The following is a 56150-nucleotide window of genomic DNA, read 5'->3' on the forward strand; positions in this document are numbered from 1 at the left end:
CACCGGCAAAGAAAGCCGCTCCCGCCAAGAAGGCCGTAGCTGCGAAGAAGGCTGCCGCACCTGCCAAGGCTGCCCCCGCAAAGAAAGCTGCACCGGCCAAGAAGGCCCCCAAGGCGCCTGCCCCTGCGGCTGCTGCCCCCGCAGCACAAACCACGCTGAACCCTCAGGCAGCCTGGCCTTTCCCTACGGGCAACAAGCCCTGATCCTGGCGCGCCACGCGCTCAACCCGGTGCACAAGCACCGGGTTTTTTTTCGTCTGCATCTTGGTGTGGGCTCTCCCGAGAGTTGCCCGGGGAGCAAGTTGCGCTGTATCGCCCGGCGTAACGCAACGCGGGCAACATTGGCTGAGTGGCCTGAGTGGCTTATACCAGCGGATCGAAATCCAGCGTGTAGTTCTGTGGACCACGCTGCGCGATCTTGAGAGCGCCCACCCGGTTGCCCAATTCGGCACAACGTACGAGTGGCCAGCCCTTTTCCAAACCAAACAGCAGCGCACCGCGCCAGGCGTCGCCACAGCCCGTAGGGTCCACCACAGCGGCAGGTTTCACGGGGGGGACATGGGTCTTGTCACCATTCACCCAGACCTCACAGCCCTCTGCGCCCAGTGTCACCACCAGCCCCTGCACCTTGCGGGAGATATCGGCCAGCGACCAGCCGGTGCGGTCGCACAGCATCTTCCCCTCGTAGTCATTGACGGTGACCCAGGTGGCCTGTTTAATGAACTGGGTCAATTCCTGCCCGTTGAACATGGGCAAGCCCTGACCCGGATCGAACACAAACGGGATGCCCGCCGCGACGAACTGGGCTGCATGCTCCAGCATGGCATCGCGCCCATCCGGCGCGATGATCCCCACGCCGACACTGCTGTCGGCACCAATGCGGTTGGCATGGGCTTGCATCATGGCACCGGGGTGGAAGGCCGTGATCTGGTTGTTGTCACGGTCCGTCATGATCATCGCCTGTGCGGTGTAGGTGTCCTGCACCTGCCCAACGTGGCGAGCACTGATACCCAGCGACTCCAGCCGCTCCAAGTAGTCGGCACCGTCGCTGCCCAGCATGGCCATGGGCAGCGGCTCACCACCCAGCAGCTTGAGGCTGTAAGCGATATTGCCCGCACACCCCCCGAAGTCGCGGCGCAGCGACGGAACCAGGAAGGACACATTCAGAATGTGCAGCTGATCCGGCAGGATCTGCTCAGCAAAACGCCCCTCGAAAGTCATGATGGTGTCGAACGCCAGGGAACCACAAATGAGGGCAGCCATAGATAGTGAAACTCGGTAAGTTGTTGGGAGAAATCAGGGATAGAACGCCAGCAGCCGGTAGCCCGCCACACGTGCACCGCCCGTGGTCACGAGCACCGACACCGAGGTGCCCCACTCCCCCTTCGCGGGCAACTCCGCCGGCGCGGCCATGTCGGTGGGCAACAAGACCCGCCGCAACACGGGCTGGTCCTGGGCATCGGTCAAGGTCAATTCCACCGCAGGCATGGCCAATGGGATGGTGGCGGTGCTCTTCATCGTCAGCGCCAGCTGGTAACTGTCGCCGCGCGCCTTGTTGAAGGAAGAACTGTCGATGACCACATCGGCAATCTGGCGCACAGGAGCAAGCTCGCAGCGCAAGGGCTCGCACAGTTTCACCAGCCAGGGGCGGGTGCGAGCGTCCAGCGCGGCAATGCGGTCGCGTTCCTGCACGGCAATCTGCAACGCCAAGCCCAGCAGGGAAATAAAGAACACCAGCCCCAACGCCATCCGCACGACAGGTTTGCGCCAGAACGCCTTACGGCGCGCAGCAAGCACAAAACTGACCTCGGGGTCGGACTCCTGGTCCTCGGCCTCATCGTCGTCGTCCGCGGCACGCCGAGGTCGTGCCCGCAGGATGGCAGCGTGCGACTCGTCCTTCACCAGCTCCATGGCCGGCGTCTCCGGGGCATCCGCCTTGGGCACAAAGTCGACGGAAGGCAGCGGAGGTGCCAGAGCAACAGACTCCGCGACCGGCGCTGGCGCGGGCTTCCGCACTTCGTCCAGAAGCGCGACACTGGGGTCGGATGGCTGCGGCGCCAAAGCCTCAAATGCCTCCGTTGAATGGATAGAACCACCCGACAGGTCGACGAGGCCAGCGGCATCCGCATCCAAGGACGCATCCAGTGTCACTTCGGAATCGCGAAGTTCTGCAAAAGGCAGTTCGTAACCTGCAGGGCTGGGGAGCCCGGTCACCGGCGGCAAAGACCCTCCGGCCAAGCTGCCGGACTCCTCGCCGACAACGGGTGTCACCGAGCCCGAGGGCGCCGCCGCGGCATCCCGATGTCCATGTACAAACCCGTTCGCATCCAATACGGAATCACCGGCGCGTGGAGCCGTGCTGGGTTCCACGACCGGCTCCCGGATCTCCGCAGGCACTGGGGCCGATAGCGTTGCCCCGGCATCCACCGCAGTCGGAGCCCGTGGCGCGCTGTGGGCCCTCCATGCAAAGGGGGCGACGAGGTCATCCCCCAGAACTTCAACAGAGGCTTCCTTGCGAGCGCCTGCCGTGAGAAACGCGGGCACCGCCGGGCTGGGAATATCCAGCACAGGGGCTGCAGGTACATCATGCACCGCGCTGAACAGCGGGGCGTCAACCGTGTTGGTCACCGCTGCCCGGGTAACGGAATCCGAAACACTCCCAGTGACAGGCGTGGTCGCCTTGACGGCATTCGCAGCAGCGGGCGGAGCGGCGCCAGTTGATTTACCTCCGCCCCACGCGCCCAGCGCATCGGGCTTGCGGGCGACCGGGGCTGGGGGCGCCCGCAGGTCCGTGAGAGACACATCGGGCAGCAGCGCTTCAGGCGCCGCCGGCAGCAAATGGGCAGAGGCATCGAATACCTCCTTGCATTGGCCGCAGCGCACCCATCCCTCCGAGATGCGCAATTGGTCCGCCACGACCTTAAAGGTGGTGGCGCAGGACGGGCAGCGGGTGATCTGGCTCATCAGCGAAGGATTGTAGAGGCCATGCCACGGCCGCCAGAACAGCGCTCGCGCACGTTCAACGGCGTGCGGTCATCAGAATCCAGCCATCCTCTGCGTCCGCCACTTCCAGCGGCAGCCAGGGCGCGTAGGCCTCCTTGAGCTCATCTGCCTGGCGCTCCAGAATGCCCGCCAACACCAGATGGCCGCCCGCAGCCACATAGCTGCACAACAGCGGGGCCAACACCCGCAACGGCGTCGCCAGGATGTTGGCCAGCACTGTCTGGTATTCGCCTTGCGCCTTGTCCGGCAGACCTGCTTTGAGTGTGACCTGATTGGCCTCGGCGTTTTGTACGGTGGACTCCACAGCCGCAGGGTCGATATCGACTGCGTCAATGTCCGTGGCGCCGAACTTGGCCGCACCAATGGCCAGAATGCCCGACCCGCATCCATAGTCCAGCACCCGCCCCAGGGGGTTACCCTGACCGGGCTGCGTAGCGCCGTTGCGCGCAATCCAGCGCAGACACATGCGTGTGGTGGGGTGTGTGCCCGTGCCAAAGGCCAGACCAGGGTCGAGCCGGATGCTGCGTACCGCCTGGGCAGGCAGTTCATGCCAGGTAGGTACGATCCAGAAATCGGGTGTGATGTCCACCGGTGCGAACTGCGACTGGGTCAGCCGCACCCAGTCCTGCTCAGGCACCTGGGCCACACCCAGCACCTGGCAGCCCACAAAAAAGTCCTGCACCACCAGCAACTGCTGCGCTTCGCGGGCGGCCACCTCGGAGGGGAACAAGGCGACCACACGGCTGCGCTGCCAGCCATCCTTGGGCGGCGGCATGCCAGGCTCGCCAAACAGCGCCTGTTCGGCGTCGGTCTGCGCATCGGCGTCTTCCACCGATACGGAAAGCGCATCCAGCGCGTCCAGCGCATCGCTGACCGCTTCAATCCGGTCCTCGGGGCACATCAGACTCAGCTCAAACATAGGCGTCTCTCGAAAAAAGTGAAATGCTGGCACCCGTTGCCAGGAGCCAGCATGTGAACGACCTGCAAGTCTGCCCGCTCAGCGCTTGTGCTGCGACAGCCACTCTTCCAGGTAGTGAATGTTGGTGCCACCCGCCATGAACTTGGCGTCCACCATCAGCTCGCGGTGCAGCGGCACGTTGGTGTTGATGCCTTCGATCACCGTCTCGGACAGCGCCGTGCGCATGCGGGCCAGGGCCTGCTCACGCGTGTCGCCGTGCACGATGATCTTGCCGATCATCGAGTCATAGTTCGGCGGCACAAAGTAGTTGCTGTAGGCATGCGAGTCCACACGCACGCCGGGGCCACCGGGTGGATGCCACGTGGTGATGCGCCCCGGCGACGGGATGAACTTGTACGGGTCTTCCGCGTTCACCCGACACTCGATGGCGTGGCCGCGGATTTCGATCTGGCGCTGGGTGAAGGGCAGCTTCTCGCCTGCCGCCACCATGATCTGCGTCTTCACGATGTCCACGCCGGTGATCCACTCGGTCACAGGGTGCTCCACCTGCACGCGGGTGTTCATTTCAATGAAGTAGAACTCGCCGTTTTCGTACAGGAACTCGAACGTGCCCGCACCACGATAGCCAATCTTCTTGCACGCGGCCACGCAGCGCTCGCCAATCTTCTCGATCAGCTTGCGGGGGATGCCGGGGGCCGGAGCCTCTTCGATCACCTTCTGGTGGCGGCGCTGCATGGAGCAGTCGCGCTCGCCCAGGTACACCGCGTTGCGGTGCTTGTCGGCCAGAATCTGGATCTCGATGTGGCGCGGGTTCTGGAGGAACTTCTCCATGTACACCGCCGGATTGCCGAATGCTGCGCCCGCTTCGGCCTTCGTCATCTGTACGGCATTGACCAGGGCCGCCTCGGTGTGCACCACGCGCATGCCACGGCCACCGCCGCCGCCTGCGGCCTTGATGATGACCGGGTAGCCAATGGCCTTGGCGATGCGGCGGATCTGCACCGGGTCGTCGGGCAGTTCGCCCTCGGAACCCGGCACGCAGGGCACGCCCGCGCGGATCATGGCCTGCTTGGCCGACACCTTGTCGCCCATGATGCGGATCGACTCGGGCGTAGGGCCGATGAACTGGAAGCCGCTCTTTTCGACGCGCTCGGCGAAGTCGGCGTTCTCGGACAGGAAACCGTAGCCAGGGTGGATGGCTTCGGCATCAGTCACCTCGGCCGCCGAGATGATGGCCGGCATGTTGAGGTACGACAGTGGCGAGGGCGCGGGGCCAATGCAGACGGCCTCTTCGGCCAGCTTGACGTATTTGGCGTCGCGGTCGGCCTCAGAATAGACCATCACGGCCTTGATCCCGAGTTCACTGCAGGCGCGCTGGATGCGAAGGGCGATTTCCCCTCGGTTTGCGACCAGGATTTTCTTGAACATGCGCGCCTTATTCGATGACGAACAAAGGTTGTCCGTATTCCACGGCCTGGCCGTTTTCGCCCAGGATGCGAGTAACAGTGCCCGACTTGTCGGCCTCGATCTCGTTGAGGATCTTCATGGCCTCGATGATGCAGATGGTCTCGCCTTCCTTGACCTGGCTGCCCACCTCGACGAAAGGCTTGGCGCCGGGGCTGGACGAGCGGTAGAAAGTGCCCACCATGGGGGACTTCACGATATGGCCCGCTGGGGCTGCGGGTGTCGACGGCGCAGGCAGCTCGGCAACTTGTGCAGCAGCGGGTGCGGCGGCCACAGGGGCCTGCACGGGGGCAGCAACGTACTGCTGGACAACTCCCCCGACGCTCTTGACGATGCGGACTTTGCCCTCGGCTTCCGTGATTTCGAGTTCAGAGACGTTCGACTCGGACACGAGATCGATGAGGGTTTTGAGTTTTCGCAGATCCATGGAAGCTCCAACGGCTATAAAACTGAATAGGGCGCGAATTTACTCCAATTTCACCCTATCGCAGTCTTCCACCCGCATTTTTCATGAACTTCGGCATGGGAAAGTGCCGTTTCATCGAGAGAAGACAGGTCGAGAACCCCTCTACAGCCCGTGTATATGGGCGCGCATCCTCAACGCAAACCCGCCCAGAGCTGCAGGTCTTGGGTGGTCACTTGCCCCATTTTACGATGCAGCACTTTCCCCTCCCCGCCCAGGACCACCGTGAACGGCAGGCCTCCTGTCAGATTGCCCAGCGACCGTCCCAGATCCGTGCCGCCCAAACCGGCCAGCCCCACGGGAAAATCGAGCGGAATGCGCGTCAGAAACTTGCGCACCGCCGAAGGCTGATCAATCGCCAAACCCAGCACTTGCCAGCCTTTGGCAGATTGTTCGCGATAGAAGGCGTTGAGCATGGGCAGCTCTTCCACACAAGGTGGGCACCACGTGGCCCAGAAATTGAGCAGCAGCGGCTTGCCCGCCAGGGACTTCATGGCCACAGCGCTACCGGCGGGCGTTTCAAACTCCAGCCCCCAAAGCGCCTGCTCGGCCCCCGGCTCCACGGCATGGGGCTGAAGCTTCCACCATGCGAAGCCCGCGCCACCCAGAGCCGCAGCCCCAGCCACCCCCGCATACAACAGGCGCCTGCGCGCTGCCGAGGGAGCGGAGGCATCGGGAGTCACCGGGGCGAGAGATTCAGCAGGCTGTGTCATGGGGTCGTGGTTTCCTGAAGCAAGCGACGCACGGCCGTGATGTCACCGCGCGGTGTCCGGCCCTTGGCGTCGGGTTTGAGCGCACCCCGCAGGTCGTCCAGGTCATAGATGAGCAGGTGCACACCGATCATTTCATTGAGCTCGGGCGATTTGCTGCCCAGGCTCAGCGCCTCCACCGATTCGCCATGAAAGCCGGTTACCGTGCGGGGTTCGTAGTCCACATGATGATCGATCAGCGCGATCTCTGCCGATTTGGGGTCATCACAGAACAATTGCAGGTAAATGTCTGACAGGCGCGTGGCCGTGCCGTGCCACACCGCACCCGCCAGATGCGGCCGAAAGGCCGCCATGCGATCCATCCATACCAGGGCCAGCTGGCGTAACGCCCGCAGCTCGCGCGGCTGGGTGTCGGCACAGAAGAGCTGGATGTACTCCCGCACCGCCTCTTCTACCAAGTCGTTGTCCGGCAGCGGGGTGCGGGCTGGCAGGCCCATCTGCCGCAGCGCTCGGCGCTTGGCGGGGCCCCATTCCAGCCCCTCTTCCACCACCAGGCGGGCGGTCGTTTGGGCGATTTCTTCGCTCAGGGGTGTGTGCATGGCAGCGGTGGGGAACTAAAGAACCTGCATTGTGGCGCGAAGCCGTGACACGGCGGCCGATGACCCCAGGCCGCACTGGCGACCCAGACAACCGGCGCGCAGGGGAACTACTATTTTGAGAGCACCTCAGGCAGACAGAGTCGGCACCTGCAGTCCTTTTTGCCTTGAAGGAGGCACCCACCCCCCGGCCTTAGAATCTGCGCCCATGCATATACACATACTGGGCATCTGCGGCACGTTCATGGGAGGCCTCGCGGCCTTGGCGCGCGAGGCAGGGCACAAGGTGACGGGCTGCGACGCCGGGGTCTACCCACCCATGAGCGACCAGCTCCGCGCGCTGGGCATCGACCTGATCGAAGGCTTCAGCGCCGACCAGCTCGCGCTTCAGCCCGACATGTTTGTGGTGGGCAATGTGGTCAGCCGCGCCCGGTTGGCCGACGGCTCCCCCAAGTTTCCGTTGATGGAAGCCATTCTGGACGCAGGCCTGCCTTACACCAGCGGCCCCCAATGGCTGGCCGAGCATGTGCTGCAGGGTCGCCATGTGCTGGCCGTGGCTGGCACGCACGGCAAGACCACCACCACCTCGATGCTGGCGTGGATTCTGGAGTCGGCCGGGCAGCAGCCGGGCTTTCTGATCGGCGGGGTGCCGCTGAACTTTGGCGTGTCCGCGCGCCTGGGCGCTGCGCAGCGCCCCGCGCCAGCCGCCACGCCGCTCGGCGCCGCACCGCTGTTCGTGATCGAGGCCGACGAATACGACACCGCCTTTTTCGACAAGCGCAGCAAGTTCGTGCACTACCGGCCCCGCACCGCCGTGCTGAACAACCTGGAGTTTGACCACGCAGACATCTTTGACGACCTGGCGGCCATCGAGCGCCAGTTCCACCACCTGGTGCGCACGGTTCCTCCGTCGGGGCGCGTGGTGGTCAATGGACTGGAAGAAAGCCTGGCCCGCGTGCTACACACCGGCTGCTGGAGCGAGGTGACCAGCTTTGGCGCCGCCGTCAGCGACTTTCACGCCGTGGGTGACCCGCAGGCTTTTGACGTGGTGCACCAGGGGCAAACCGTGGCGCGCGTGGAATGGTCGCTGACCGGCGTGCACAACCAGCTCAATGCGCTGGCGGCCATCGCGGCGGCCCACCATGTGGGCGTGGCGCCCGCACAGGCCGCAGCCGCTCTAGGCAGTTTTCAGAACGTCAAGCGGCGCATGGAGCTGCGTGGCACGGTGGGCGGTGTGGCCGTCTACGACGACTTTGCCCACCACCCCACGGCCTTGCGCACCACGCTGGACGGCCTGCGCCGCACTCTAGGCGCCGGCGCACGCATCCTGGCGGTGTTCGAGCCCCGCAGCAACACCATGAAACTGGGCGCGATGAAAAGCCAGCTGCCCTGGGCGCTGGAGCCCGCCGACCTGGCCTTTTGCCACACGGCAGGGCTGGACTGGGATGCTGCGCAGGCGCTGGCACCGCTGGGCGTCGGACCCGGCCAGCGCGCGCAGACGGCCCCGGACATCGATACGCTGGTGGCCCAGGTCACCCAGGCCGCGCGCCCGGGCGACCACGTGGTGTGCATGAGCAATGGTGGCTTTGGCGGCATCCACGCCAAGCTGCTGCAAGCACTACAAAAATAATAGCTACTGGCGCATATTCCACTAGCGCTAGCAGCCAATTTTTATCAAATGGCGTTCAAAACGTGACCGCCATGCCCGGCACGTCCACCCGCACGATGGGCTTGGCCAGTGCGGCGCTGGCGGCACGCGCAAAGTCGCGGGACCAGGTGGGGTCTTGCATCAGCGCCACACCGGCGGCGCGGGCCACGGTCAGCACCTTGTCGGCCAGCAGCACCTTGCCGCTGGCGCGCAGAGGCTCGCAGTCCAGCGCGATGAACTGATCGTCGAGCCAGCGCCGCCCCGCCTCGTGGGCCATGGGCTCGGCGCCCTCCAGATCAAAACGGTATTCCTGGTTTGCGGCCAGTTTGACCGACACTTCGCTGTGCATGATGGATCGCCTTTCTGTGTTGTTGCGGTGACTGGTGACCGCTGCTGCACGCAGAGTGCGTGCAGCAAGCGGCCCCAGTTTAGACCTTGCAATGGAGCCAGCGATCAGCGGGCGCGGCGCGCCTTGACGGCGTCCGACAGCTCGGCCAGCGCCTGCAGCGAGGCGTCCCAGCCCAGGCAAGCGTCGGTGATGCTCTTGCCGTATTCGAGTGCCGAAGGATCGTCCTTGCCAGGCGTGAACTTCTGGGCGCCTGCGGTCAGGTGGCTTTCGATCATCAGGCCGAACACGCTGCGCGAACCACCCGCCACCTGGGCCGCTACGTCGCGGGCCACATCCAGCTGCTTTTCGTGCTGCTTGCTACTGTTGGCATGGCTGCAGTCCACCATCAGGGTGGCTGGCAGCTTGGCGGCTTCGAGGTCCTTGCAGGCGGCGGCCACACTCGCAGCGTCGTAGTTGGGCGTCTTGCCACCGCGCAAAATCACGTGGCAATCCTTGTTGCCCTTGGTGTTCACGATGGCCACCTGGCCGTTCTTGTGCACCGACAGGAAGTGGTGGCCCCGGCTCGCCGACTGGATGGCGTCGGTGGCGATGCGTATGTTGCCGTCCGTGCCGTTCTTGAAGCCGATGGGGGCCGAGATGCCCGAGGCCAGCTCGCGGTGCACCTGGCTTTCGGTGGTACGCGCGCCAATCGCGCCCCAGCTGATGAGGTCGCCGATGTACTGGGGCGAAATCACGTCCAGGAACTCGCTGCCCGCGGGCATGCCCAGGCGGTTGATCTCGATGAGCAGCTGGCGCGCAATGCGCAGGCCTTCATCGATGCGGTAGCTTTCGTCAAGGTAGGGGTCGTTGATGAGTCCCTTCCAGCCCACGGTGGTGCGTGGCTTTTCGAAGTACACGCGCATCACGATTTCGAGCGTGTCGGCGTACTGGGTACGCACGGCCATCAGGCGGCGGGCGTACTCGACAGCAGCGGCAGGGTCGTGGATGGAGCAAGGGCCAATCACAACCAGCAGGCGGTCATCTTTGCCAGCCATGATGTTGTGGATGTTCTTGCGGGTCTGGGTGATCAGCGACTCGACCGGCGTGCCGCCGATCGGGAAGAAGCGGATCAGATGCTCGGGAGGAGGCAACACGGTGATGTCCTTGATACGTTCGTCGTCGGTCTGGCTGGTTTTCTCGACGCTGCGGTACCAGGCATCGCTGGTGGGGTTGGTAGTGGCCGTCATGGTTGCTTCCTCGTGGAGTCGGTTGGAGTGGATGGAAAAACGGGAGGGCTGAAAAACAAAAACCGCCGGGCTTTGCAGCGTCGGCGGTTGGTATGGGGAGGTTGTGTGTGCTTGCGCGTTTTCCTCTCATCCGCCGGGGACCGAGATAAAAAACCAAAAATAAAACGCGCTGCGAACTTGCATGGCAGCCAATGTAGCACAGGAGTGCGCCGGTTCGGCACCCTCCGTCTGTTGCGAGTACACGACACGCGCCCGCTTACAACACGTGGCGCCCCGGCCATTCACCGCCGGCCGCCCCGAAACCATGCCCGCAAGCGCTGCAGTGCCGAGGGCTTGCGCGGCGGCGGCATGTCCTGCAAATCACTTGCCGGATTGCTCTGGTGCTCGTACATGTCAATGAGCAGCAACGCCTCGCCCAGCGTGCGCCAGGCCAGCAGCTCGAACTGGTCGAAACTGGCGCTTTCTTTGGTGCTGCGCTGCTCAAGCATCGACTGCCAGTCAGCAATGGCGTTGCGCAGCTCTCGCAGTGCGCGCTGGTAGGCGCCAAACTCGTACAGCGCGTGCCACGCAGAACCCAGGCCGGTCAAAAACAGCTGGTGCTCACGCGCACTGTGGGACAAGGCCACCACGCGGCGGGTGATTTCGGTGGTGTCGGTGCTGGTGCGGCGGGTGCGCACCGCCTCGTCGATCTGCGTGGACAACACGCCCAGGCTGTCACGCAGCTGGCGCGAATCCTCGTCCGCCACGCCCTCGCGCAAGAAGCGGCTGATATCTCCAAACGACTGGAGCGTCAGCAGTTGACTGGGGCGCGTGGCGGGCATGGTGTCACCCATTGTGCGCTGGCCAATGCGCAGTACAAGCCCCGAAAAGCAGGTGAAAACGCGAAGTCACGCACCACCCAAGGTCTGCCGACAGACTGCCAACGCAACCCTCAGGCCGTGCCACCCACCGTGAGACCTTCGATGCGCAGCGTGGGTTGCCCCACGCCCACGGGCACGCTCTGGCCTTCCTTGCCGCAGGTGCCCACGCCGCTGTCCAGGCGCATGTCGTTGCCGATCATGGTCACTTTTTTGAGCGATTCGGGGCCACTGCCGATGATGGTGGCGCCCTTGACGGGGTACTGGATCTTGCCGTTTTCCACCCAGTACGCCTCGCTGGCCGAGAACACGAACTTGCCCGAGGTAATGTCCACCTGCCCGCCCCCGAAGTTGCTGGCGTACAGGCCCTTCTTGATACTGGCGATGATCTCTTGCGGGTCCTTGTCACCGCCCAGCATGTAGGTGTTCGTCATGCGCGGCATGGGGATGTGGGCATAGCTCTCGCGCCGGCCGTTGCCCGTGGGCGCCACGCCCATCAGGCGGGCGTTCAGAGAGTCCTGGATGTAGCCCTTCAGGATGCCGTCCTCGATCAGTACGTTGCGCTGGCTGGCGTGGCCTTCGTCGTCCACATTCAGCGAACCTCGGCGGTCGGCAATGGTGCCGTCGTCCAGCACCGTGACGCCCTTGGCCGCCACACGCTGGCCGATGCGGCCGCTGAACGCGCTGGAGCCCTTGCGGTTGAAGTCACCTTCCAGCCCGTGCCCAATGGCCTCGTGCAGCAGGATGCCGGGCCAGCCCGAGCCCAGCACCACGGTCATCTCGCCCGCCGGGGCGGGGCGGGACTCCAGGTTAACAAGGGCCGCATTCACGGCCTCGTCCACGTACTTACCCATCTGCTCGTCGTCGAAATAGGCGAGGCCAAAACGGCCGCCGCCGCCTGCAGAGCCCATCTCGCGGCGACCGTTCTGCTCGGCAATCACGGTGACGGACAGCCGCACCAGGGGGCGCACATCCGCCGCCAGGGTACCGTCGGCGCGCGCTACCAGCACCACGTCGTATTCGCTGGCCAGCCCGGCCATCACCTGTGCCACGCGCGGGTCCTTGGCGCGGGCGCGCTGCTCCAGCCGCTCCAGCAGCGCCACCTTGGCCGTGCTGTCCAGCGAGGCAATGGGGTCCACGCCCGGGTACAGGCTGCGGCTGACTGCTACCTTTTTGGGAGCTACTCGCGCTTTACCTGCCTGCGCTGCAGTCGAAATAGATCGCACAGTGCGGGCCGCATCCAGCAACGAGGCCTCCGAGATGTCGTCCGAATACGCAAAGGCGGTCTTTTCGCCACTGACGGCGCGCACTCCCACGCCCTGGTCGATGCTGAAGGAGCCGGTCTTGACGATGCCTTCTTCAAGACTCCAGCCTTCGCTGCGGGTGTACTGGAAGTACAGGTCCGCATCGTCCACCTGGTGGGTGCGAATTTCGGCCAAGGCGCGGGCAAGGTGGCCTTCGTCCAGGCCAAAAGGGGTCAGCAGCAGTTCACGGGCAACATCGATGCGCTGGCTGGTGGCCGCACGCTGGGGCGCGGCAGTGGTGGAGCGGAAAGTCATCAAAGCATTTTAGGCGCCCGACCAGCCCTTGCCCGGGTGGGGGCCACATGCCCCTATGTGCACCCGGCGCACCTTCAGCGCCGCCCACCGCGTCAGGTGGCCGTATGGTCGTCAAGCCCGGCCTCGGCCGCATGGGCTTGCACCGACTCGATGCCCGCGTCCCGGGCCTTGGCACCCGAATACATCTGGCTTTGGCCAATCACCTGGCCGTTAGCGGCTTTCAAGGTGAAATACGGCGCACCGTTCTTGGCGCTGAGCCGCCCAAAGCGGCCGTCGTTGGGGGCATTTTTGCGCACCGCTTCGATGCCGTTCAGCGCGCTGGCGCGGGACTCGTACATCTCACTGGTCAGGATGACCTGGCCGTTGGCGGCCAGCAGGTTGAAGACAAACTTGTCGTTTTTCGACTTCTTGAGCTCAAACTTCGCCGCCATGGGAAACCCTCCGGATGCTGAGCGACCAAAACACGGTTGGCCAGCCGGTTTGTACCCCGAGGGCGTGCTGCGGGCAACCGCTTGCACAAGGCCCTACAGCGCAGCAGGGAGAGGAGGGTCCTTGGTCTCCTGCTTCTGGGACCGCGCCACCGACATCAGGATGCCCAGTGCCAGACCCAGGGTGACCATGGCCGTGCCGCCATAGCTGATGAAGGGCAAGGGCACGCCCACCACCGGCAGGATGCCGCTGACCATGCCCATGTTCACAAAGGCATAGGTGAAAAAGATCATCGACACTGCGCCCCCCATGAGACGGCCGAACAAGGTGCTGGCGCCCGCCGCGATGGCCAGCCCCCGCCAGACCAGCAGCAGAAAGGACACCAGCAGGAACAGGTTGCCTGCCAGGCCAAATTCTTCGGAATAGGCGGCAAAGATGAAGTCGGTGGTGCGTTCGGGGATGAACTCCAGGTGGGTCTGCGTACCCGCCATGAATCCCTTGCCCCACAGCCCTCCAGAGCCAATCGCGATCATTCCCTGGATGATGTGAAAGCCCTTGCCCAGCGGGTCGCGGGTGGGGTCCAGCAAGGTGCAGATGCGCTGCTGCTGATAGTCGTGCAGTACCACCCAGCGCACGCCGTCTGCGCACAGCTGGTCACCCAGCAGCACCAGGGTAGCGATGCCCACACCGCCGATCAGCACCGGCGGCAGGATCAGCTTCCAGGACAGGCCCGCAAAGAAGATCACCGACAGCCCAGCCGCCAGCACCAGCAGCGAGGTGCCCAGGTCAGGCTGCTTCATGACCAGGCCCACCGGAACGGCGAGCAGCAGGCCCGCAGCCGCAAAGTCCAGCGGGCGCAGCGTGCCCTCGCGCTTCTGGAACCACCAGGCCAGCATCAGCGGCATGGCGATCTTGAGGATCTCACTGGGCTGGATGACGATGCCCACGTTGATCCAGCGCGTCGCCCCTTTTTTGGTGATGCCAAACAGCGCCACCGCCACCAGCAGGGCCACGCCGGTGAGGTACAGCGGCACGGCACAGGCCATGATTTTCTGGGGGGGTACCTGGGCCACCATGAACAGGATGGCCCCGGCGATGAGCATGTTGCGCCCATGGTCCACAAACCGCGTGCCGTGGTCATAGCCCGACGAATACATGGCCAGCAACCCGGCGCTGGCCAGCATCAGCACCAGCAACAGGAGGGGGAGGTCAAAGCCCCGGAACAGGGGCGCCAGACGCTGGACGAGCGTGGGCTTTTCAAAAACGACGGCCATCCCCCGATTATCGGGCGGATGCCGCACACCAGAGCAGCCCACGCCCCTGCAGGGACATCGCGAGCCGCAGCCCTACCCCGCCTGCCGGAAGGCCATCACCGCCTGGTTGCGCAGGGTGCGCAGCAGGCCCAAGGCCTTGTCGTCCACCACAATGCCGCCCGGCGTGGCCTGGTCGGCATAGATGAGGGCAAAGGGCTGCCCCTTGATCTGCAGCGGCAGCAACAGAAACGACGGCGCATTGACGCCCTTGCGGTACCACTCGGGCAGGCGCGCCTGTATGCGGGGCTCGGTAGCGTCGTTGATCAGGGTGTCGGCGCCGCGCAGGCATACGGCGGCAAATAGGTCGCCCTGGGCCTTGAGCGGCACCTTGAGGGCCCGCACGGCCACCTCGCTGCCCTCCCCCAGGCCAAAGCGGCCGGTCAGCATGTCGGTGCGGGCCTCGCGCAGGCAAAACACCATGCGCCGAAAACCCAGGGCGCGGAACATGGTCTCCAGGATCATTCGCAGCACATCGTTGAGCTGAAAACTCTCGACCATCGCGTTGGTGATGTCCTGGATGCCCGCCGCCAGCACTTCATTGACCTGCGCTACCGACACTGCGCCACCCGCCTGGGATTCGAGCACAGCGGGCAGGGGCTGGGTTTCCGTCACCCGCAACTCGTGGGCGCCGAGGGCATCGTCGGGTGCGGCTTGCGCCCCGGCGGCCGGGGGCAGCTTGAGCAGGCGGGCCGCCGGCGTGTCGGGGTCCACGCGCAGGTCCAGCGCCTCGGCCAGCGCCACCAGCTTGTGCCGCGCGCGCAGCGTGGCGTCGGCAATGGCCTCGGCCGACAGCGCCAGCGTGCGGGCGTAGCGTGTGCCCACCTGTCCCAGTTGTCCCTCTAGCTGGGCGGGCTCGCTGAACAACAGGGCACTGGCGACCTCGTTGGCCGCCATGGCGGCCCAGCGCAAACGCTCCACGCCCTGCTCGGGCGCACGCTGCATGGGCGAGCCCAGGGGTTTGCGCATGCAGCGCTGCAGGCTGTCGGGCAGGCCCCAGACGCGCGCCACGCCAACACCCAGGTCTTCAAACCCCAGCCCCAGCACCTGGACGGATGCGGCCTCCTCGCCCCCTTCCAGCCGCCCGGACGCCACCAAGCTGCGCACCTGCCGCGCCTCTTCGGGAAAGTAGAACTCGCACAGCATGCGCCCCAGGTTCTGGAACATCGCGCCGATGAAGGCCTCTTCGGCCGCCTGGCTGGTGCTGCACAGTTCGGCCGCGACCGAGCCCGCCATCATGGCGCGCAAAAATTCCTCGCGCATCTGGCTGGCATGGGCCTTGTCCTGCATGTGGTCCAGCAGCACCAGGCTCAGCGCCATGTTGCGCACCGCATTGAAGCCCACCAGACTCACCGCGCGCGACACGGTGCTGATGGTGCCCCGGCTGGCGTGGGCGTAATGCACGCTGTTGACCAGACGCAGCAGCTTGTTGGTGAGCGCCACGTCTTTCAGGATTTCGTGGGTCAGGTCGCTGATGCTGTCGTCTTCCGAATTGGCCACCCGCTGGATGCGCGCCACCGAATCCGACAAGGCCGGGAAGTCGCTCTTGTGGCGCATGCGCCGCAGCAAAAAGTCCAGCGTGGCGTTGCTGGCAGCCGATGGCGCACTGGCCGGTGCCGCCCAAGCGCGCAACGCATCCCGAAAGTCCGCCGCCGTGGCGTAGCGCTGCGCCGGGTCACGCGCCATGGCCCGTTGAAGAATGGCGCGCAGGCCATCGTCCACGCCGGGGCCCAGGTCGGCGGGCAGGGCCAGGTTTTCGTTGGCAATGCGGTACAGCGCCTGCCAGGTGTCCTTTTGGTGGATAAGGGGGCGCCCGGTCAGCATCTCGATGAGCACCAAGCCAGCGGAATACACGTCCATCGCGGGGGTGGGCGCGGCGCCCGCCGCAGCCTCCGGCGCCATGTAGGCGGGCGTGCCGCTCGCCAATTGCGCATCCGGTGCGGCCTGCACAGGGGCCGCCATGCCAAAGTCCATCACCCGGGCGTGCCGGTGCGCATCGATCATGATGTTGGACGGCTTGAGATCGCGGTGCACGATGCCCGCCTGGTGGGCGGCGTGCAAGCCATCAAGCACATCCACCATGAGCGCTACGGCATCATGAGGGGTACAGCGCCCTTGCTGGGCCAGGTGCTCGGCCAGCGTGCTTCCGGGCACGTACTCGAACACGATGTAGGGCTGCGCGCCCTGCACATCGGCCTCGAACACCGGCACGATGTAGGGGTGGGCCAGACGCCCCACGTGGCGGGCCTCGCGCAGCCACTGCTCCAGCACGGAGGGGTCCTGGTCCTGCATGGGGCGCATCAGCTTGATGGCCACCTCGCGCTGCAGGCGCGGGTCCAGCGCCAGCCACACGGTGGCCTGGGCGCCCCGGCCCAGCTGCTTCTTGAGTTCAAACCGCCCCAGCGACGCAGGCGGCTTGTCGCCTGATCCGAGCGCCCATCGTCTGGCAGTGGAAAGCGGGGCAAAATCGGTCATGGTGCGGGTAGCAAAACCAGGCGCCGCACGGTGTGGCGCCCCGGAGCACACATCTTATGCCTGCGCCAGCCCGGTTAATGCAGTGATTCCCCTGCCCCGATTACTTTCTGTCTCATGACCACCACCCACCTGCTGTACCTGCACGGGTTTCGCTCGTCCCCCTCGTCGGCCAAGGCGCGCCAGACTGCGGCCCACGTGGCGGCCCACCACCCCTCCGTGACCTTCTGGTGCCCGCAGCTGCCACCATCGCCCCGGGCCGCCATGGCGCTGGTAGCGCAGGGCATTGCCCACTGGCCCCGGCATTCGATGGCCGTGATTGGCTCGTCGCTGGGCGGCTTCTATGCCAGCTGGGTGGCGCAGCACGCGGGTTGCCCGAGCGTGATGCTCAACCCCGCTGTGGACCCGGCACGCGACCTCGCCCGCTACATCGGCGAGCAGACCAGCTGGCACGACCCGAGCGAGCGCTTTTATTTTTTGCCGGAGTACATCGGAGAGTTGCAGGCCCTGGACATGCGGGCCCGCCCCGCTGCCGCCCGCGAACTGGCCCTGATTGCCAAGGGCGACGAAGTGCTGGACTGGCGCGAGATGGTGGGGCGCTACCCGCAAGCTGAGCAGGTGGTGCTGGAGGGGGGCGACCACGCGCTGGGCAACTATGGGGACTACCTGCCGTTGGTGAGCCAGTTCCTGCAACTGGCCTGAACTGAACGCGCGGCAGCCGTCCGCAGCGCATTCGGTCAGGGTTTCAGGTGGGATGAAATCCGCCGCCCCTGCTCGCGCCAGCGCCCATAGTCCGCCGGGTACGCAGCACGGTATCGCTTGAGGTGAAACGCCGCCTCGTCGTCCAACCCCAACATCGTGGCGCTTTCGATCAGCGGCTCGATCACCCGGGGCTCGGGCGAGAAGTGCAGCAGCTTGTTGGCCACCCCAAAGACCTGGCCCGCATTGCTGGGTGACAGCTCGATGGTGGTCAACAGCGCAAAATCGACCTGATCGGTGAAGAAAGGGGTGCTGCCCACCTTGCGAACGGTGTCCTGGCGCAGGGAGGGTGGCCGGTCGGCCAGCGGCCGGTACAACTGGCTGACGCGGTAAAAATCCCAGCTCACATAGGCCCCGAGTGCCAGCGCGCCCACGATGATCGCGGCCGCACCCCGGCGTGCGGCCAGCGAAGTTGCCCAGCCGGGCAGCTGCCAGCGCCACAGCAACGCAACGGCCAGCACCGTGACCAGCTGGAACGGCCCGTACCACAGCGGAAACTCCAGCAGGCTGTGCAGCCCCACCAGCGCCAGCACGCCCCAGGCCAGTTGCCGTGCCGGATCGGTCTCGCGCCAGGGCTTTTCGCGCAGCACCCACACCACCACGGCGGCGCAAAAGATCAGCGCCACCGGCACGCCCAGCTCCACCGCCAGGTGCAGGGGCAGGTTGTGGGCGTTGTCCAGCAGCACACAAAACCGTTCCCCCGGGAACACAGTGACGTAGTGCGCGTAGTCCAACTCCCCCCAGCCCCAGCCCGCCCAGGGCTTTTGCGCGATCAGGTGCAGCACATTGGCCCACAGCACACGGCGGCTGGTGCAGCCCGGCTCTTCGTCGAGGATGCGCACAAACAGTCCATCCGATGCAAAACCGGTCCAGTCCAGCAGCAAACGGGGCAGCAGCCAGGCCGCTGCGCCATACAAGATCAAACCCACCAGTCCTAGCCCCAGGACCAGGCGCCCCCACGACACGCGCCAGCACAACACCAACCCCAGCATCAACAGCCACTGCACGGCCCCGGTGCGTGAGGCCGTGGCCGCGCTCGACATCGCCAGCAACGCCAGCCCCCAGGCCACCAGCAAGCCCGTCAACCACCCGGGCCAGGCCTTTCCTCCCTGCACAGGGGCGGCGATGCCGGGGTGGTCCAGACGTGCCTGCATCTGGGCCAAGCCCCACAGCAGCGCCCAGACGCCCAGGCTCAGCAACGTTGCCTGCTGGTTGCGCTGGCGCAGGTTGCCGATGGCCTGCCCCAGGGTAGAGGGCTGCACGCCGGGCAGGCCGGGATCCCCCACAAAATACTGCAGCAACCCGACGGCCGCACTGGCCAGCGCTGCGACCAGCAGGCCTGCGGCCAGCATCCGGCTCGACACCAGGGCGGGCGCCCCCCCGGTCTCCCCCTCCTGATCCCGCCCCGGCGTACTGCCGCAGCGAGCCAGGGCCAACAACACCAGCACCGCGCCGCAGCCCCAGGACACAAGCAGGGGCCAGAAGTTGTTGATGGGGGCCTGCGTGAAGCAGAACAGGAACGGCAGCGCCAGTGCCAGCAGTGTCAGCGGCGTGGCCATGGTGGCAAAGGGCATGGGATGGCAGGTAGGGGCAAAAAGGCGCGCCGTGGATCATATGCGCCGCCGCCCGGGCGCCCGCTGCGCCCATGGGACAATCGCCGCCATGCACGCATTGTTTGAAGAAGCCGGCAAATTTCTCGCCGGCCGTATCCTGTCCGAAGCCGATACCTCCGCCCAAGTGGAGCTGGACTCGGGCAAACGGGTCAAGGTCAAGGCCGCCCACATCCTCCTGAAGTTCGAAAAACCCGCCCCGGCAGAACTCATCGCCCAGGCCCAGGCCGTGGCGGAGACCATTGAACTGGACCTGGCCTGGGAATTCGCGCCCGAAGACGAATTCGGCTTTGCCGACCTGGCGCGGGACTATTTCTCCGAGAACGCCACCCTGGCCCAGCAAGCCGGTGCGCTGTTCCGCCTGTACGACGCACCGCACTACTTTCGCCGTGCGGGCAAGGGCCGCTTCAAGAAGGCCTCGGCCGAGATCCTGCAGCAGGCGCTGGCCGCCATCGAAAAGAAGAAGGCCATCCTCGCGCAGATCGACGAGTGGGCAGCGCAACTGGGCCGCGGCGAATGCCCGCAGCCCATCCGCGACCAGCTCTACAAGATTCTGTTCAAGCCCGACAAGAACGCGCCCGAGTACAAGGCCGTGGTCGACGCCAGCCGCGCCACGCACACCGCGCCGCTCGACCTGCTGCAAAAGGCGGGCGCCATCGACTCGGCCTACCAGTTCCACTGGAAGCGCTTTTTGTTCGAGAACTTCCCCAAGGGCACGGGCTTTCCGGCAGTCACTGCACCGGTCATTGCGGACGAGCTGCCGCTGTCGCCCGCGCAGGCCTACTCCATCGACGATTCGCAGACCACCGAAATCGACGATGCGCTGTCCGTACAGGGCCTGGGCAAAGGCACCGTGGTGCTGGGCATCCACATCGCCGCGCCGGGCCTGGCCATCCAGCCGGGCAGCGCCATTGACCAGCTGGGCCGCGCCCGCTTGTCCACCGTGTACATGCCGGGCTACAAGATCACCATGCTGCCCGACGATGTAGTGCAGGCCTACACGCTGGACGAAGGCCGCGCCAACCCGGCCGTCTCGCTGTACGTGACCATCGACGAGGCCACGCTGGAGTTCAAGAGCTCCGAAACCAAGCTGGAGCGCGTGCACGTGGCCGCCAACCTGCGCCACGACCAGCTCGACGCGGTGGTGACGGAAGAATGGCTCACCAACCCGGCGTTTGAGCACCAAAACGACCCGCAGCGCTTGTCCGAATTGCGCCCGCAGCTATCGTTTTTGCACCGCCTCGCCAAGGACCTCAAAGCCCGCCGCGAAGTCGTGCGCGGCAAGCCCGAGAACTTCAACCGGCCGGACTACAACTTCCGCCTGGTCGGCAACGACGGCGCCGAGCCCACGGGCGACGAGCAGGTGCAGATCAGCGTGCGCCAGCGCGGCGCGCCGCTCGATCTGATCGTGGCCGAGGCCATGATCGTGGCCAACAGCACCTGGGGCAGCTGGATGGCGGAGCTGGGCGTGCCCGGCATCTACCGCAGCCAGGCCAGCATGGCGCCGGGCGTGAAGGTGCGCATGGGCACCAAGGCGCTGCCGCACGCGGGCATCGGCGTCAAAGCCTATTCGTGGGCCACGTCGCCCCTGCGCCGCTACACCGACCTGGTGAACCAGTGGCAGATCATTGCCTGCGCGCGCCACGGCAAGACCGCTGCGCTGGCCGCGCCCTTCAAGCCCAAGGACGCCGACCTGTTCTCCATCATCAGCAGCTTTGACGCGGCCTACAGCGCCTACAACGGCTACCAGGCGGGCATGGAACGCTTCTGGACGCTCAAGTATGTGGAGCAGAACGGCATCACCGAGCTGAACGCCACCGTCTTCAAGGAAGGCCCGGGCGGCAGCTTCCTCGTCCGCGCGGACGACATTCCGCTGGTCTTCCCCGTGCTGGGCGCGCAGAACCTGCCGCGCGGCGCGCGCCTCAAGGTCAAGCTGGGCGAGGTGGACGAAATCACGCTGGATATCCACGGCACCGTGATCGAGCGCCTGGACGACCCCGCAGACACCAGCGACGATGGCCCCGTGGATGATGCCGAGGACGACGACACCGTGGCCGGCCCGATTGCGATTGCGGTGGATGTGAACGAGGCCCCCGTCGACGCCGCTGCAGCGGCCCCCACCGCTTGAAGCCCCGGACAGCCCCCTGATAATTGCCGGCGATGAAACTCCCTGCCTTCCTCCGCACCTTCAGCACGCTGCAGCTGGCGCTGGGCGTCTCCATCGCCGTGCATGCTGCGCTCATCTCGGTGCGCTTCATCGACCCCGAGGGCTTCAACCGCGTGTTCCAGGACACGCCACTCGAAGTCATCCTGGTCAATGCCAAGTCCAACGAGCGCCCCGACAAGGCCCAGGCGATTGCCCAGGCCAACCTGGCGGGCGGTGGCGATGCAGAGAAGGGCCGGGCCACCAGCCCCCTGCCGTACACCGCGCTCACCACAGTGGGTGACGACTACGAAGAAGCCCAGCGCAAGATGGACGCGATGCAGGAGCAGCAGGCCCAGTTGCTGGCCCAGCTGCGCAAGCAGCTGGCCACCATGCCCGTACCCGATCCGCGCCAGGCCAGCCAGAGCGCCGAACAGGCCAGCGAGCAGGAAAAGCGCCGCCAGCTCGTCAAGCTGCTGGCCGAGATCGAAAAGCGCATCAACGAAGAAAACTCGCGCCCCAAGAAGCGCTACATCAGCCCCGCCACCCGCGAAGAGGCCTATGCCATCTATTACGACGCGCTGCGCCGCAAGGTGGAAGACAAGGGCACCGAGAACTTCCCCGAACAAGGCGGCCGCAAGCTTTATGGCGAGCTGACGATGATCGTCACCGTCAACCACGACGGCCGTGTGCTGGGCACCGAGATCGTGCAAGGCTCGGGCAACAGCACACTGGACCGCCGCGCCGAAGCCATTGCCCGCGCCGCAGGCCCGTTTGGCGCCTTCGATGCCGAGATGCGCAAGAAGGCCGACCAGATCGCCATGGTGGCGCGCTTCAAGTTCACCCGCGACCAGACCCTGGAAACCGTGGTGAAGTAACTGCCCGGAGGGGGGTAGCAACGAGGCGTGCCAAGCAGGCCTCCGAGCCCACCCACCCGCCCCACAGAACACACCGCAAGGCCGCCCGTACCGCCAGCCCCACGCAGCCCTAGCCACTCCATGACATCCCCCGCCTCCCCTGCCGACCTGTACTGCGTGATGGGCAACCCCGTGGCCCACAGCCGCTCGCCTGCCATCCACGCCCGTTTTGCCGAGCTGACCGGCGAACACATTGCCTACGAACGCCGCCTGGTGCCCATGGACGGTTTTGCCCAGGGCGTGCGCGCGTTTGCCGCTGAGGGCGGGCGCGGCTGCAACGTCACCGTGCCCTTCAAGACCGAAGCGCCGGGCCTGGCCACCGAATGCAGCGAGCGCGTGCAACTGGCGGGTGCGGCCAACACCCTCACCTTCCGCGCCGACGGCAGCATCTACGCTGACAACACCGACGGCCTGGGACTTGTGGCCGACATCACGCGCAACGCGGGCGTGTCGCTGGCCGGGCGCGATGTGCTGCTGGTGGGCGCCGGGGGCGCCGCCGCAGGTGTGTTGGGCCCGCTGTTGCTGGCGGGGGCTCTCCACATCACTGTGGCCAACCGCACCCTGGCCAAGGCGCAGGCGCTGGTGCAGTCGCACAGCGCCTTGGCTGCGCTACAAAAAGCAGAGCTGTCAGCGCAAGAACCACTAGCGCTATCGACCCATTTCGATGTAATCATCAACGCCACGGCCAGCAGCCTTTCTGGCGGCGGCATCCCGGTGCCCGCCAGCGTGCTGCGCCCCGGTGCCCTGGCCTACGACATGATGTACGGCCCCGCAGCACAGGGCTTCCTCGACTGGGCCCGGCAGCACGGCGCCGTGCCCCGTGACGGCCTGGGCATGCTGGTGGAGCAAGCCGCCGAGGCTTTCTTGCTGTGGCGCGGCGTGCGCCCGCCCTCGGCCCAGGTGCTGCGCGAAATGCAGCAATCTGCCACCGCCTGAGCCCCGGGGACGCCACGATGAAAGCCGTGCTGCGCTGGCTGGGACTGCTGGTGATCGCCTTCGTGGCGCTGCAGCTGTTCTTCGTGCTGCGCATTGCCGCCATGGTGGCGATCAACCCCCAATCCACCACCTTCCAGCGCTCCGAAGCCTGGACGCTGCTGGCCAGCAAAGGCCACGTGCCCTGGCGCCAGCAATGGGTGCCGTACGCGGACATCTCCGACCACCTCAAGCGCGCCGTCATCGCCTCGGAAGACGATGGTTTTGTGAACCACGACGGCGTGGACTGGAACGCCATCGAAAAAGCCTGGGAGCGCAACGCCAAGGCCGAAGCCCAGGCCAGCAAGGCGCAGGCCCGCGCCCCCGAGCGCCCGGTGCGTGCCCCCAAGATCCGGGGCGGCTCCACCATCACCCAGCAGCTGGCCAAGAACCTGCTGCTGTCGGGCGAACGCACACTGCTGCGCAAGGGGCAGGAGTTCGTGCTCACGCTGGCGCTGGAGCAGTTGCTCTCCAAGCAGCGCATCCTGGAGATCTACCTCAACAACGTGGAATGGGGCGAAGGCGTGTTCGGCGCCGAGGCTGCTGCGCAGCACTACTTCCGCAAGAGCGCCAGCCGCCTGAGCACAGCCGAGGCCGCACGCCTGGCCGTGATGCTGCCCGCGCCCAAGCGGTTTGAGAAAACGCCTGGCTCGGCGTATCTGGCAGGACGGACACGCACGATCCTGGGGCGCATGGGCGGCGCGGAGTTGCCCTGAACGTCACCCACCGGTAAGCAGCGCGCCTTATTGCCCCTGCGGCGCATCGCGCCGCCGCTGCAGCCACAGCGCAGACTCCCCCTCCGGCCGCAGCGTCACCTGTAACCGGGGCGCGCCCACGGCGCTCCCCTCCGGCAGCCGCACCGTGTAGCGCTGCAGCAGCATGGCCGCCAGCAGCGTCATCTCGAGCATCGCAAAGTGCTGGCCAATGCACACGCGCGGCCCCAGGCCGAAGGGAATCCAAGCGCCCCGGGGGATGGGCTGCGCGCCGTCCAGAAAACGCTCGGGACGGAAGCAGTCCGGCTCGGCAAACCAGCGCGCATCGCGGTGCAGCACCCAGGGGGTGATGCGCAGCATGGCGCCCGGGGGCACTGGCACGCCGCCCAGCGTGATGGGCGCGGTGGTGCGGCGGCTCATCAGCGCGGCGATCGGGGGGTACAGGCGCAGCGCTTCTTTCAACGTAGCGCCCAGCCAGGGCAGCTGGGCAAGGTGCTCGGGGCCGGGGGTGCCGCCCCGCAGCACGGCATCGACCTCGGCCTGGGCGCGCTGCGCGGCCTCGGGGTGCTGGGCCATGAGCAGGGTCCACCACAGCAGCGTGGTGGCGCTGGTTTCGTGCCCGGCCTGGAAGCTGACGATGCACTGGTCAAACACCTCTTGTGCTGACAAGGCATCGCCGGTTTGCTCGTCGCGCAGGGCCAGCAGCATCTGCAGCAGGTCCGTGCGCGCAGGGGCATCGGGCGGGGGCACCTCGGCCTGGCGGGCATGGATGTGGCGCCACACTAGTCCCTTCAACGACCGGATCGCGCGCCGCTTGGCCGCCTTGCCCGGCAGGGGCAGCCAGTCGGGCAAAGTAAAGGGCATGAACATCTCCTGGTAGGCCGTGGCCCCCAGCGTCTGCGTGGCCCAGGCAGCATCGCGCGCATCGGCCTGGGCCGAGGTGCTGAACAGCGTGCGCAGGATCACGTCCATGGCCACGTCGGTCCACAGCGCATCCACCGCCACCTGCGCACCGGGCTGGCCTGGCGGCACGGCCGCATCGAGCGCGCTGCGGGCGGCATCGGTCATCAGCTGCGCGTAGCCTGCCACCCGCTTGGGCGTGAAGGCGGGCATCAGCATGCGGCGCTGGCGCTGCCAGGTGTCGCCTTCGGTCACCAGCACGCTCTGGCCAAACACTTCCTCGAACACCTCCATGCCACGCTCCCAGCGGATGAGCTGGTCGGCATGGGTGACCAGTGCTTCGCGCACCAGATCAGGGTGCATCAGGTCCCACGCATCTTCGTACCCTAAACGCATGCGGGTGAGGTCGCCATGCTCGCGCTGCAGTTGGGTGACAAAGCCCAGGTAGTCGGACCGCATGGCGCGCAGCAGCGGCAGGCCCCACCAGCGGGTTCGCGGGCCGCGTGGCGTTGCAGGCGTGGTGGGAGGAGTGGGAGAAGCAACAGAAGAAACAGACGAGGTGGTGACTGTGGGCGTGTTCATGCCCCACATGCTGCAGCGCAGCGACGACTTGGTATTGAACGATTGCGACAGCCCCCGTCGCCTACACTCGCGCCCCATGGCAAGCTTGGCCCCCCTCTCCCCTCGGCACCCTGCCGGGCTGATCCCCTCGGGCGAGCTGTGGCTGCCGCGCCCCAGTCTCACGGCCTGCCTGCGTGCTGCCATCGCGCGCAGCACGGTGGGCCACACGCTCAGCGATGCACAGCGCATCAACCGCTTTCCGGCCTCGCCGCTGTGCAGCCTGAGCTGGTGGTTTGAAGGCCGCAGCGAGGCCCTGGTGGCCGAGCGCCCCGACTCCATGCCCACGGAGCACAGCCCGCGCGAGGCCTACCCCGGCCGCTGGGTGCTGGCCGGCCCGCAGACCCGCCCCACCTCCAGCTACTGCGCCGGGCCCACGCACGCCATGATGGTGATGTTAATGCCCGACGCGCTGCACCAGCTCACCGGCGTGGACCCTGGGGCCCTGACCGATCGCATGGTGGACGCGCAATCGCTGTTGCCGCCCGACTGGATGGCGCTGTGCGAGGCGGTGCAGAACCTGCCCGACAACGCGGCCCGCCTGCAGCACCTGGAAGATTTTCTGGAGCCCCGCTGGCAGGCCTGCCGCCCCGCACAATCCTTGCCCACACAGCGCTACGGCGACTGGGCTGCACACCTCGCACAGCGCGCCGCCCTGTCCGCCCCTGGCCGCAGCCTGCGCCAGCTGGAGCGGCGCATCAAGCGCTGGGCCGGACTGCCCCTGCGCGAACTGCGCGGCTTTGGCAAGGCCGAGCAGGCGTTCTTCGACACCATCGCGGCCGAGGCTGCGCAGGGCTCGGTCAAGTGGGCCGATGTGGCAGCGGGCGCCGGGTTCTCGGACCAGTCGCACCTGTGCCGCGTCACGCGCCGCATCACCGGCTACGCACCGCAGGCGCTGTATGACGGCATCTACGGCGACGAGGCGTTCTGGGTGTACCGGATCTGGGTGTAGGGCAACAACGCGGAACCCGCCCCGGGGGCAGTTCCACTCACGGAATGTGCGTTTCTTGGAAGGTCACCCGGCGCCGCTGCGGGTCGAAGAGGCCGCCCTCGGGCAGCACATGCATGCGGATATCCGCAGCCTTGGCCATGGGGCCGTCGTCGTCCACGATCTGCGCCCGGCGGGCGTCAAACAGCTTGACGTAGTAGTTGCCCAGCACCTCCCACATGCCGTCCGGGCGCACCAGCAGGGCGGTTTCCTCGTCAATGCCCACACCGATCAGCTGGGGGTGGTCCAGCACCGCGCTGATGAGGCGGTTGTAGCGGGCACGGTGCATGAAATGCTGGTCCACGATCGCACCCCGGAAGAGGCCGAAACCGGGTGCCAACTCTTTCATGCCTCGGGCGATGTTGACCTGCTCTTCTTCGTCGGAGTTGCGCGGCGCCCGCCATTTGCCCGTGAGCATGAGCCGGCTCATGACCGAGGCCCCGGCCGACGTTCCGCCCACCACCGCCCCCGCCACGTAGCGCGTTTCGATGGTCTGCAATGCGCGGGTGCCCACCAGCAGGGTGGACAGGCGCGACTGGTCGCCGCCGGAGAACCAGAATCCCGTGAAGCCCTCCAGCATCTGCACCACGGCAGCGCTGTTGGCCTCGCCGGGGCGAATGTCCACCACCTGCGCAAACGCGCCCAGGCGGCTGAAGTCGCGGGCCACCTCCAGGGCCTCCTCGTCCGACTTGGAACTGGCCATGGGAAACACGGCAATGCGGGCGTTCTCTGCCCCGGCCAGCGCCACAAACCGCTGCTGCACGCTGACAGGCGTTTCCCCGCCCCCCACGATCAGCAAGTGGCCCTGCGGCCGGACAAAGAGCCGCAAGACCGCCGCCAGCCTCGCCGCATTGGCTGAGCCTGCCTGCGCCGACGGGGGCTGCGCTGCCAATGGCGCTGCGGGCGGGGTGGGCACGGTGGTGGCGCCAGGCAAGGCGGGGGATGCGACCGGAGAGGCGGGCGCAGCCACCCAGGGCGACCCCGCCGTGGCGGGCTGCGCCTGGGCGAAATGCATCCCCCACAGGCACGACAGCAAAGCCGCCGCCCACGCCACAGCGGGCCGCCACACCAGAAGGCACAGGCACCTGCGCAGCAACAACACAACGTCTAGAACCATGGGCCCACTGAAGGAGAAGAGATGAAAAGCTTGCGCAGCGCGCCAACCCGTGAAGTGGGGTTGAGCAAGCTGGCAAAAAGAAGTTGCGGCCGCGCCATCACAAGCAGCGGCCCGTATACCAGGGCACCGGGCCAGATCAGCGCGGCGGCGCACAAAACAAGGCGCAAAGGGGAAAGAGGGGGTGAATTTTAGGCAAACGCCGCTTGCGCCCCCATGCACACCGTTTGGCAAGGCGCATCGAAGCCTGCCCGTATCATCCCGCCATGCTTGCCAAGTTGATGAGTTTCCTTCTGCTGGGGATCGTGCGGTTTCTCACCGGCTCCCAGGCCCGCTGGTATGGCTGTCCGCCCAAGGCCGAGCAGCGTATCTACTTTGCCAACCACCAGAGCCATGCCGACATGGTGCTGATCTGGGCGGCGTTGCCCGAGGAACTGCGCAGCATCACGCGGCCCATTGCGGCTAAAGACTACTGGACCAAGACGCCGTTCCGGCAGTGGATCACCACCGCCGTGTTCAACGCCGTGTATGTGGACCGCCAGGCCCCGCCCGCGCGGCCCACAGCGCCCGTGGCCGCAGATCCCACCGTGACCCAGGCCGCCGCAGCCGATGCCGACACGGCAGCAGCCGGGGGCCCAGACCCCTCGCCCGAAGCGCCCCCCCGCGCACCCACACCCGAAGAACTGCGCGCCGCACTGCCCGAATCCGACCCGCTGGCCCCGCTGGTGCGCGCGCTGGAGAGCGGCGACTCCATCGTGATCTTTCCGGAAGGCACGCGCGGCCATGGCGACGAGCCCCAGGCGTTCAAATCCGGCCTGTTCAAGCTGGCGCAGATGTTTCCGCAGGTGGTGCTGGTGCCCGCCTGGATCAACAACGTGCAACGCGTGATGCCCAAGGGCGAAGTGGTGCCCGTGCCCATCCTGTGTTCGGTGACCTTTGGCGCGCCCATCCAGCTCGAAGCAGGTGAGGAGCGCCGCCCGTTCCTCGACCGCGCGCGCCGCGCCGTCATTGCACTGCGGGAAGTCTGACCATGACCCGCGCGAAGCCCCTGAACTTGCCGAACGCTGCGCCCTGGAGCGCGCGCTGACATGAACCAATTCCTGCGCAACCTCACCGCCACCCAGCAGATCGGGGCCTTGTTCCTGGTCGTGTTCGGCATCCTGTCCATCGTCACGCTGTGGGCCTTTGTACGCAATCTGCGCGAGCACCCGAGCGACGACCCCGAAGCCGAAGCCCAGGCCCTGGAGGCCCGGCGGTTCTGGGGGCTGCTCAAGACCTCCTGGGTCATGGCCACGGTGTTCTGGGTGGGCTGGGTGCTGGGCGAGACGGTGGCCACCGTGCTGTTCGCCATCGTCGGCTTTTTTGCGCTGCGCGAGTTCATCACCCTGTCGCCCACACGCCGGGGCGACCACCGCAGCCTGGTGCTGGCGTTCTTCGTGGTGCTGCCCCTGCAGTTCTGGCTGGTGGGCAGCAAGCACTTCGACCTGTTCACCGTGTTCATCCCCGTGTACGTGTTCCTGGCGCTGCCGGTGGTGAGCGCACTGGCCAATGACCCCCAGCGATTTCTGGAGCGCAATGCCAAGCTGCAGTGGGGCATCATGGTCTGCGTGTACGGCATGAGCCACGTGCCGGCGCTGCTGCTGCTGGACTTTCCGGGCTACCGCGACAAGGGCGCGTTTCTGGTGTTCTTCCTGGTGTTTGTGGTGCAAACGTGCATGCTGGTGCAGCACCTGCTGGGGCGGCGCTTTCCGCACAAGCCGGTGGCACCGCAGGTGAGTCAGAGCTTTCAGTGGACGAGCTGGCTGGCCGGCGTGGCCGCCGGCGGCCTCGCGGGCGGGCTGCTCACTTTCATCACCCCCTTCAAACCTGGCCAGGCGCTGGGCATGGCGTTGCTGGCCTGCGTGGCGGGCAGCCTGGGGCACCTGGTGATGAAGGCGTTGAAGCGCGACCGGGGCATCACCAGCTGGGGCATGCAGGGCATGTCCGTCACCGGTGCGGGTGGCCTGCTCGACCGGGTGGATGCGCTGTGTTTTGCGGCGCCCGTGTTCTTCCATTCGGCACGCTGGTACTTCGGTTTGTAGAAGAATCGACCGGCAGCGCTAGTCACCATTGCCCCAACAGCTATAAAAACGAGAGCAAATGCGCATCCTTGGCATTGACCCCGGCCTGCAGACCACCGGCTTCGGCGTGGTGGACATGGACGGCCACAAGCTCAGCTACGTGGCCAGCGGCACCATCCGCACCACCACCCTCGCGCTGGGCGACTTGCCCGGGCGCCTGAAGATCCTGTTCGACGGCATCACCGAGGTCGCAGCCCGCTACCAGCCCGATGTGGCCTCGGTCGAGATCGTGTTCGTCAACGTCAATCCCCAGTCCACGCTGCTGCTGGGCCAGGCGCGGGGCGCCGCCATCACCGCCCTGGTGGCCAGCAATCTGCCCGTGGCCGAATACACCGCGCTGCAGATGAAAAAAGCCGTGGTCGGCCACGGCCGCGCCGCCAAAAGCCAGGTGCAGGAAATGGTACGGCGGCTGTTGCAGCTGCCAGGCCTGCCGGGCACGGACGCAGCCGACGGCCTGGGCATGGCCATCACCCATGCGCATGCCGGGGCGGCCATGGGCCGCTTGGGCGAAGCTGCTACCCTGAACCGCCGTCAGCATGCCATGTACAAGGATGGGCGCAGCTATTGAGCACCCCTCTGCGCGCGCCCCAACAACCCACCTCAGCCCGGCCATGAGCGCCTCCGCCCTTCCTCCCACCCCAGCCGTGCTCTCCACGCCGGATGATCGGCCGGCGTTCCTGTTCGTGAAAATCCCGCTCACTCGGCACACCGTGGACCCGCTGCACCAGCGCGAAGACCGGATTGACCAGGCACTGAGCGCCCAGGGAGTCGGCATGGTGATCGGCTGGGGCGACTCGCTGGGCGTCGCGCGCACGGATGGCAAGCGCATCGCGGAATTCATCCGCATCGACATCACCGCCCCGGTACTGGACCATGCGCGGGTAGCGCTGCACGCCTTGCTGCCCGAACTGAACGCACCCATGGGTACGCAGATTCACTACACGCTGGATGGACAACACCGCATGGATGTAGCTACCGAATTCGGGTGGCAATTGGCTGTCCCCCCGCCCGCCACGGAGCCGCCCGGCGGACGATAAGCGGTAGGCCACGGGCCGAGCCGCTAGAACGTGGTTACGCTCTGAGGGCGGCGTCTCCTGCATCTGCAGGGCTTACCGCCCCAGACCGCGCTTGAGTTCCTTGAGCAGCAACAGCACCTGGTTGGACGCGTGGCGGCAACTGCCATTGAGCAACTGTGCCGCCTTGGGCTGGTCGCCCGACTGGAAGGCCGTCACCACATCGGCCGCCTGCTGGTGAAAGTATTTGTGCCGCGCCACCAGCATGTCGAACGCGGGGTAATGCCCCAGGCGCACCCGGCCTGTGCCGTAGAGCCATCTGCCCAGGTCGCAGCGGTCGTCCTGACAGATGCGCTCAGGCCGCATGACCTCGTCGGAGCGGCCGTTGACCATGTCCTGCAGCTGCAGGCGCCAGCGCTCGTGGCTGGCGATGGCGGCATCGATGTCGATCTCGGTCATCAGCGTGGCCGCGTATTCAGCGTCCAGCACCAGTTCGCTGCCGTTGTCTTCCATGGCCCAGGTGGTCTCGGGGCTGGTGGGGTCCTGCTCCCGGATCTTGAACAAGCGGCTGAAAAAACCCATGCGTCATCCCTTTTGCACGACTGGTCCGCGCAGCGCAGGATGGCAGCCAGCGCGGAAATGTCTTGAAACATTCTGTGGTGCCTCCGCCGTTTTGGCTACCAAAAAATGACCCTCTGGTAAAAATCGGCGCAGGCAACCCTGCTGCCACTGCCAGCTCTACGCCCACCGCCTGCGCAAAAGCCGCGCGCGCCGGACAATCCGGGCATGACCTCTACTCCCCGCCGCCCTGCCCTGTCCATGCTTGACCTGGTTGCCGTCCGCGAAGGCGGCACCGTGGCCGATGCGCTGCAGATTGCGCTGCGCACTGCCCAGCATGCCGAAAAATTGGGCTTTGCCCGCTACTGGCTGGCCGAGCACCACAACATGGCGGGCATTGCCAGCTCCGCCACCGCTGTGCTGGTGGGCCACATTGCCGGTGGCACCTCGCGCATCCGCGTGGGTTCGGGCGGCGTGATGCTGCCCAATCACGCCCCGCTGGTGGTGGCCGAGGCCTTTGGCACGCTGGCCGAGCTGTACCCCGACCGCATCGACCTGGGCCTGGGCCGCGCGCCCGGCACCGACCCCACCACCATGCGTGCGCTGCGCCGCAACCGGGTGGAGACCGAAGAAGACTTTCCGCGCGACGTGGCCGAGCTGCAGCGCCTGCTGGCCCCTGCCGAACCCGGCCAACGCCTGATCGCCATGCCCGGCGCGGGCACCAATGTGCCGATCTGGTTGCTGGGCTCCAGCCTGTTTTCGGCCCAGCTGGCGGCCGAGCGGGGTCTGCCGTATGCCTTTGCCTCGCACTTTGCGCCGCGCATGCTGCACCAGGCGATTGACCTGTACCGCAATCTGTACCGCCCCTCCGCTGCCTGGCCCAAGCCCCACGTGGCCATTGGCGTGCCACTGATCGCGGCCCCGACCGACGAAGAGGCCGACTACCTGGCCAGTAGCACCTACCAGCGGGTTCTGGGCATCTTGACGGGCGACCGCCGACGCCTGCTGCCGCCCATCGAGGGCTACGCTGCGCGCCTGCAACCGCAGGAGCGGGCAGCAATTGGCGACTTTCTGGCTGCAGCCGTGATCGGTGGGCCGGACACAGTGCGTGCGGGGCTGGCGCACCTGATCGAGGCCACCGGCGCCGACGAGCTGATGCTGGTGAGCGACGTGTACGACCCTGCGCTTCGTTTGCGCTCGCTGGACATCGCCGCCCAGGCGCACGCCACGCTGGGCCAGGCCGCCGTGGCGGCCTGAGCGCCCGTCGTTTGTTCGCGCTTCAGCGCGCCAGGTAGCCCCCATCGACGGGGTAATACGCCCCGGTCACAAACGACGCCTTGCTGGACGCGAGCCAGGTCACCAATTCAGCCACCTCTTCGGGCTGGCCCAGGCGGCCGATGGGGTGGGCCCCGACCAGCATGGCGTTGATGCCGGCGTCCTGCTCCAGCCCGCTGATCATGGGCGTGTGGATAAACGCTGGGCCCACCGCATTGATGCGCACGCCGTGCGCGCTGTATTCGATGGCCGCCGCCTTGGTCAACCCCACCACGCCGTGCTTGGCCGCCGTGTAGGCGGGCGCCGTGGCAAAGCCCACCGAGCCCAGGATGGACGCCATGTTGATGATCGAGCCGCCACCGTTCTTCAGCATCGCGGCGATCTGGTACTTCATGCCGTAGAACACGCCCGACAGGTTGATGTTGATGACCTGCGCCCAGCCGTCCAGCGGGTAATCGGCTGTCGGTGCCTGTGGGCCACCGATGCCCGCGTTGTTGCAGGCCACGTCCAGGCGGCCATAGTGGGCGACGGTGCGCTGTACCAGCGCTTCACAATCCTCAGGCTTGCCCACATCGGCCGCTACAAAGATCGCGTCCCCCCCGGCCGCGCGCACCAGCGCGGCGGTTTCCTCGCCCGCCTGCACATTCACGTCCGACACCACCACCTTGGCACCTTCGCGCGCCCACACCAGCGCAATGGCGCGACCGATGCCCGACGATGCGCCCGTTACCAATGCCACCTTGTTCTTCAGCATGAAAGACCCCTTGTTCGTTCAAAACGCCTGCAACCCGATGCCACAGATCACTTTTCATTCTGCGCGCGCAATGCGTCAGCGCCTTGACCTGTGTCATGCCCCGGGCATGGAAGCTGGGTGGAGGCACTGGGCCTTGGGTAGCGGCTACCATCAGGGGCTGCCGGTCCTGTGGCGGATGTTTGCCCGTTGCAGGACTGCGTGATTGCCACGCCCACGCCCCACCACCCACGCCCGCATTTGCATGCCTGCTTTTTCCTTTGAAGCCCTAGACGCCCAGGGCCAGACCCGCAAAGGCCTCCTGGAGGCCGACACCGCCAAGGCCGCGCGCAGCCTGCTGCGGGCCCAGGCGCTGGTGCCGCTGGCGGTGGAAATGGTGCAGACAGGCCAGTCGCTGGACGGCCGGTCCGCCAGCCTGGGCCAGCGCCTCTTCACCCGGCCGGTGTTCAGCGCGACCGGGCTGGCCATCTGGACACGGCAGATCGCCGGGCTGGTGTCGTCGGGCCTGCCGCTGGAGCGTGCGCTGACCGCGCTGTCTGAAGAAGCCGACGATGAGCGCCAGCGCCACCTGGTCGCCGCGCTGCGCGCCGAGGTCAACGCGGGCGCCACCTTTGCCCGCGCGCTGTCGCAGCACCCGCGCGAGTTCTCTGACATCTATTGCGCCGTGATCGGCGCGGGCGAGCACAGCGGCAACCTGGGCCTGGTGCTGGAGCGCCTGGCCGACGACCTGGAAGAGCGCCAGGCGCTCAAGGCCAAGCTGGTGGGCGCTGCGCTGTACCCGGCCATCGTGACCCTGGTGGCCATCGTGATCGTGCTGTTCCTGGTGGGCTATGTGGTGCCGCAAGTGGCCAGCGTGTTTGCAGGCACCAAGCGCGCGCTGCCGTTCCTGACGGTGGCCATGCTGGGCCTGAGCGCCTTTGTGCGCAGCTATGGCTGGGTGATGCTGATCGCTTCAGTTTTGATAGCACTTGGGGCAAGATGGGCGCTCACCATCGGCCATATTCGCGAGAAGTTCGATGCCGCCTGGCTCAATCTGCCCCTGGTGGGCAAGCTGGCGCGCGGCTACAACGCAGCGCGGTTCGCCGGCACGCTGGCCATGCTGGCGGGCGCCGGTGTGCCCATCCTGAAGGCCTTGCAGGCCGCCGCAGAAACACTGAACAACCGCGCGCTGCGTGCCGACGCGCTCGACGCGCTGGTGCTGGTGCGCGAAGGCGCTCCGCTGGCATCGGCCCTGGCGCAGAAAAAGCGCTTTCCGGGCCTGCTGTCGATGTTTGCACGCCTGGGCGAGCAGACCGGGCAACTGCCGGTGATGCTGCAGCGCGCAGCCCGCCAGCTCTCGGCCGAGGTGCAGCGCCGCGCCATGGCGCTGGCCACCATCCTGGAGCCGCTGCTCATCGTGGGCATGGGCCTGATCGTGATGCTGATCGTGCTGGCCGTGCTGCTGCCGATCATCCAGCTCAACCAGTTTGTGAAGTAGAGCGTGTCATGCACTTTTACGCACCCGCGTCGGGCCCACAGGCTGGTGATCGCAAGGCGCGGCGCGCCGCCAAGGCAAGCGCCTTGGCAAGTGCTGCAACGCCGCGAGCACCTGCCTGTGGGCCCGACCCTATGGGAAAGCCGGAGAAAGGCCCGGCAACGTTGTTGCAGGCCGCTTGCGGTATTCATACCGCCACGCGACCTGCGCCTAGTTGCCGGGCCTTTCTCCGGCTTTCGCGGGCACGTAAAAGTGCATGACACGCTCTAACTTATGGCTGTAACTCTGGACGACAAGCTGGTGGTCGCCATCTCCTCGCGCGCGCTGTTCAATTTTGAGGAAGAGAACCGCGTCTTCGAGAAGGACAATGACCGCGCCTACGTGGACCTGCAGCGCCAGCGGCTCGACGTGCCTGCTGCGCCGGGCGTGGCGTTTTCGCTGGTGCGCAAGCTGCTCGCATTCAACACCTCCGAGCACCAGCGCGTGGAGGTGGTGCTGCTGTCGCGCAATGACCCGGTAAGCGGCATGCGCGTGTTCCGCTCATGCCATGCCCACGGGCTCCCCTCCATCCAGCGCGGTGTGTTCACGCAAGGGCGCGACCCGTTTCGCTACCTGCGGCCACTGGGCGCGCACCTGTTCCTGTCCGCCAACGAGGCCGATGTGCGCGAGGCCCTGCACCTGGGCTACCCCGCAGCGCGCGTGGTGACGGAGTCGGTGCAGGCCGGCGACTCCAACCCCCACGAAGTGCGGATTGCCTTTGACGGCGACGCGGTGCTGTTCTCCGATGAGGCCGAGCGCGTGTACCAGGCGGAGGGGCTGGCCGCCTTCCAGCAACACGAAACCGACAAGGCCGCGCAGCCCCTGCCCGACGGCCCGTTCAAACCCCTGCTCGCCGCCTTGCACCGTCTGCAGTCGGCAGGCGAGGCGGGTGGCACCGGCATGCGCATCCGCACCGCGCTCGTCACCGCCCGCAGCGCCCCCGCGCACGAGCGCGCCATCCGCACCCTGATGGACTGGAACATTGCGGTGGACGAGGCCATGTTTCTGGGCGGCCTGCCCAAGGGCGAGTTTCTGCGTGAATTCGAACCCGATTTCTTCTTTGACGACCAGACCGGTCACGTCACATCGGCAGCGCGCCATGTGCCTGCGGGCCATGTGAACAGTGGCATCTCGAATCCGGTGCGGGTTGTGGGGAACTGACCGCCGGAGCCCCCCTTGCAAGCTTGCGGGCTCTGCCGCTCCATGCCCGGCCCTTGCGAAAAGATCTGCAAAGACTTGCAACGCCCGGTGAAAGCCTGCAAAGCCCTGGTTGCAAACCACCGCCCTCGCCCCTCATGTGCCACCATGGCCATTGAGACTTTGAAGGAGAACACTTTGCGCATTCGCAAATCCTGGGCGCCCCTGTGGCTGCAGAAGCCTATCCTCGCGACGGTGGCCCTGTTCGCAGCCTGTGCAGCCCTGGCACAAACACCCCCCCCACCACCTGCCCATCGAGTGGAGACACACGCGGCCACAGAACCCGCAGCGGCGGTGAGCCCGGGCGAACTGAAGGCCCAGCGCGAATTCAAGATGCTCGACTTCAACGGAGACGGCAAGCTCAGCCGCTCAGAGGTGAAACTGTTCCCGCGTTTGGCGGCGGCCTTTGACGAGGCCGATACGGATGGTGATGGCTTTGTGTCGTATGCCGAAGTGCGCGCCTTTGCCGCCAAATACCGCGCCGAGCGTGATCGTCAGCGGGCAGCCGCACAAGCGGCAGCCACACCAGCAGCCCCTATTGCGTCGCCCCCAGCACCGGAGGCCCGTCCCTGAGGAACGCGGGTTGCACTTTGCCGAGCGGCAAACCCCAAAAATGAATCCAATTGACTTGGAGCGCTAGTGCAATATGCGCCGCCAGCTATCTACTTGATAGCAAAAATACCGGATGCACCGAGGCAGTACACATGGCTTCTGTGTGCACCGTAAAGGGCGGCCACGGGATGCGCTACCTGTACGCCACAGATTGCCGCTGCACAGGGGCTTCGCCAAACTGCACCGGGCGCCATGACACGCAATGGGGCGCCTTCGCGGCGGCAGCCCGGCAATGCCGGTGACTCAAACGCCGCCGGTGCGCTTGACCTTGGGGTCGGTGTAGGTCAGCGGCTCGTTCTTGGCCTGTTGGGCCAGACGCTCCTGCAAGGTCATCTTGTTGACGTCCTGAGCTACCTCTACCGCGCTGCCGCTGGCGCGCCACATGGACTGGATGAACTCCAGCAGCTGCTTGTAGATCGGCTCTTTGGGAGGCTCCGGCGGCTCCTCGACGGTTTCCTTCTTTTTTACCGCCGTCCAGTCCCGGTTCGGCGCCTCGGGCGCCGAGGGTTTGTCCGGCTCGCGCACGATCGCCCCCTCACCCAGCCGGTCCATAGACTCGACCGGGTTGGGAGCGTTGATGGGACGCACCGGAGGCGCACCCGAGGCGCCAGTGGAATACAAATCAGCGCCCTGAGGACGCCAGGACGGCGATCGATCGACAGGTGGCATTTGCATGACATTGGCCCGTAGTTGAACAAAAGTGTGGAAAGGGTCTTTCGGCCTCTTCGTACATCGATTACGGCAAAAAGAAGGGTGAATTTAGGTCTTTTTCACCGATTGGCCGAAATTTAGGGTTTTCCCTAGTAAAAATCCAGCCTTTGGGAACGGTTTCGCGCCTTCTAGGGGTCGGAATGGTGAGCTGAAGTGCTCCAAGGGGCCCCGAAGTGCGCCGCGCACATGCATATGTCGCGACACCACCACGCAGTCCGGAGATGGAGATAGGGCTGGCCGGGCGTGAATCACCCAGCGCAAGAGAGCCGGCAGAGAGACACACCGATCGGGTCGTCCCCTGGAAATGCGCAAGGGGGCGAGTGGCCCCTCCTCTATCGTCTAGTTACTCTTCAACGCCTGCTCACGGTCATGCAGGAGCGTGGAGACAACTCACGGCGACAAGACAGGGGCCTGGGCCGTGGGCGGAGCCGGACTGGCTCCGTCGCAAAAGTTCACAGAAACCGCTCAAGCAGGCGACGTGAATGCTTGTCCAGCGCCGTGGTGTCCTTCACACGGAACTGCAAACCGTCGCCCCCGGCGATCAGCAGCCGGGTGCGGCCACCCAGGCGGCGGATGTCCTCTTCGGCCTTGAGTACCAGGCGGGCGGGCCCCCGGTCGGTCTCCACATCCCAGGTGCTGGGTGTTGAAAAGCTAGAAACGGCAAGGATTTTCTGGATAGTGGGCACAAACTCGCGCACTTCCAGTTCTTCTTCAATGAGCTGCCGGGCGGCGCCCGTCACGGCCTCCAGCCGGGGAACCCAGAGCAGTTCATGGCCGTCGGCACCCACCAGAGAGAGCCCCTCGCCCGGCGCGGCGATGGGAAAAGCACGCACGGGAGTCACGCCCTCATGGGCCGTGCCATCGGCCAGGGTCAGGACCAGGCGGCCGTGCGGGTTGCGCGTGAGCTGGAAGGCGGGGATAGACGACGATGGGGTCAGGGAAGCATTCATGGCTGGGTTGCTCACAGCGTCTCAGGGATTGCCGGCGGGGTGGGCCGGGTGCAGCAGGCTGCTGTCGATGATCACGCCTGCGGCCTGCGCGTCTTCCTCGGCGCGGCGGGCCTGGGCTTCGTACAGCCGCCAGTAGGCGCCCTGTTTTTCCATCAGCTCGTCGTGCGGGCCCACTTCGACCACCTCGCCACGGTCCATCACCACCAGGCGGTCGGCCTTGCGCAAGGTGGACAGGCGGTGGGCAATGGCAATCGTGGTACGGCCTTGCACCAGGTTGTCGAGCGCCTTCTGGATTTCCTTTTCGGTCTCGGTGTCCACGGCCGAGGTGGCCTCGTCCAGGATCAAGATGCGTGGGTCGATCAGCAACGCACGCGCAATGCTGATGCGCTGGCGCTCGCCGCCCGACAGGCCCTGACCGCGCTCGCCCACCAGCGAGTCGTAGCCGTGCGGCAGGCGCAGGATGAATTCATGCGCATGGGCGGCACGGGCGGCGGCCACGATTTCCTCGCGCGTCGCTTCGGGTTTGCCGTAGGCGATGTTCTCCGCGATGGTGCCAAAGAACAGGAAAGGCTCCTGCAGCACCAGGCCGATGTGGCGGCGGTAGTCGGCCACCGCAAAGCGGCGGATGTCGATGCCATCGACCTGGATGGAGCCATCGCTCACGTCATAAAAGCGGCTGATCAGGTTGACCAGCGTGCTCTTGCCCGAGCCACTGTGGCCCACCAGGCCGATCATCTCGCCGGGGCGGATGTCCAGATCCAGCCCCTTGATGACCGCACGGCTGCCGTAGCGGAAGCCCACGCCCTGCATGCTAATGGCGCCCTGCACCTTGTCCACCTGGACGGGCTGGGCAGGGTCGGGGACGTTGCTCACGTGGTCCAGGATGTCAAAAATGCGCTTGGCGCCGGCGGCCGCTTTTTGCGTGACCGAGACGATGCGGCTCATCGAATCCAGACGCCCATAGAACCGCCCGATGTAGGCAATGAAAGCCGTGAGCACGCCCACCGTGATCTGGTTGCGCGACACCAGCCAGATGCCGAACGCCCAGACCACCAGCAGCCCGATCTCAGTCAGCAGCGACACCGTGGGCGTGAACAGGCTCCAGGTCTTGTTGAGCTTGTCGTTCACTTCCAGGTTGTGCTGGTTCGCGTCGCGGAAACGCTGGGCCTCCCGCTTTTCCTGCGCAAAGGCCTTCACCACGCGGATGCCGGGGATGGTATCGGCCAGCACGTTGGTCACTTCAGACCACACGCGGTCGATCTTTTCAAAGCCGGTGCGCAGGCGGTCGCGCACGGTGTGGATCATCCAGCCGATGAAGGGCAGCGGCACCAGCGTAACGAGCGCCAGCCACGGGTTGATGGAGAACAGAATCGCCGCCGTCATGACGATCATCAGCACGTCGGTGATGAAGTCGAGCGCGTGCAACGACAGGAACACGTTGATGCGGTCGGTTTCCGACCCGATGCGCGCCATGAGATCGCCCGTGCGCTTGCCACCAAAGTAGTCCAGCGACAGGCGCAGCAGATGCTCGTAGGTCGTAGTGCGCAGGTCGGCGCCAATGCGCTCGGACACCAGCGCCAATATATAAGTGCGCGCCCAGGAGAGGCCCCAGGCCAGCAGGGCCGACAGCAGCAACCCACCCAGGTACATCAGCACCAGCAGGGGGTCAATCTGCTTGCCGTTCTGGAACGGGATCAGGATGTCGTCCATCAGCGGGATGGTGAGGTACGGCGGCACCAGCGTAGCGGCGGTGGATGCCAGCGTCAGGGCAAACCCTGCGGCCAGCTGCTTGCGGTAGGGCCGGGCAAAACGCCACAGGCGCAGCAGCACCCAGGTAGAGGTTTGCGGCGGCTGGGCGCGGGCACAGGCCGGGCATTCTTCAGTGTCGGGCGGCAGGGGGGCATGGCACGTGGGGCAGGCGGGCTCGTCGTCCTCGGCGGAGACGTTGCCGGCGCCCAGGGTCAATTGCTGCTCGAAACGCTGCACCAGGCGCAGCGCCTGTGGATGGTTCGCCAGCGTAAAACGCCACTGCGCCAGGCGCTCGGCCGGGTTGTGCAACTCCAGCGAGCCCACCCCACCGTGGTCATGCAGCTTGAGCGCCAGGCCCTCACCCAGAGGCCAGCTGCGCCATGTGGTGGTGCCTGGGTCGCAAGCCAGCAGCCGTTCGGACGTCACCACCACCCACCCTGCCGCAAAGCGCAGCGTGGCGCTCAGGTCAACCGGCAAAGCTGCCAACACGTTCTCTTTGGAAGCGAGCATGGCCCGCAAATCGGCCCCCACAGGGCCAGAAAAGACACCCGAGGCGTCCACAGAATGGTGATGTTGCATTTTTGGTTGGGTTTTCCGCCACCGGCTGCCTGCGGTGGCCGCTCTCGCGAAAGCAAGAATTCTCACCGATACTGCACGCCACGGTGCGACGGCATCCTCCTGTAACGTCTGTGGCCGCCTTTTGGCTGACACTGCGCACAGGCGCTGGACTGGCGCACAATCATCGTCCACAAAATTCCCTCTCGTCCCCCTACCGCACAGCCCTTACCAAGGCCGGAACCACAACCGCTGCAATCCATGGCGAAACTCAACGACATCCAACTGCTTCGCATCAACTACCTGCGGGGCCCCAATATCTGGACCTACCGGCCGGTCCTGGAAGTCTGGCTGGACCTGGGCGAGCTGGAGGACTACCCCTCCAACACCATCCCCGGCTTCAATGACCGCCTGACGGCGTGGCTGCCCGCGCTGGTCGAACACCACTGCGGCGTGGGCGAACGCGGCGGCTTCCTGCAACGCCTGCAGGAGGGCACCTGGTGCGGCCACGTGCTGGAGCACATCGTGATCGAGCTGCTCAACCTAGCGGGCATGCCCACCGGCTTTGGCCAGACGCGCAGTACCAGCCAGCGCGGCGTGTACCGCATGGTGTTCCGCGCCCGCGACGAGAGCGTGGCCCGCGTGGCACTGGCCCAGGGCCATGCGCTGATCATGGCGGCCATCAACGACCAGCCTTTTGATGTGCAAGCCGCCGTGGCCCGCGTGCGCACCGAGGTGGACGACCAGTACCTCGGCCCCAGCACCGCCTGCATCGTCACCGCCGCCACCGACCGGGGCATCCCCCACATCCGCCTGAACGACGGCAACCTGGTGCAGCTGGGCTACGGCGCCCGCCAGCGCCGCATCTGGACGGCCGAGACCGAATACACCAGCGCGATTGCCGAAGGCATTGCCAGCGACAAGGACCTGACCAAGAGCCTGCTCAAGTCCTGCGGCGTGCCCATTCCCGAAGGCCAGGTGGTCAATAGCCCCGAAGAAGCCTGGGAAGCCGCGCAAGACATTGGCCTGCCCGTGGTGGTCAAGCCCTCCGATGGGAACCACGGCCGGGGCGTGACGCTGGACCTGCGCAAGAAGGAAGACATCGAAGCGGCCTACCACGTGGCCTACCCCGAAGGCAGTGACGTGATGGTGGAGCGCTTCATCCCCGGCGACGAACACCGCATCCTGGTGGTCGGCGGCAAGGTGGTCGCCGCCGCACGCGGCGAGGTGGTCAGCATCACCGGTAACGGCCGCAATACGGTCAAGGAACTCATCGACAGCCAGCTCAACTCCGACCCTCGCCGTGGCTATGAGGAAGAGTACCCGCTGGAGATCATCGACCTGGCCACCGACACCAAGGTACAGCTGGAACTCAAGCGCCAGGACCTGGACGCTGACTCGGTGCCCGCCGCTGGCCGCCAAGTGGTGGTGCAGCGCAACGGCAACGTGGCCGTGGACTGCACGGACGACGTGCACCCCGAGGTGGCCTACATCGCCCAACTCGCCGCCAAGGTGGTGGGCCTGGACATCGCCGGCATCGACATGGTGGCCCGCGACATCTCCAAGCCCCTGCACACGCAGGGCGGCGCAATTGTCGAGGTCAACGCAGGCCCTGGCCTGCTCATGCACTTGAAGCCCGCCGTGGGCGCGCCCCGCCCCGTGGGCCAGGCGATTGCCGAGCACCTGTTCCCCTCTGACGCCGATGACGAAGGCCCCGCAGGCCGCATCCCCCTGGTGGGCGTGGCAGGCACGCGCAACACCGCCACCATCTCGCGCGTGGTGGCCTGGCTGCTGCACCTGAGCGGCCACCACACCGGCCTGGCCTGCCGTGATGGACTCTTTCTGGACCGCCGCCTTGTGGAAGCCACCGACTGCGCCCACTGGGAAGCCGCACACCGCCTGCTGATGAACAAGATGGTGCAGGCCGCCGTGATCGAAAGCGACGCCCGCACCATCCTGCGCGACGGCCTCGCCTACGACCGCTGCCAGGTGGGCGTGGTGACCGACATGGATGGCGTGGAAACGCTGGCCGAGTTTGACGTGCACGAACAGGACCAGATGACCAAGGTGATGCGCACCCAGGTGGACGTGGTGCTGGCCGAAGGCGCTGCGGTGCTCAATGCGGCCATCCCCCAGGTGGCCGACCTGGCCCCGCTGTCGGACGGCGACGTGGTGCTGTATGCGCAGGACGGCACGCTGCCCGTGATTGCCGAGCACCGCGCCAAGGACAACGGCCGCGCGGTCTTCGTGAAGAACGGCCGCGTGGTCCTGGCGACGGGCAGTGCCGAGCATGTGCTGGGCGCCCTGTCCGACCTGACCTTTGGCCGCAACGCCGTGGTGCCCGATACCGACGCCCTGCTGGCCGCCATTGGCGCGGCCTGGGCGCTGGACATTGCCCCCGACCTGATCGGCGCAGGCATCAAGACCTTCGAGCCCGAGCTGGTCCCCACTGCCGCCCTGCGGTCTTGATGGCCCGCCGCGCATTTGCCGCTTTTTGTTGTTTGACCTCACATCCCACGACCTGAACAGGGCCCCAGTGCCCTGATGGACCACTGAAAGAGACTTCCATGGATGTAACCCGCACCCGGGCCCTGCGCGGCCCCAACCTCTGGAGCCGCCACATGGCCATCGAGGCCGTGGTGACCTGCGCCGAGAACGAGCGCGCTGTGGGCCAGATGGCCGGATTCGAAGCCCGCCTGCGGGCCCTGTTCCCCGCCATCGGCGCGCTGCACCCGGAAACCGGTGGCGGCGACGTATCGCTGGCCCACGTGCTGCAGACCGCCGCACTGGCCCTGCAGGCCCAGGCCGGCTGCCCCGTGACCTTTGCGCGCACCACCGCCACCACCGATGCGGGCGTGTACCAGGTGGTCGTCGAATACAGCGAAGAAGCTGTGGGCCGCAAGGCGTTTGAATACGCACAACAGCTCGTCGAGGCCGCACTGGGCAGCGGCAGCTTTGACGCGGACGCCGTGATCGCGGACCTGCGCGAACTGGACGAGGACGAACGCCTGGGCCCCAGCACCGGCTCCATAGTCGAAGCCGCCGTGGCCCGGGGCATTCCGTACCGCCGCCTCACACGCGGCAGCCTGGTGCAGTTTGGCTGGGGTTCCAAGCAGCGCCGCATCCAGGCGGCCGAGGTCGACTCGACCAGCGCCGTGGCCGAATCCATCGGCCAGGACAAGGACCTGACCAAGCGCCTGCTGCATGCAGCCGGTGTGCCCGTGCCCCTGGGCAAGCCCGTGGACAGCGTGGACGAAGCCTGGGAAGTGGCCCTGAAGGTCGGCCTGCCCGTGGTGGTCAAACCGCAAGACGGCAACCAGGGCAAGGGCGTCACCGTCAACATCACCGACCGCGCCCAGCTCGAAGAGGCCTACAAGAACGCCGCCGACTATGGCACCGTGATGGTCGAGCGCTTTTTGCCCGGCCACGACTTCCGCCTGTTGGTGGTGGGCGACCAGCTGGTGGCCGCCGCACGCCGCGAGCCGCCCCAGGTGCTGGGCGATGGCGAACACACCGTGCGCCAGCTGGTAGACGTGGTCAACCAGGACCCGCGCCGTGGCGAAGGCCACGCCACCTCGTTGACCAAGATCCGCCTCGATGACATCGCCGTGGCCCGCCTGGCCATGCAAGGCCTGACGCCCGAATCGGTGCCCGAAAAAGGCCAGCGCGTCATCCTGCGCAACAACGCCAACCTGTCCACCGGCGGCACTGCCACCGACGTGACCGACGACGTGCACCCCGAGGTCGCAGCCCGCGCCGTGGCCGCCGCCCAGATGGTGGGCCTGCACATCTGCGGCGTGGACATGGTGGCCGAGACCGTGCTGCGCCCGCTCGAAGAACAAGGCGGTGGCTTTGTGGAAGTGAACGCCGCCCCCGGCCTGCGCATGCACCTGGCGCCCAGCTATGGCAAGCCCCGCAACGTGGGGGCTGCCATGGTGGACAAGCTGTTTGCCCATGGCGACGACGGCCGCATACCCACCGTGGCTGTGACCGGCACCAACGGCAAAACCACCACCGCGCGCCTGATTGCGCACCTGTTCACCGCGCAGGGCCTGCGCGTGGGCATGACCAACACCGACGGCGTGTACGTGAACGGCCGCCAGATTGACAGCGGCGACTGCAGCGGCCCCAAGAGCGCCCGCAATGTGCTGCTGCACCCCGAGGTAGACGCCGCCGTGTTCGAGACCGCACGGGGCGGCATCCTGCGCGAAGGCCTGGGCTTTGACCGCTGCCAGGTGGCTGTGGTCACCAACATCGGCGCGGGCGACCACCTGGGCTTGAACTACATCACCACGGTGGAAGACCTGGCCGTGCTCAAGCGCGTGATCGTGCAGAACGTGGCCCCCACGGGCTACGCCGTGCTCAACGCCGCCGACCCCATCGTGGCGGCCATGGCATCGTCGTGCCCCGGCAAGGTGATCTACTTTGCGAGCGACCGCCACCACCCCGTGATGGTCACGCACCGCGCCCAGGGCCACCGCACCGTGTATGTGGATGGCGACTCCATCGTGGCCTCGGAAGGCTCATGGCGCGAAACCATCCACCTGCGTGACGTGCCCATCACGCGCAACGGCAAGATCGGCTTCCAGGTGGAGAACGTCATGGCCTCTGTGGCCGCAGCCTGGGGCGTGGGCATGCCCTGGCAGACTATCCGCCGGGGCCTGTCGGGCTTTGTGAACGACAGCGACAACGCCCCTGGCCGCTTCAACATCATGGACTACCGGGGTGCGACGGTGATCGCCGACTACGGCCACAACCCCGACGCCATGCGCGCGCTGGTGCAGGCCGTGGACGCTCTGCCCGGCAAACGCCGCAGCGTGGTCATCAGCGGTGCGGGCGACCGGCGCGACGAAGACATCCGCGAGCAGACCGTGATTTTGGGTGCCGCGTTTGACGACGTGATCCTGTACCAGGACGCCGCCCAGCGGGGCCGCGCCGATGGCGAAGTGATGGCCCTGCTGCGCGAAGGCCTGGCGGGCGCCCCCCGCACCACGCATGTAGAAGAGATCCGTGGCGAGTTCATCGCCATCGACGCCGCGCTGGCCCGCCTGCAGCCCGGCGACCTGTGCCTGGTGCTGGTGGACCAGGTGGAAGAAGCCCTGGCCCATCTGGCCCAGCGCTGCACCGAAGGCGAGACCACGGCATGACCGCCTCACGCACGCTGGCAGCTGCAGCTGCAGCTGCAGCCGCAGCCGCAGCCGCAGTGGCCCTTGCAGCCCTCACCGCCCTTGCAAGCGGCGCAGCGCAAGCTGCAACTGCCGAAAAAATCGGCACCGTGGACACGGCCTTCCAGTGGATCGGCCGTGACCACGACATCATCGTCGAGGCCTACGACGACCCCGGCGTGCAGGGCGTGACCTGCTACGTGTCGCGCGCCCGCATCGGCGGCATCAAGGGTACGCTGGGCCTGGCCGAAGACCGCGCCGAGGCCTCCATTGCCTGCCGCCAGGTGGGGCCCATCAGTTTTCCCGAGCCGTTGAAAAAGCAGGAAGAAGTGTTCAGCGAACGCATGTCCATCCTGTTCAAGCGCCTGCGCATCGTGCGCATGGTGGACCCGGCCCGCAACACGCTGGTGTACCTCACCTACTCCGACAAGCTCATCGACGGCTCGCCGCAGAACAGCGTGACCGCAGTGCCGGTGGACCGCGCCACCGCCATCCCGCTGCGCAAGTGACGGGCCCACGCAGCTGCCCAGGCACAGCGCACACACAAAAAAAGGGGCCTTGGGCCCCTTTTTTGATCAAAACCGCCGGTAGCGCCAGTGCAACATGCCCAAACAGCTATCAAATAAATAGCAATCAACCCTGCGTGGCAATCTGCCGCAGTGCCTGCTCAAACACCTCCACCGGCTGCCCACCCTGGATCAGGTGGCGCTCGTTGATGATGATGGCAGGCACCGAATGGATGCCGTTTTGCAGATAGAACTGCTCGCGCTCGCGCACCTCGTCGGCGTAGCGGTCTGAGGCCAGCAGCGCACGCGCCTCGGCCGCATCCAGCCCCACTTCGCTCGCCACACGCACCAGCACCTCGTGGTTGCTCGGGTCTTGCCCGTCGGTGAAATAGGCCTTGAACAGCGCCTTCTTCAGCGCGGCCTGCACGCCCTTCTCTTCGGCCCAGTGCAGCAGGCGGTGTGCATCAAAGGTGTTGTAGATGCGGCTGCGCTTGTCCATGCTGAAGGTGAACCCCAGCGCCGCACCCCGCGCCGCAATGGCCTCGCGGTTCTTCTGGCTCTGCTCGGGCGTGGCGCCGTACTTTTCTTGCAGGTGCTCGCCAATGTCCTGGCCCTCTGGCCCCATCTGCGGGTTCAGCTCGAACGGCTGAAAGTGCAGGTCCAGCGCGACCTCGCCCTGGAGCCGGTCCGCCGCCTGTTCCAGCGCCTTGAGGCCGATGATGCACCAGGGGCAGGAGACATCGGAGACGAAATCGATTTTGAGGGTGGTGGTCATGGGTCAAGTCTGTGGATGGCAAGCCAGGATGGTAGGACGGGCTTCAAAACCGCGGAGGCCGCAGGCTTAATGAACGCCTCCGGTAGCGATTGAAGCGCTGTCCAACCAGAGTGTGCCGCCAGTATCACACCACCATGGGCGTTGCTGCGCCATCCATCGTCAGAACCACGCCCGTGACGTAGCTGGCACGCTCGGACGCCAGAAACAGCACCACGTTGGCAACCTCCTCCGGCTGCGCCAGGCGACCCAGCGGCACCTTGCTCGTGGCCTGCGCAAGCGCTTCCTGCTCCGAGATGTTGTGCATGCGTGCCGTGGCGATCATCCCCGCCTGCAACCGCTCGGTGTGGGTGGCGCCCGGGTTGACGGCATTCACGCGCACGCCCTTCGGCCCATAGGCGGCCGCCATGCCCGCACTCATGAGCATCAGCGCCGCATTGGCGGCCCCGCCAGGCATATGGATGGGGCTGGCAACCTTTCCTCCGGCACCCACCACATTAACGATGGCTCCCCGGCCCCGCGCGCCCATCTTCTTGACCACCAGATCCACCATGTGGACGTACGTGAAGAATTTGGCGTTCATCGCGTCGTGCCAGGCCTGCGCGCTCAGCTCCTCGGGCGGGGTGCGCCGGGCAGCCCCTGCAGAGTTGACCAGCACATCGACGTCCCCGAAGGCGGCTTCAGCGTCGACCAGCGCTTTTGCGGCCGACTCGGGCTGCTGCAGGTCCGCCGCATGGACGCTGATGCGCCCAGCGCTGCCATGGACATCCGCCGATAACCGACCACGTGCGGCCTCCAGGTGTTCGGTGCTGCGGGATACCAGGCTGACGCGCGCCCCTTCGGCCAGAAACGCCGCCGCACAGGCATAACCAATGCCTTTGCTGCCCCCCGTGATGAGGACATGTTTGTCCTTCAGATTCAGATCCATGGATTTGCTCCGAGAAAGGTGAAGTGTGCAGGACCAGCCGCCTCATTCGATCGATATGCCAGCCGCCTTCACCACGGCACCATACCGATCCAGGTCCCGCTTGATTTCATCGCGGTATTGCTCGGCAGTGCCAGGGGTCGGCTCGATGCCCATCACACGCAATTTCTCGCGCACGGCGGCATCGTTCAACACCGCGTTCAGTTCTGTGTTGAGTCGCGTGATGACCGCCGCAGGCGTACCCACCGGTGCCAGCAGCCCCACCCAGGAGTTGACGACAAAGTCTGGCACACCGCTCTCGACAAACGTGGGCACATCGGGCAAAGCGCTGGTGCGCTGCGCACTCGACACCGCAATGGCCTTGAGCTTGCCGGACTTGATGTGTCCATGCGCGCCCGCCACCGCCGTGTACACCAGCGGGATCGTGCCCCCCAGCACATCGGTCATGGCTTGGCCGCCACCTTTGTAGGGCACATGGGTCAGGTTGGCGCCCGTCCGGATCTTGAGCAGCTCACCGGCAATGTGCGGTGTGCCCCCTGTACCCGAGGTGCCGAATGAGAGGCCTCCCGGCTGGGTCTTCGACAAGGCAATCACATCGGCCAGGCCCTTGACCGGCACGCCAGGGTTTGCCACCAGCACCAGGGTCGCATCCCCAATCTTGCCGACCGGCGCGAAGTCTTTGGCCGTATCAAAAGGCAGTTTGGAGAACACATGCGGATTGATCACCATGGTGCCGTCAAAACCCAGCACCAGGGTGTAGCCGTCTGCCGGCGCCGATTTGGCCAGCGCGGTGCCAATGTTTCCGGAGGCCCCCGGCTTGTTGTCCACCACAATTTGCTGGCCGAGGCGCTTACCCAGACTTTCGGCAATCAGACGCCCGCTGGTGTCGGTGACTCCCCCGGGCGTGAAAGGAACAATCAGCCGAAGGGGTTTGCTGGGCCACACGTCCTGCGCGTGCGTGGCCTTGGGCATACCGGCCACCGCGCCCAGGCACAGCAGGGCTGACAGGGCCAGCAGCTTGCGCCGACGCGGCATGGCGGACGCAGGCGGCACATGGCGGTGTTGGATGAGAAATGGATAGGGCTTCATGTTTGTCTCCTTCGTGTTGTGCTTTGGGGTCGTCTTGTCGAGGGGCGAAAGGCGTCAGCTGGCGCGTGCTTCGCCAATCAGGGTGTCTCGGCGTACTGGCGTTCAAACGCCCAGACGTCCTCGAAACCCATGAGCTGCGTCAATTCCGCAAAGGGCATCAAGCCAGCGTCGCTGTTCACCGACGAGCCCGTGCGCCGAAACTGCGCATACACCGTCTTCATGGCCTGGGTAGCGGCCAGCAAGGCAGTGACCGGAAAGATGGCGAGCTTGTAGCCAATGGACTCCAGCTCGCTGTGCGACAGCACAGGCGTCCGCCCGCCCTCCACCATGTTGGCCAGCAGGGGCTTGTCCACGGTTTGGCCGATCTTTCGCATCTCCTCCTCGCTCTCGGGCGACTCGACAAAAAGGATGTCCGCGCCAGCGCGGGCGTATGCCTCTGCCCGGCGCAGGGCTTCATCGAGACCGAGGGTGGTGCGGGCGTCCGTGCGCGCAATGACCAGGAAATCGGACGAAAGGCGGCTGTCGACAGCGACGCGAATCTTGCGCACCATGTCTTCCATCGGGATCACCCGGCGGCCGGGGGTGTGACCACATTTCTTGGGGTATTCCTGGTCCTCCAACTGGATGGCTTGCGCGCCGGCAGCCTCGTAGCCCTGCACCGTGTGGCGCACGTTGAGCAAACCGCCATAGCCCGTATCGCCGTCCGCAATCAACGGGGAGCGGGCCATGCCTGCCATGGCCTTCACCCGGCCCACCATGTCCGAATACGTGGCCAGCCCGGCATCTGGCAAGCCCAGGTGCGAGGCCACGGTGCCAAAGCCCGTCATGTACAAGGCATCAAAGCCGAAGGTATCGGCCAGCCGCAGCGACACCATGTCGTACACCCCGGGGGCGATCACCAGCCCGGGCTGGGTCAGGCGCTGGCGCAAAGAGATGGGAGCGGGCATGGAGGGCTTGGAAGAAGGAGCAGATTCAGACATGGTCATGGAGTGATGTTGCAAACAGGGTGGTATGAAGGCAGCTACTGCACAGTACGTGCCAGCCCGCCCACCTGCCGTAAGGCATTGATTTGATTGGCCATGCCCGCAGCAATGTCGTACAGCAGCGGCGTGCATGTTTCACCATTCGCCCCAATGTTTCATATTTGTGTTTCACTCAAGCAAGAATGAAACGCAACGACCTGTCGTTGAAACGCTTGCACAGCCAACGCATCGTCCGCACAACCGTCCGCCCTATGCCAACCCCCGTCACCCCACTTGCCAGTCGCCCTCGCCTTTGCTTCATGAGCTATCGCCAGATCCGGCTGATGGCCATGCCCATCGTGGCGGAATACCGGGACAGAGCGGAGATCGAGGTGATCGATGGCAGCTTTGAAGTGGCGCTGGACCTGGCCCGCAAGCGGCTGGACAGCGGACTGGTCGATGTCTTTGTCAGCGCAGGGTCCAACGCCAGCCTGCTGCGCAGCGGGATCAGCGCCCCGGTGGCCACCATCCAGTTGAGCGGGTTTGACATCCTGCAGGCGCTCATCAAGGCCCGGTCAACAGCCGACCGCGTGGGCATCGTGATGTACGGCCACACGCTACCGGAGCTGGAATCCGTCAAGGGCCTGCTGAACATCGATATCCACCAGTACGCCTACCAGACGCCCGACACGGCCCGCGCGTGCATCCGCCAGCTGCACAGCGATGGCATCCGCGTGGTCGTGGGTTCCAGCCTGGTGGTAGAACTGGCAGAAAACGCAGGCTTGGTTGGCCTGCTGGCGTATTCGCATGCCAGCATCCGCCAGGGCTTTGAAGACGCCCTGGAGCTGGCGCGGGTTGCGCAGCTGGAGGCCGGGCGATACGAACAGCTCAACACGGTGCTGCACACGCTGCAAGAGGCAGTCCTGGCGGTGAATCAGTCCGAACAGATCATTGCCATCAACCCGGCGATGCAACGCATTTTGGGCCTGGTGCGTGCGCCGCGCCTGGGTGAACCCCTCGCATCCGTCACCACCGATCTGTCGCTGCGCGAGACACTGGAAGGCGGCCAGCCCGAACATGGCGCGGTGCTGCGCCTGCAAGGCCGCGACTGGATTGCCAATCGCACGCCCATTTACGAAGGCGGCCACACCACGGGCGCGGCGCTGACCTTGTACGACGCGCGCACCATCCACGAGGCAGACAACCGCCTGCGCATTCAGCACCGCCGCAGCGACCACGCCGCGCGCCACCGCTTTGAAAGCCTGGCGGGGCAAGCCCCGGCGTTTTTGCAAGCCATCGCCAGAGCCCGCCGTTATGCCGCCACCGACTTCAGCGTTCTGATCACCGGCGAGAGCGGTACCGGCAAAGAACTCTTTGCGCAGGCCATGCACAACGCGAGCCAGAGGGCGCGCCGCCCCTTTGTCGCCATCAACTGCGCCGCGTTCCCGGAAACGCTGCTCGAAAGCGAACTGTTCGGCCATGAGGAAGGTGCGTTCACCGGTGCGCGCCGCGGCGGCAAGCGCGGGCTGTTTGAAGCAGCCCACACTGGAACCTTGTTTCTGGACGAAATCGGCGACATGCCACTCACGCTGCAAACCCGCTTGCTGCGCGTCTTGCAGGAGCGGCGCATCACCCGCTTGGGGTCCGTCACGTCCATCCCGGTCGATGTGCGCGTGATAGCGGCAACCCACCAGCCACTGCTGCAGATGGTGAACGCGCGCCAATTCCGCCAGGACCTGTACTACCGGCTCAATACCCTCACGCTGGCATTGCCTGCGCTGCGGGATCGCAAGGGCGACGTCCAAGTCCTGGCCGCGCGTTTGCTGGCCCACAGTCTGAGCCGGGTCGGCGTGTCCGGTGTCACCGCCGCTGAAGTGTTGGCCCAATGGGGAGGTGCCATGGAACAGCATCCCTGGCCCGGCAATGTGCGCGAGTTGGAAAACCTGTGCGACCGCATCGCCGTATGGCTGTCTCAGTACCGCCGCAGCGACAGCGTGGAGTGGGGCGGGCTGCGAGACGAATGCCCGGAACTCTTTGCGGCGACGCCAGACATCGAACAAAACCCTGGTGCCCCAACCGCCACAGAGCACCCGCCAGAAAAACCTGACCGGCACACACGGGCCCTGGCAGCGCTGGAGCGCCATGGCGGACGCACCGGCGCAGCCGCTGCAGAGCTGGGGGTCAGCAGGTCCACGTTCTGGCGCTGGTGTCGAAAGCCGGTTTGAAAAGCGTCCGAACTTGCGCGGACACCTGTCCACAAACAACCCGCCGACGACGGCCCGCCGTGAGAGCGGGCTGTCTCGACGCGCTACTGCCCATCGTGCCGCACCGCCGCATGACTACCCCTTGCTCCGCAACTCCGTCTTCAACACCTTCCCATAGGCATTCTTCGGCAGCGCCTCCACCCACCGGTATTCCTTGGGCCGCTTGAACCGCGCAATGTGCTCCAGGCACAGCGCATCCAGCTCTGCCCCGGGCACTGCACCACCCTCCCCAGCGACCAGGAAGGCCACCACCACCTCGCCCCATTCCGCATCGCGCTGGCCCACCACGGCGACCTCGCGCACCTGGGGGTGGAGCAGCAGCACCTCTTCCACCTCGCGCGGATAGATGTTGCTGCCGCCCGAGATGATGACGTCCTTGGACCGGTCCTTGAGGGTGAGAAAGCCATCGGCATCCAGCGCGCCCATGTCGCCGGTGTAGAGCCAGCCCTCGCGCAGGGTCTGCGCCGTGGCGTTGGGGTTGTTCCAGTAGCCGGGCATCACGGTGTCGCCGCGCACCACCACCTCGCCGGTCTCTCCGGTCGGCAGAGGCTGGCCTGCGGCATCGACCACGCGCACCTCTACCAACGACTGCGCCACGCCCACCGACACCATGCGCTCAGCCCAGCGCGGGTGGTCGCGGTCGGCCAGCTGGGCGCGCGACAGGGCGGTGATGGTCATGGGGCTTTCGCCCTGGCCGTAGATCTGTGCAAAGCGGTTGCCCATCACGGCCAGGGCGTTGCGCAGGTCGTCGGCGTACATGGGGCCGCCGCCGTAGACGATGGTCTTGAAGCCCGACACATCGGCGCCCGTGGCGCGCACATGATCCACCAGGCGGTGCACCATGGTGGGTGCGGCAAACAGGGTGAGCTGGCCCACGCTGGCCGCGAGCTGCACCAGCTCGGCAGGCTCGAACCCGCCCGACAGCGGCACCACATGCCGCTCGCCGCGCAGCACCTGGGCGTAGTTGTAGAGCCCCGCACCGTGCGACATGGGTGCGGCGTAGACCATGGCGTCGCCGGGCAGGATGTCGTCCACATCGGTGAAGTAGCAGGCCGTCATGGCCAGCAGGTTGCGGTGGGTCTGCATCACGCCTTTGGGGCGGCCGGTGGTGCCCGAGGTGTAGAACAGCGAGGCCACGTCGTGCGGCGCGCGGTCGCACACATCCATGGGCGTGTGGGCGACTGCGGCACGGTATGCGTCGGAGCCAAAGACCAGCACCGCGTCCTGCGGCGCCCCGGCCTCGTGCACGGCGGGGGCCAGCGCTTCAGAGGTCAACACCATGCGCGCGCCCGAGTCGGTCAGCACATAGGCGAGTTCTCTGGCATGCAGCTTGTAGTTGACCGGCACCGACACGGCCCCTGCCCACAGGATGGCGTGCAGGACTTCCAGGTATTCGGGCGCATTGGCGGCGTAGATGGCCACGCGGTCGCCCGGGGCCACGCCACAGCGCGTGCACAGATGGGCGGCCAGCGCAGCGGTGCGCGCGGCCAGCGTGCCGTAGCTCCACAGCACCTGGTCGCCATGCAGCAGTGCGGGCCGGTGGGCGTACAGCAAGGCGCTGCGGCGCAGCAGGTGGGCAATGTTCATCGGGCGCGCTCCAGAATGCTCACATAGTTGGCCACGGCCGATCCGCCCATGTTGAACACGCCCGCCAGCGTGGCGCCGGGCACCTGCAGGTCGCCCGCTTCGCCCATGAGCTGCATGGCCGACACCACATGCATTGACACGCCCGTGGCGCCAATCGGGTGGCCCTTGGCCTTGAGCCCGCCCGACGCGTTGACGGGCAAGCGGCCGCTACGCAGCACGGTGCCGTCTTCGAGCAGGCGGTGGCCCTGGCCTGCAGGCGCCAGGCCCATGGCCTCGTAGGTGAGCAGCTCGGCAATGGTGAAGCAGTCATGCACCTCGGCCAGCGACAGGTCGTGCACCGCGCACCCTGCCTGCTGCAGCGCCTGCTGCCAGGCGCGCCGGGGCCCTTCAAAGTCCACCACACGGCGGCGCGCCATGGGCAGGTAGTCGTTGACCTGCACCCGCGCCCGCAGGCGCACGGCGCGGGGGAAGTCGCCCACCGCATCATCGGCCGCCAGGATGAGCGCCGCGGCACCGTCGGACACCAGAGAGCAGTCCGTCTTGCGCAAGGGCGCGGCAATCATCGGGTTGCGGTCGGACACGGTGTTGCAGAACTCAAAGCCCAGGTCCTTGCGCATGTGGGCCCAGGGGTTGAGCGCGCCGTTGGCGTGGTTCTTGGCCGCGATGCGTGCCAGGGTGGCCGAATGGTCGCCATGCGCCGCGAAGTAGTCCTGCGCGATGGAGGCAAAAATGCCCGGAAAGCCACCGGGCGGACTGCCCGCCTCGCCGGAGTAGCCGCAGTCGCCCAGGATGCGCGTGGTCTCGGCGCCGGAGACAGCGGTCATCTTCTCAGCGCCGATGACGAGGGCAACCCGGGCGCGGCCGGCTTCGATCGCGTCACACGCGGCATAGAGGGCCGCCGAGCCCGACGCGCAGGCGTTTTCCAGCCGCGTGGCGGGCTTCCAGCGCAGGGCCTCGTCGCACTGCAGGGCCAGCGACGAGGCAAACACATCGGGCGTGAAGCCGCCGTTGAGGTTACCCAGCCACACGCCATCCACCGCTGTGCCGTCGATGCCCGCGTGCTGCAGGGCCTCGCGGCCCGCGCGGGTGATGAGGTCTTCAAGCACCAGGCTGTCCAGCCGGCCAAACGGCAAATGCGCCCAACCCACCATCGCTGCACCCATGTCCATCCTCCGTTGATGCGCGCCACGACGGCGCGATGGCAAGCACTGTAGGCAAGCGATGGCCCTCCGCACAGTCGCCGAACTACCCAAGGGAAAACCCGAAGCCCTGGCGCCCCACACAGCCCGCGCCATCAATCCCCCACACGCTGTGGCGTTGAAACCGCATTGCCTAGACTGCACCTGAGAACCTGTTCACAAGCCACCGCACAACACACTGCAAGCAGTGTGCAACCCCTCCCACCCCTTTTTTCCGCACGACGACCATGACCCTGGACCAGCAAAAATCCATCCTCACCATCGCCCTTCTGGCCGCGTTTGCCGATGGCAACAAGGACGATGCCGAACGCGAAGAGATCCGCCGCATTGCCCAGTCGCTCGCGGGCGACGGGGGCGTGGCCGACCTGCCGCGCATCTACCAGGACGTGCTGCTGCAGCGCACCAGCGTGCAGGCCGCCGTGCAGGGTCTGAGCGAGCCCATGCACCGCCAGCTGGCCTACGAGATGGCTGTGTGCGTGTGCGATGTGGACGGCCGCCAGACCGCGGCGGAGCGCGAGTTTCTGACCCGCCTCAAGGCGGCCCTGCAGCTGGGCGACCCGCAGACGGCAGCGTTTGACCAGCAAGCCGATGCACTGGTGGACGTGGCCGAAAAGGCCGTGCCGATGGCGGTGCCGGTGGCCACTGCTGCGGCAGCGCCTCTGGCCGCAGCAGTCGGTGCAGGTGCCTCGGACGCAGAGCTGGACCAATCCATCCTGAACTATGCGCTGCTCAATGGCGCGCTGGAGCTGCTGCCGCAGTCATGGGCGTCGATGGCCATCATCCCGCTGCAGGTGAAGATGGTCTACGGCATCGGCAAGGCCCACGGGGTGGAGCTGGACCAGGGCCACATCAAGGAGTTCATCGCCGCTGCCGGCGTGGGCATGACGTCGCAGTACCTGGAGCAATTTGGTCGCAAGCTGCTGGGCGGCCTGCTGGGCA

The 56150-nt window shown here is 66.2% G+C and carries 48 protein-coding genes and 1 pseudogene (1 of these 49 running past the window's edge); 21 read left to right on the forward strand and 28 right to left on the reverse strand.

The window, feature by feature from the left end; all coding sequences use genetic code 11:
• A pseudogene (locus ACODSM_RS11175) lies at window positions 1-203 on the forward strand (histone); the annotation flags it as partial.
• A gap of 159 nt (window positions 204-362) precedes the next feature.
• Here the strand turns inward: ACODSM_RS11175 and ACODSM_RS11180 are convergent.
• From ACODSM_RS11180 to ACODSM_RS11210, 7 genes are all read right to left on the reverse strand, one after another.
• Window positions 363-1262, reverse strand: a complete 900-nt coding sequence (locus ACODSM_RS11180; protein ID WP_488805308.1) for a carbohydrate kinase family protein — start codon at window positions 1260-1262, stop codon at window positions 363-365.
• Between the two features lie 33 nt (window positions 1263-1295).
• The gene (locus tag ACODSM_RS11185) at window positions 1296-2963 is read right to left on the reverse strand and encodes a zinc-ribbon and DUF3426 domain-containing protein (protein ID WP_488805309.1); all 1668 of its coding nucleotides are present in this window, start codon (window positions 2961-2963) and stop codon (window positions 1296-1298) included.
• Window positions 2964-3018: 55 nt separating this feature from the next.
• Window positions 3019-3921, reverse strand: coding sequence for a 50S ribosomal protein L11 methyltransferase (prmA, locus tag ACODSM_RS11190; protein ID WP_015015627.1), 903 nt, complete (start codon window positions 3919-3921; stop codon window positions 3019-3021).
• 78 nt (window positions 3922-3999) lie between these two features.
• Window positions 4000-5349 carry an acetyl-CoA carboxylase biotin carboxylase subunit gene (gene accC / locus ACODSM_RS11195; protein ID WP_209818176.1) on the reverse strand — a complete coding sequence of 450 codons (1350 nt, stop codon included), beginning with the start codon at window positions 5347-5349 and terminating at the stop codon, window positions 4000-4002.
• Between the two features lie 7 nt (window positions 5350-5356).
• Window positions 5357-5812: an acetyl-CoA carboxylase biotin carboxyl carrier protein gene (accB, locus tag ACODSM_RS11200; RefSeq protein ID WP_488805310.1), complete on the reverse strand. Its 456-nt coding sequence runs from the start codon at window positions 5810-5812 to the stop codon at window positions 5357-5359.
• A 170-nt stretch (window positions 5813-5982) separates the two neighbouring features.
• Window positions 5983-6561, reverse strand: a complete 579-nt coding sequence (locus tag ACODSM_RS11205) for a TlpA family protein disulfide reductase (RefSeq protein WP_488805311.1) — start codon at window positions 6559-6561, stop codon at window positions 5983-5985.
• Window positions 6558-7157: a hypothetical protein gene (locus ACODSM_RS11210; RefSeq protein WP_060985131.1), complete on the reverse strand. Its 600-nt coding sequence runs from the start codon at window positions 7155-7157 to the stop codon at window positions 6558-6560. The genes ACODSM_RS11205 and ACODSM_RS11210 overlap by 4 nt, the downstream gene beginning before the upstream one ends.
• A gap of 205 nt (window positions 7158-7362) precedes the next feature.
• On the opposite strand from ACODSM_RS11210, the gene mpl reads away from it, so the two are divergent.
• Entirely contained in the window at window positions 7363-8784 is a 1422-nt protein-coding gene (mpl, locus tag ACODSM_RS11215) for a UDP-N-acetylmuramate:L-alanyl-gamma-D-glutamyl-meso-diaminopimelate ligase (RefSeq protein ID WP_488805312.1), read from the forward strand.
• A gap of 55 nt (window positions 8785-8839) precedes the next feature.
• On the opposite strand, the gene ACODSM_RS11220 is transcribed toward mpl, so the two are convergent.
• The 7 genes from ACODSM_RS11220 to ACODSM_RS11250 all read right to left on the reverse strand — a co-directional run bounded on the left by ACODSM_RS11220 (window position 8840) and on the right by ACODSM_RS11250 (window position 17007).
• On the reverse strand, window positions 8840-9151 hold the full coding sequence (locus ACODSM_RS11220; protein ID WP_015015633.1) for a hypothetical protein: 312 nt from the start codon (window positions 9149-9151) through the stop codon (window positions 8840-8842).
• 104 nt (window positions 9152-9255) lie between these two features.
• Window positions 9256-10377 carry a 3-deoxy-7-phosphoheptulonate synthase gene (locus tag ACODSM_RS11225; protein ID WP_110960226.1) on the reverse strand — a complete coding sequence of 374 codons (1122 nt, stop codon included), beginning with the start codon at window positions 10375-10377 and terminating at the stop codon, window positions 9256-9258.
• A 281-nt stretch (window positions 10378-10658) separates the two neighbouring features.
• Window positions 10659-11198, reverse strand: coding sequence for a hypothetical protein (locus ACODSM_RS11230; protein WP_110960394.1), 540 nt, complete (start codon window positions 11196-11198; stop codon window positions 10659-10661).
• Between the two features lie 110 nt (window positions 11199-11308).
• The gene (gene tldD, locus ACODSM_RS11235) at window positions 11309-12793 is read right to left on the reverse strand and encodes a metalloprotease TldD (RefSeq protein ID WP_488805313.1); all 1485 of its coding nucleotides are present in this window, start codon (window positions 12791-12793) and stop codon (window positions 11309-11311) included.
• Window positions 12794-12885: 92 nt separating this feature from the next.
• On the reverse strand, window positions 12886-13224 hold the full coding sequence (locus tag ACODSM_RS11240; RefSeq protein ID WP_488805314.1) for a YegP family protein: 339 nt from the start codon (window positions 13222-13224) through the stop codon (window positions 12886-12888).
• Between the two features lie 93 nt (window positions 13225-13317).
• The gene (rodA, locus tag ACODSM_RS11245; RefSeq protein WP_488805315.1) at window positions 13318-14496 is read right to left on the reverse strand and encodes a rod shape-determining protein RodA; all 1179 of its coding nucleotides are present in this window, start codon (window positions 14494-14496) and stop codon (window positions 13318-13320) included.
• A 72-nt stretch (window positions 14497-14568) separates the two neighbouring features.
• Window positions 14569-17007, reverse strand: coding sequence for a protein kinase domain-containing protein (locus ACODSM_RS11250; RefSeq protein ID WP_488805316.1), 2439 nt, complete (start codon window positions 17005-17007; stop codon window positions 14569-14571).
• 114 nt (window positions 17008-17121) lie between these two features.
• Here ACODSM_RS11250 and ACODSM_RS11255 point away from each other — a divergent pair, with 114 nt between their 5' ends.
• The gene (locus ACODSM_RS11255) at window positions 17122-17706 is read left to right on the forward strand and encodes a YqiA/YcfP family alpha/beta fold hydrolase (RefSeq protein WP_309822052.1); all 585 of its coding nucleotides are present in this window, start codon (window positions 17122-17124) and stop codon (window positions 17704-17706) included.
• A gap of 35 nt (window positions 17707-17741) precedes the next feature.
• On the opposite strand, the gene ACODSM_RS11260 is transcribed toward ACODSM_RS11255, so the two are convergent.
• Window positions 17742-19337, reverse strand: coding sequence for a Wzy polymerase domain-containing protein (locus tag ACODSM_RS11260; RefSeq protein WP_488805317.1), 1596 nt, complete (start codon window positions 19335-19337; stop codon window positions 17742-17744).
• 88 nt (window positions 19338-19425) lie between these two features.
• On the opposite strand from ACODSM_RS11260, the gene ACODSM_RS11265 reads away from it, so the two are divergent.
• The 4 genes from ACODSM_RS11265 to mtgA all read left to right on the forward strand — a co-directional run bounded on the left by ACODSM_RS11265 (window position 19426) and on the right by mtgA (window position 24121).
• Window positions 19426-21501: a ribonuclease catalytic domain-containing protein gene (locus tag ACODSM_RS11265; protein WP_488805318.1), complete on the forward strand. Its 2076-nt coding sequence runs from the start codon at window positions 19426-19428 to the stop codon at window positions 21499-21501.
• A gap of 32 nt (window positions 21502-21533) precedes the next feature.
• Window positions 21534-22394: a TonB family protein gene (locus ACODSM_RS11270; RefSeq protein ID WP_116747920.1), complete on the forward strand. Its 861-nt coding sequence runs from the start codon at window positions 21534-21536 to the stop codon at window positions 22392-22394.
• 120 nt (window positions 22395-22514) lie between these two features.
• On the forward strand, window positions 22515-23369 hold the full coding sequence (gene aroE / locus ACODSM_RS11275) for a shikimate dehydrogenase (protein WP_488805319.1): 855 nt from the start codon (window positions 22515-22517) through the stop codon (window positions 23367-23369).
• 17 nt (window positions 23370-23386) lie between these two features.
• Complete coding sequence (mtgA, locus tag ACODSM_RS11280; RefSeq protein WP_488805320.1) at window positions 23387-24121, forward strand: monofunctional biosynthetic peptidoglycan transglycosylase; 735 nt, start codon at window positions 23387-23389, stop codon at window positions 24119-24121.
• Between the two features lie 27 nt (window positions 24122-24148).
• Here mtgA and ACODSM_RS11285 read toward each other — a convergent pair whose 3' ends face one another.
• A complete protein-coding gene (locus ACODSM_RS11285) occupies window positions 24149-25600 on the reverse strand; it encodes a cytochrome P450 (RefSeq protein ID WP_488805321.1) in 1452 nt (483 codons plus the stop codon).
• Window positions 25601-25676: 76 nt separating this feature from the next.
• Here ACODSM_RS11285 and ACODSM_RS11290 point away from each other — a divergent pair, with 76 nt between their 5' ends.
• A complete protein-coding gene (locus ACODSM_RS11290; RefSeq protein WP_238990791.1) occupies window positions 25677-26588 on the forward strand; it encodes an AraC family transcriptional regulator in 912 nt (303 codons plus the stop codon).
• 37 nt (window positions 26589-26625) lie between these two features.
• Here the strand turns inward: ACODSM_RS11290 and ACODSM_RS11295 are convergent, their stop codons facing one another.
• A complete protein-coding gene (locus tag ACODSM_RS11295; protein WP_488805322.1) occupies window positions 26626-27741 on the reverse strand; it encodes a cyanophycinase in 1116 nt (371 codons plus the stop codon).
• Between the two features lie 263 nt (window positions 27742-28004).
• Here ACODSM_RS11295 and ACODSM_RS11300 point away from each other — a divergent pair, with 263 nt between their 5' ends.
• From ACODSM_RS11300 to ACODSM_RS11315, 4 genes are all read left to right on the forward strand, one after another.
• On the forward strand, window positions 28005-28766 hold the full coding sequence (locus ACODSM_RS11300) for a lysophospholipid acyltransferase family protein (RefSeq protein WP_488805323.1): 762 nt from the start codon (window positions 28005-28007) through the stop codon (window positions 28764-28766).
• Window positions 28767-28826: 60 nt separating this feature from the next.
• On the forward strand, window positions 28827-29819 hold the full coding sequence (locus tag ACODSM_RS11305; protein ID WP_488805324.1) for a phosphatidate cytidylyltransferase: 993 nt from the start codon (window positions 28827-28829) through the stop codon (window positions 29817-29819).
• A 58-nt stretch (window positions 29820-29877) separates the two neighbouring features.
• The gene (ruvC, locus tag ACODSM_RS11310) at window positions 29878-30426 is read left to right on the forward strand and encodes a crossover junction endodeoxyribonuclease RuvC (protein ID WP_309822038.1); all 549 of its coding nucleotides are present in this window, start codon (window positions 29878-29880) and stop codon (window positions 30424-30426) included.
• 115 nt (window positions 30427-30541) lie between these two features.
• Window positions 30542-30895, forward strand: coding sequence for a hypothetical protein (locus tag ACODSM_RS11315; protein WP_488805325.1), 354 nt, complete (start codon window positions 30542-30544; stop codon window positions 30893-30895).
• 72 nt (window positions 30896-30967) lie between these two features.
• On the opposite strand, the gene ACODSM_RS11320 is transcribed toward ACODSM_RS11315, so the two are convergent.
• Entirely contained in the window at window positions 30968-31453 is a 486-nt protein-coding gene (locus tag ACODSM_RS11320; protein WP_015015652.1) for a CZB domain-containing protein, read from the reverse strand.
• Window positions 31454-31657: 204 nt separating this feature from the next.
• On the opposite strand from ACODSM_RS11320, the gene ACODSM_RS11325 reads away from it, so the two are divergent.
• On the forward strand, window positions 31658-32686 hold the full coding sequence (locus tag ACODSM_RS11325; protein WP_488805326.1) for an LLM class flavin-dependent oxidoreductase: 1029 nt from the start codon (window positions 31658-31660) through the stop codon (window positions 32684-32686).
• Between the two features lie 22 nt (window positions 32687-32708).
• Here ACODSM_RS11325 and ACODSM_RS11330 read toward each other — a convergent pair whose 3' ends face one another.
• On the reverse strand, window positions 32709-33458 hold the full coding sequence (locus tag ACODSM_RS11330; RefSeq protein WP_488805327.1) for an SDR family NAD(P)-dependent oxidoreductase: 750 nt from the start codon (window positions 33456-33458) through the stop codon (window positions 32709-32711).
• A gap of 241 nt (window positions 33459-33699) precedes the next feature.
• Here ACODSM_RS11330 and gspF point away from each other — a divergent pair, with 241 nt between their 5' ends.
• The 3 genes from gspF (at window position 33700) to ACODSM_RS11345 (ending at window position 36738) form a co-directional block, all read left to right on the forward strand.
• Complete coding sequence (gspF, locus tag ACODSM_RS11335) at window positions 33700-34932, forward strand: type II secretion system inner membrane protein GspF (RefSeq protein WP_488805328.1); 1233 nt, start codon at window positions 33700-33702, stop codon at window positions 34930-34932.
• Between the two features lie 270 nt (window positions 34933-35202).
• Window positions 35203-36129, forward strand: a complete 927-nt coding sequence (locus tag ACODSM_RS11340) for a 5'-nucleotidase (RefSeq protein WP_060984309.1) — start codon at window positions 35203-35205, stop codon at window positions 36127-36129.
• 174 nt (window positions 36130-36303) lie between these two features.
• The gene (locus tag ACODSM_RS11345; RefSeq protein ID WP_203422250.1) at window positions 36304-36738 is read left to right on the forward strand and encodes an EF-hand domain-containing protein; all 435 of its coding nucleotides are present in this window, start codon (window positions 36304-36306) and stop codon (window positions 36736-36738) included.
• A 282-nt stretch (window positions 36739-37020) separates the two neighbouring features.
• Here ACODSM_RS11345 and ACODSM_RS11350 read toward each other — a convergent pair whose 3' ends face one another.
• From ACODSM_RS11350 to ACODSM_RS11360, 3 genes are all read right to left on the reverse strand, one after another.
• Window positions 37021-37452, reverse strand: a complete 432-nt coding sequence (locus tag ACODSM_RS11350) for a hypothetical protein (protein WP_060984310.1) — start codon at window positions 37450-37452, stop codon at window positions 37021-37023.
• A 488-nt stretch (window positions 37453-37940) separates the two neighbouring features.
• A complete protein-coding gene (locus tag ACODSM_RS11355; RefSeq protein WP_015015659.1) occupies window positions 37941-38438 on the reverse strand; it encodes a cyanophycin metabolism-associated DUF1854 family protein in 498 nt (165 codons plus the stop codon).
• Between the two features lie 21 nt (window positions 38439-38459).
• Window positions 38460-40766: a cyanophycin metabolism-associated ABC transporter gene (locus ACODSM_RS11360; protein WP_422847741.1), complete on the reverse strand. Its 2307-nt coding sequence runs from the start codon at window positions 40764-40766 to the stop codon at window positions 38460-38462.
• Between the two features lie 237 nt (window positions 40767-41003).
• Here ACODSM_RS11360 and ACODSM_RS11365 point away from each other — a divergent pair, with 237 nt between their 5' ends.
• From ACODSM_RS11365 to ACODSM_RS11375, 3 genes are all read left to right on the forward strand, one after another.
• Entirely contained in the window at window positions 41004-43211 is a 2208-nt protein-coding gene (locus ACODSM_RS11365; RefSeq protein WP_488805329.1) for a cyanophycin synthetase, read from the forward strand.
• Between the two features lie 98 nt (window positions 43212-43309).
• Entirely contained in the window at window positions 43310-45889 is a 2580-nt protein-coding gene (gene cphA, locus ACODSM_RS11370; protein WP_488805330.1) for a cyanophycin synthetase, read from the forward strand.
• Window positions 45886-46416: a CreA family protein gene (locus ACODSM_RS11375; RefSeq protein WP_488805331.1), complete on the forward strand. Its 531-nt coding sequence runs from the start codon at window positions 45886-45888 to the stop codon at window positions 46414-46416. The genes cphA and ACODSM_RS11375 overlap by 4 nt, the downstream gene beginning before the upstream one ends.
• Window positions 46417-46540: 124 nt before the next feature.
• Here ACODSM_RS11375 and ACODSM_RS11380 read toward each other — a convergent pair whose 3' ends face one another.
• From ACODSM_RS11380 to ACODSM_RS11395, 4 genes are all read right to left on the reverse strand, one after another.
• Complete coding sequence (locus tag ACODSM_RS11380; protein WP_015015664.1) at window positions 46541-47188, reverse strand: DsbA family oxidoreductase; 648 nt, start codon at window positions 47186-47188, stop codon at window positions 46541-46543.
• 124 nt (window positions 47189-47312) lie between these two features.
• Window positions 47313-48113: an SDR family oxidoreductase gene (locus ACODSM_RS11385; protein WP_488805332.1), complete on the reverse strand. Its 801-nt coding sequence runs from the start codon at window positions 48111-48113 to the stop codon at window positions 47313-47315.
• 42 nt (window positions 48114-48155) lie between these two features.
• A complete protein-coding gene (locus tag ACODSM_RS11390; protein ID WP_363317329.1) occupies window positions 48156-49145 on the reverse strand; it encodes a Bug family tripartite tricarboxylate transporter substrate binding protein in 990 nt (329 codons plus the stop codon).
• A gap of 131 nt (window positions 49146-49276) precedes the next feature.
• The gene (locus tag ACODSM_RS11395) at window positions 49277-50185 is read right to left on the reverse strand and encodes an isocitrate lyase/PEP mutase family protein (RefSeq protein WP_015015667.1); all 909 of its coding nucleotides are present in this window, start codon (window positions 50183-50185) and stop codon (window positions 49277-49279) included.
• Between the two features lie 248 nt (window positions 50186-50433).
• On the opposite strand from ACODSM_RS11395, the gene prpR reads away from it, so the two are divergent.
• Window positions 50434-52386 (forward strand): propionate catabolism operon regulatory protein PrpR, encoded by a 1953-nt coding sequence (gene prpR / locus ACODSM_RS11400; RefSeq protein ID WP_488805333.1) that lies wholly within the window; start codon window positions 50434-50436, stop codon window positions 52384-52386.
• A 114-nt stretch (window positions 52387-52500) separates the two neighbouring features.
• Here the strand turns inward: prpR and ACODSM_RS11405 are convergent, their stop codons facing one another.
• Together ACODSM_RS11405 and ACODSM_RS11410 are read right to left on the reverse strand one after the other, a co-directional pair.
• Window positions 52501-54012 carry an AMP-binding protein gene (locus tag ACODSM_RS11405; protein ID WP_488805334.1) on the reverse strand — a complete coding sequence of 504 codons (1512 nt, stop codon included), beginning with the start codon at window positions 54010-54012 and terminating at the stop codon, window positions 52501-52503.
• A complete protein-coding gene (locus ACODSM_RS11410) occupies window positions 54009-55175 on the reverse strand; it encodes an acetyl-CoA acetyltransferase (RefSeq protein WP_488805335.1) in 1167 nt (388 codons plus the stop codon). The genes ACODSM_RS11405 and ACODSM_RS11410 overlap by 4 nt, the downstream gene beginning before the upstream one ends.
• A 263-nt stretch (window positions 55176-55438) precedes the next feature.
• On the opposite strand from ACODSM_RS11410, the gene ACODSM_RS11415 reads away from it, so the two are divergent.
• A protein-coding gene (locus ACODSM_RS11415; protein WP_192420499.1) for a YcjF family protein crosses the window boundary here: on the forward strand, window positions 55439-56150 show its 5' portion. It continues 263 nt past the right edge of the window; 712 of the gene's 975 nt are visible here — the first part of the coding sequence; the start codon lies at window positions 55439-55441; the stop codon falls past the right edge of the window.

Source organism: Acidovorax sp. FG42, assembly GCF_057809195.1.

What these genes read in the sequence shown, in the direction of transcription:
- ACODSM_RS11180 (WP_488805308.1), bottom strand. Translation starts at nt 1,262, where the DNA reads ATGGCTGCCCTCATTTGTGGTTCCCTGGCGTTCGACACCATCATGACT.
- ACODSM_RS11185 (WP_488805309.1), bottom strand. Translation starts at nt 2,963, where the DNA reads ATGAGCCAGATCACCCGCTGCCCGTCCTGCGCCACCACCTTTAAGGTC.
- prmA (WP_015015627.1), bottom strand. Translation starts at nt 3,921, where the DNA reads ATGTTTGAGCTGAGTCTGATGTGCCCCGAGGACCGGATTGAAGCGGTC.
- accC (WP_209818176.1), bottom strand. Translation starts at nt 5,349, where the DNA reads ATGTTCAAGAAAATCCTGGTCGCAAACCGAGGGGAAATCGCCCTTCGC.
- accB (WP_488805310.1), bottom strand. Translation starts at nt 5,812, where the DNA reads ATGGATCTGCGAAAACTCAAAACCCTCATCGATCTCGTGTCCGAGTCG.
- ACODSM_RS11205 (WP_488805311.1), bottom strand. Translation starts at nt 6,561, where the DNA reads ATGACACAGCCTGCTGAATCTCTCGCCCCGGTGACTCCCGATGCCTCC.
- ACODSM_RS11210 (WP_060985131.1), bottom strand. Translation starts at nt 7,157, where the DNA reads ATGCACACACCCCTGAGCGAAGAAATCGCCCAAACGACCGCCCGCCTG.
- mpl (WP_488805312.1), top strand. Translation starts at nt 7,363, where the DNA reads ATGCATATACACATACTGGGCATCTGCGGCACGTTCATGGGAGGCCTC.
- ACODSM_RS11220 (WP_015015633.1), bottom strand. Translation starts at nt 9,151, where the DNA reads ATGCACAGCGAAGTGTCGGTCAAACTGGCCGCAAACCAGGAATACCGT.
- ACODSM_RS11225 (WP_110960226.1), bottom strand. Translation starts at nt 10,377, where the DNA reads ATGACGGCCACTACCAACCCCACCAGCGATGCCTGGTACCGCAGCGTC.
- ACODSM_RS11230 (WP_110960394.1), bottom strand. Translation starts at nt 11,198, where the DNA reads ATGCCCGCCACGCGCCCCAGTCAACTGCTGACGCTCCAGTCGTTTGGA.
- tldD (WP_488805313.1), bottom strand. Translation starts at nt 12,793, where the DNA reads ATGACTTTCCGCTCCACCACTGCCGCGCCCCAGCGTGCGGCCACCAGC.
- ACODSM_RS11240 (WP_488805314.1), bottom strand. Translation starts at nt 13,224, where the DNA reads ATGGCGGCGAAGTTTGAGCTCAAGAAGTCGAAAAACGACAAGTTTGTC.
- rodA (WP_488805315.1), bottom strand. Translation starts at nt 14,496, where the DNA reads ATGGCCGTCGTTTTTGAAAAGCCCACGCTCGTCCAGCGTCTGGCGCCC.
- ACODSM_RS11250 (WP_488805316.1), bottom strand. Translation starts at nt 17,007, where the DNA reads ATGACCGATTTTGCCCCGCTTTCCACTGCCAGACGATGGGCGCTCGGA.
- ACODSM_RS11255 (WP_309822052.1), top strand. Translation starts at nt 17,122, where the DNA reads ATGACCACCACCCACCTGCTGTACCTGCACGGGTTTCGCTCGTCCCCC.
- ACODSM_RS11260 (WP_488805317.1), bottom strand. Translation starts at nt 19,337, where the DNA reads ATGCCCTTTGCCACCATGGCCACGCCGCTGACACTGCTGGCACTGGCG.
- ACODSM_RS11265 (WP_488805318.1), top strand. Translation starts at nt 19,426, where the DNA reads ATGCACGCATTGTTTGAAGAAGCCGGCAAATTTCTCGCCGGCCGTATC.
- ACODSM_RS11270 (WP_116747920.1), top strand. Translation starts at nt 21,534, where the DNA reads ATGAAACTCCCTGCCTTCCTCCGCACCTTCAGCACGCTGCAGCTGGCG.
- aroE (WP_488805319.1), top strand. Translation starts at nt 22,515, where the DNA reads ATGACATCCCCCGCCTCCCCTGCCGACCTGTACTGCGTGATGGGCAAC.
- mtgA (WP_488805320.1), top strand. Translation starts at nt 23,387, where the DNA reads ATGAAAGCCGTGCTGCGCTGGCTGGGACTGCTGGTGATCGCCTTCGTG.
- ACODSM_RS11285 (WP_488805321.1), bottom strand. Translation starts at nt 25,600, where the DNA reads ATGAACACGCCCACAGTCACCACCTCGTCTGTTTCTTCTGTTGCTTCT.
- ACODSM_RS11290 (WP_238990791.1), top strand. Translation starts at nt 25,677, where the DNA reads ATGGCAAGCTTGGCCCCCCTCTCCCCTCGGCACCCTGCCGGGCTGATC.
- ACODSM_RS11295 (WP_488805322.1), bottom strand. Translation starts at nt 27,741, where the DNA reads ATGGTTCTAGACGTTGTGTTGTTGCTGCGCAGGTGCCTGTGCCTTCTG.
- ACODSM_RS11300 (WP_488805323.1), top strand. Translation starts at nt 28,005, where the DNA reads ATGCTTGCCAAGTTGATGAGTTTCCTTCTGCTGGGGATCGTGCGGTTT.
- ACODSM_RS11305 (WP_488805324.1), top strand. Translation starts at nt 28,827, where the DNA reads ATGAACCAATTCCTGCGCAACCTCACCGCCACCCAGCAGATCGGGGCC.
- ruvC (WP_309822038.1), top strand. Translation starts at nt 29,878, where the DNA reads ATGCGCATCCTTGGCATTGACCCCGGCCTGCAGACCACCGGCTTCGGC.
- ACODSM_RS11320 (WP_015015652.1), bottom strand. Translation starts at nt 31,453, where the DNA reads ATGGGTTTTTTCAGCCGCTTGTTCAAGATCCGGGAGCAGGACCCCACC.
- ACODSM_RS11325 (WP_488805326.1), top strand. Translation starts at nt 31,658, where the DNA reads ATGACCTCTACTCCCCGCCGCCCTGCCCTGTCCATGCTTGACCTGGTT.
- ACODSM_RS11330 (WP_488805327.1), bottom strand. Translation starts at nt 33,458, where the DNA reads ATGCTGAAGAACAAGGTGGCATTGGTAACGGGCGCATCGTCGGGCATC.
- gspF (WP_488805328.1), top strand. Translation starts at nt 33,700, where the DNA reads ATGCCTGCTTTTTCCTTTGAAGCCCTAGACGCCCAGGGCCAGACCCGC.
- ACODSM_RS11340 (WP_060984309.1), top strand. Translation starts at nt 35,203, where the DNA reads ATGGCTGTAACTCTGGACGACAAGCTGGTGGTCGCCATCTCCTCGCGC.
- ACODSM_RS11350 (WP_060984310.1), bottom strand. Translation starts at nt 37,452, where the DNA reads ATGCAAATGCCACCTGTCGATCGATCGCCGTCCTGGCGTCCTCAGGGC.
- ACODSM_RS11355 (WP_015015659.1), bottom strand. Translation starts at nt 38,438, where the DNA reads ATGAATGCTTCCCTGACCCCATCGTCGTCTATCCCCGCCTTCCAGCTC.
- ACODSM_RS11360 (WP_422847741.1), bottom strand. Translation starts at nt 40,766, where the DNA reads ATGCAACATCACCATTCTGTGGACGCCTCGGGTGTCTTTTCTGGCCCT.
- ACODSM_RS11365 (WP_488805329.1), top strand. Translation starts at nt 41,004, where the DNA reads ATGGCGAAACTCAACGACATCCAACTGCTTCGCATCAACTACCTGCGG.
- cphA (WP_488805330.1), top strand. Translation starts at nt 43,310, where the DNA reads ATGGATGTAACCCGCACCCGGGCCCTGCGCGGCCCCAACCTCTGGAGC.
- ACODSM_RS11375 (WP_488805331.1), top strand. Translation starts at nt 45,886, where the DNA reads ATGACCGCCTCACGCACGCTGGCAGCTGCAGCTGCAGCTGCAGCCGCA.
- ACODSM_RS11380 (WP_015015664.1), bottom strand. Translation starts at nt 47,188, where the DNA reads ATGACCACCACCCTCAAAATCGATTTCGTCTCCGATGTCTCCTGCCCC.
- ACODSM_RS11385 (WP_488805332.1), bottom strand. Translation starts at nt 48,113, where the DNA reads ATGGATCTGAATCTGAAGGACAAACATGTCCTCATCACGGGGGGCAGC.
- ACODSM_RS11390 (WP_363317329.1), bottom strand. Translation starts at nt 49,145, where the DNA reads ATGCCGCGTCGGCGCAAGCTGCTGGCCCTGTCAGCCCTGCTGTGCCTG.
- ACODSM_RS11395 (WP_015015667.1), bottom strand. Translation starts at nt 50,185, where the DNA reads ATGACCATGTCTGAATCTGCTCCTTCTTCCAAGCCCTCCATGCCCGCT.
- prpR (WP_488805333.1), top strand. Translation starts at nt 50,434, where the DNA reads ATGCCAACCCCCGTCACCCCACTTGCCAGTCGCCCTCGCCTTTGCTTC.
- ACODSM_RS11405 (WP_488805334.1), bottom strand. Translation starts at nt 54,012, where the DNA reads ATGAACATTGCCCACCTGCTGCGCCGCAGCGCCTTGCTGTACGCCCAC.
- ACODSM_RS11410 (WP_488805335.1), bottom strand. Translation starts at nt 55,175, where the DNA reads ATGGGTGCAGCGATGGTGGGTTGGGCGCATTTGCCGTTTGGCCGGCTG.